Origin of the sequence: Celeribacter persicus (assembly GCF_003050785.1) — a bacterium.
Classification (GTDB): domain Bacteria; phylum Pseudomonadota; class Alphaproteobacteria; order Rhodobacterales; family Rhodobacteraceae; genus Celeribacter; species Celeribacter persicus.
The window spans coordinates 1-52,957 of the sequence record NZ_QAOH01000020.1; the positions used below are offsets into that span (position 1 = coordinate 1).

Consider the following 52,957-nt stretch of genomic DNA (forward strand, 5'->3'; position numbering starts at 1 on the left):
TGTTTGAACTCGCGGCTGAACATCCTTCTTGTCATGTAGATTCTCCAGTTTCATTAACACCTTATCTCGGTGTCCACGAAACCGGCAGCAGCTCAGTCAATATCGAACTGGGGCAAGCTCTCTATTCTGAAAACTGTGCGTCCTGCCATGGCGCCAATCTCGAAGGGCAACCAGACTGGCGAAGCCCTGGTTCAGATGGCCGCCTGCCCGCGCCGCCGCATGATCGCAACGGTCATACCTGGCACCATAGTGACCAGATTTTGTTCTCCTACACCAAGCTCGGGGGGGCGGAACTGATGCGACAACAGGGCTCAGATTTCGATAGTGGCATGCCGGGCTTCGCCGGCAAACTCACAGATCAGGAAATTTGGAACATTCTCGGCTTCATTAAGTCGACCTGGCCAGAGCGAGAGCGCAATGCTCAGGCCGCACGCACAGCAGCAGAACAAGAGGGATAATGGACATGATTTTCAGAAATTTGATGCTCGTATCGTCATTTGCCTTACTTCCAATGGCAGTGCAGGCCGCAGACCTGGACGAAGCGCGGGTCAAGGAACTTGTATATGAGGCTATCCGCGAGAATCCGCAAATCATCATGGAAGCAGTCGAAATACTTCAACGTCAGGACGCCGAAGCCCAGGCACAAGCGCAGGCAACCGTCTTGCGCGATCAGCGACAATTGCTCGAGCAAGACCCGAATGCACCGGTTCTCGGCAATCCCGATGGGGATGTGACCGTTATCGAATTTTTCGATTACAACTGCCCATATTGTCGACGCGCTATGCCGGAAGTTCAGGCTCTGTTGGAGGCCGATCCTGATGTGCGTCTGGTCTATCGCGAATGGCCAATTCTCGGGGACGGGTCAGTGTTTGCAACCAAAGCTGCACTCGCATCGCGGCTGCAAGGCAAGTATGAGGCATTCCACTGGGCCCTAATGGGTATGAACGGCCGGGCGGAAGAGGCAAGCGTTCTCAGGATAGCACAAGAAGTTGGTCTCGACATCGAACGCCTTCAAACCGACATGGAGCGCCCCGAAATTGAAGAGCACATCGCGACCTCGATGCGGTTGACGCAGTCGCTCGGCTTCAGTGGCACGCCTTCATTTGTGATCGGCGACAATCTGGTTCCAGGCTTCGTGGAGAGCGATAAGCTCACGGAACTGGTCGACAACGTGCGGGCGTCGGCAAACTAGCACTCTGCGGTGGGTTCTGACATCACGCCCGATGAGCAATGATGCAGGCGAATGAGCCGGAGCCCCTACATACCAAAAGACCTAGGCACGGCCTACCACTGAAAGAGGCGGCGAGAAGATGACTTACCTTTGGTATCTTATTGCTGCCTTTGCCGAGATCGCCGGATGTTTTGCTTTCTGGGCATGGTTGCGGCTCGATCGTTCGCCACTTTTGGTCGGGCCAGGTCTGGTAAGTTTGGCACTCTTCGCATGGCTTTTGACGCGCGCAGAAAGCGAAATGGCCGGTCGGGCATATGCAGCTTACGGGGGCGTCTACATAGCGGCGTCCATGATCTGGATGTGGCTAGTGGAGGGGAGCCGACCGGACCGCTGGGACATTGCAGGCATTCTTCTTTGCCTCTTAGGCAGTGCTCTCATCCTGTTGCCTTCGCGCTCATGATCTGCGGAACCTCAGAAAACCAGGCAAATCCGTCGCTAGAAATCGCTAGGTCATCGCACCCGTCACGACGGGTGCGATGACCCATAGATTAGGCAGTCACGGTATTTTCGTACCCAGCTTCACGAAGCAGGGCCGTCAGCCGTTCTGTTGACAGTGCACCTTCAACAGAAACCGTGCGGGCCGGAATGTCGCAAGATACGCTCGCATTTGCGTCAGCTGCCTTGATCGCCTTTTCGATCGTACTGGTGCAATGACCACAACTCATGTCGGGAACGTTGAATTTCATGTCGATGTCTCCTCTGTGACAGCTTGTTCAGTGCAGATGGGGCTTCCAGTGGGGGGAAGGTCAAGGGTCTCCGTAGATTTTTAAAGCGAAGCCAGGAAAGTTCAAATTGGGTATTGACCTTCCAGTCACTGGAACTCCTATTTGGGGTGTCAAATGGGATTCCAGGAGACTGAAATGACAGATCAATCCAAAGTGACGCTCTCGATTGAAGGAATGTCTTGCGCCTCATGCGTAGGGCGCGTGGATCGGGGCCTAGCCGCGTTGAGGGGAATATCCGATGTCTCGGTGAACCTCGCGAACGAGACGGCGCGTTTCAGCGTGGATGGTTCGCCCCACCTGCAAGATGCGGTCCAAGCCCTGAAAGATCTCGGGTATCCAGCGCGAACGGCATCCGTGACGCTGAACATCGCGTCCATGTCATGTGCTTCTTGTGTCGGGCGCGTCGACAAGGCACTTGCCTTGGTTCCCGGCGTGTTGGAGGTCAACGTTAATCTTGCGGCGGAAAATGCGCGCATCACATATCTTGAGGGCATGACCGACCCTGTGGCCCTCATCCGTGCATCCGAGCAAGCCGGATATCCAGCCAGCGTGGCCGAGGCCACGGCAACACAGGATCGCACTTCGCGAAAAGAAGAGGAAGCGCGCGGGTTGGCACGCCGGGTGGCACTGGCCGCAGCACTCGCTTTGCCGGTTTTCCTGATGGAAATGGGCGGGCACCTGATCCCGGCCGTGCATATGGCGATCAACAATACCATAGGACAGCAGGCCAGCTGGTTGATCCAGTTCATCCTCACAACGGCTGTGCTCATTGGGCCCGGCCGACAGTTCTATCTGAAAGGGTTTCCGGCCTTGCTGAAAGGTGCTCCAGACATGAACAGTCTGGTCGCCGTCGGCACAGGCGCAGCTTATCTTTATTCAGTTGTCGCAACGTTCTTCCCGTCGCTGATGCCCGAGGCCGTCCGCGCTGTCTACTTCGAGGCCGCCGCGGTCATCGTGGTCCTGATCCTGATCGGGCGCTGGCTCGAAGCGCGAGCGAAAGGGCGAACAGGGGCTGCAATCGAGAAGCTGCTCGGCCTACAGGCTCGTACGGCGCGTATTTTGCGTGACGGCGATGCGGTCGAGGTCGAGATCGATGCCTTGCGCACCGGAGATCTGATTGTTGTGCGCCCCGGAGAACGACTCGCCGTGGACGGTGAGGTTGTGGACGGCGAAAGCCATGTCGATGAAAGCATGATCACCGGGGAACCCGTGCCGGTCGGCAAGTCGGCTGGTGATCCTGTCACGGGCGGTACGGTCAATGGCGCGGGCAGTCTGACCTATAAAGCAACGCGTGTTGGTGCGGATACCACGTTGTCCCAAATCATCCGCATGGTCGAAGATGCGCAGGGCGCCAAGCTCCCCATTCAAGGGTTGGTGGATCGGATCACGCTTTGGTTCGTCCCCGCTGTGATGACCCTCGCCGCCTTGACGATCCTTGTCTGGCTAATATTCGGCCCTGATCCCGCCCTCACCTATGCGCTGGTCGCGGGTGTCTCAGTTCTCATCATTGCTTGTCCCTGCGCGATGGGACTGGCGACGCCGACGTCGATCATGGTCGGGACCGGTCGCGCTGCTGAAATGGGCGTGTTGTTCCGCAAGGGGGATGCTCTGCAAGCATTGGGGGACGTCAAGGTTGTCGCTCTGGACAAGACCGGCACCGTCACCGCCGGACGTCCCGCGCTGACCGACCTTGTGCTGGCGGAAGGAGCCGAGCGCTGCACCGTTCTTGCGGCAGTCGCATCGGTCGAAGCCAGATCAGAACACCCGATCGCCGAAGCTATCGTGCGCGGCGCGCAGGCGGAAAACATCAGACTGTCGGAACCGAGCGCGTTTACTTCGATTACAGGGTATGGCGTGCGCGCCATCGTTGACGGGGCCGAGGTTGTTGTCGGAGCTGACCGAATGATGCAGCGCGAAGGGATCGATCTTGGTGAACTCGCAGAGGCTGAAACTATGCTCGCACGGCAAGGTCGCACCGCACTCTTCGCCGCAATCAATGGCAAGGCGGTGGCTGCGATTGGCGTCGCCGATCCGGTCAAACCCTCGAGCCGAGCCGCGATTGCCGCACTGCACAGTCTGGGTTTGAAGGTGGCAATGATTACCGGCGACAAACGCGAAACGGCAGAAGCAATTGCCGAAGAGACTGGTATCGACCACGTGATCGCGGGGGTCTTGCCCGACGGCAAGGTGGCGGCACTGGAAAATCTGCGCCAGCAGGGCACATTGGCCTTTGTTGGCGATGGCATCAACGATGCACCCGCGCTCGCCCACGCGGATGTTGGCATCGCCATCGGCACTGGCACGGATGTGGCGATCGAAAGCGCAGATGTCGTATTGATGTCCGGTGATCTTCGCGGCGTTGTGAACGCTTTCGAGATCTCGCGACACACCATGCGAAACATCAAACAGAACCTTGGTTGGGCCTTTGGTTACAATGTGGCTTTGATACCCTTGGCCGCCGGAGCGCTTTATCCGAGTTTCGCCGTGCTGCTGTCACCGGTCGTCGCTGCCGGTGCGATGGCACTTAGCTCGGTCTTTGTCTTGACGAACGCCTTGCGGCTGCGGCGCGTAAGACCGGCGATGGACGAGCGCCAAGAGTCTGGGCGGGTGGAGGACTTCGCCCCCGTCCCGGCCGAGTGAGAGGAGGCAGAAATGAACATTGGTGATGTTGCCGAGCGGTCAGGAGTGCCGGCCAAGACCATTCGCTACTATGAGGATATCGGTCTAGTAACACCTTTGCGCGCTGCAAACGGGTATCGAAGCTTCAGAGAGATCGATTTTCATAAGCTGGCATTCATCGGACGAGCGCGAGCCTTGGGATTTACAATCGAAGACTGCCGTACGCTTTTGGCGCTCTATAACGATGACAATCGAGAAAGTGCGCAGGTAAAGGCCGTCGCAGAGGAGCACCTGCGCCAGATTGATGAAAAGATCTCTAAACTCATGTCGATGAAAGAAACTCTTTCGTCTCTCGTGCACCAGTGTGCTGGCGATCACCGACCGGATTGTCCAATTCTTGCGGATCTTTCTGTCGTAGACGACGCAACTTTCTCATGATCTCCGACGACGAATGAAATCGCGCGCCCTGCGAGACAGGGCGCGCGACCTGTAGTTACTGCACCAGCTCTGTAATAGTCAGCTTGCCATTCACACGGTCGGCAACGAAGTTGATCTGTGCGCCTTCACTCAGCCCTTCCAGCATCGCGGGATCGGCGAGAACGAAGACCATTTTCATTGCTGGCATGTCGAGGTTTTCCAGCGGGCCATGGTCGACAGTAATCTTGTTCCACTTGGCATCGATCTTGGTCACCGTGCCCGAGGACATGGCACTATCGCTAGCAGCAATTGCAGTTCCAGCGGTCATCAGAAGGGCAGCGGCGAGCGTCAAAAATTTGGTCATGATTGGTTTCCTTTGATTTGAGATCAGTTGACAGTAAGGGCGCCGTGCATGCCGCCTTCATAGTGGCCGGGCAGCAGGCAGGCGAATTCGAAGTTGCCGGCCTTGTTGAAAGTCCAAAGGATCTCCGCCTCTTCACCTGGTTCAAGGCGCACAGCGTTAGGGTCGTCATGTTCCATCTCAGGGAACTTGGCCATCAGCTCTTTGTGTTCAGCGTTTTGTGCCATCGAATCCATCACGAACTCGTGGGTTTCCTCACCCATGTTCGTGATGCGCAGGCGCACGGTTTCACCCTCAGAAAAAGTCATTTCCGAGGAGGGTTCGAAGACGAACGGTGCGTCCTTGTCGTAGTCCTCACGCATTATCACATCGATGGTTCGCGTGGGTTCATGGCCATGCATCGCAGGCATGCCGATGGCCATTTGACCGTTGCCGTGCCCGGCGTCCGCAATTGCGAGGGCGGGAATCAGGGCCAGCCCCAATGTCAAAAGTGCAGTTTTCATGAGCGTGTTTCTCCTGTGCTCTGGCATCAGCCCTGCCGCACGCCGCCGCGCGGCGTGATCACGGTTTTCGGACTGGTGTTGTATGCATGTTCGGGCAGCTCGCCCGTCCATTCGTAGGCCTGTGTTCCGGGCGGGTTGTCGTACCAGCCAGGATCGCTGTAATCGTCGCGGTCGATGCCCTCGCGAACCTTCACCACGCTAAACATGCCACCCATTTCCAATGGGCCATGCGGCCCCCATCCGGTCATCATCGGCACGGTGTTCTCGGGGATCTCCATCGACATCTCGCCCATATCCGCCATACCCGCCGTGCCCATCGGCATGTAGCCAGGCTGCTGGCGGCGGATCATTTGGGTCAGGCGGGACTTGTCGGCGCCAATAAATGTAGGGATGTCGTGGCCCATAGCATTCATGGTGTGGTGCGACTTGTGGCAGTGGATCGCCCAGTCACCTTCGTGAATCGCGTCGAACTCGTAGGCGCGCATGGCGCCTACAGGAATGTCGATCGAGACCTCGGGCCAACGGGCACTTTCCGGCACCCAGCCTCCGTCAGTACAGGTGACCTGAAAGTCATAGCCATGCATGTGAATTGGGTGGTTGGTCATCGTCAGGTTGCCACAACGCACACGGACACGGTCCCCCTTGTTGACCACCAGAGGATCGATGTCCGGGAAGATCCGGCTGTTCCAGGTCCACATGTTGAAATTGGTCATCTCGGCCACGCGCGGGATGTAGGTCCCCGGGTCGATGTCATAGGCCGCAAGGAGGAACGCGAAATCCCGGTCCACCGGCATGAACGCCGGGTCGCGCGGATGCACGATGAAGAGCCCCATCATGCCCATGGCCATCTGTACCATCTCGTCCGCATGCGGGTGGTACATGAAGGTGCCGGACTTGATGAGGTCGAACTCGTAGACGAAGGTCTTACCCGGCGGGATGCCGGGATGCGACAAACCACCAACTCCATCCATTCCCGATGGCAGGATCAGTCCGTGCCAATGCACGCTGGTATGTTCCGGAAGACGGTTGGTTACGTAAATACGCACCCGCTCGCCTTCGACCGCTTCGATTGTGGGTCCGGTGGATTGGCCATTGTAGCCCCAGAGCCGCGCAATCATCCCGTCCGCCATAATCCTTTCAACAGGCTCTGCAACGAGGTGGAACTCCTTTACATCTCCGTTCATGCGATACGGCAAAGACCATCCGTTCAGTGTTACAACGGGGTTGTAGTCGAACCGATCCGAAGGCCTTGGGGGAACTTGTGTATAGGGGCTGTCGGTAAAGGCGGCCTCGGGCAGATCGCGAAAGCGTGTTTGCGCGGCCCCGGCGTTCGCCAGCACAGCTCCAGCGCTCGCGGTCAATCCCGCGCCCAGTAATTGACGACGGTTCATCATTCTTCGCTACCTCCGGTCAGAGTAATTGCCCCGCCCCAAATCGCCGCGGTCGCGTCTGTTTCGGCAAGCCAGTAGTCACGTTTCGCTTCTGCGGCAGAGAGGCGCGAAGCGAGCCCCTCCTGGGCATCAGCGATCAATTCAAAGGTCGAGGTCAGCATGCCGTTGTAGGACAGCAGCGCTTCGTCATCGATCTGGCGTCGCAGAGGCAAAACAGAGTCGCGCCAATGCCGCGCGATGCTATGGCGACCGGTGATGGCCCTATAGGCCATGCGTGCGTCCGAACGCGCATCGACGGCCTGCTGGGCCAGCCTGTTCGCTGCCTGCAGATAGGCCATGCGGCCACGCTTCGACACCAGCGGACCGGTGTCGTAGAGCGGGATCTCGAAATCTAGAGCAAGCGCTGGATTGGCCTCGGTTTCTCCGGCTGCACGTTCCAGGTCGAAACCAGCCACCAACTGGACGTCCGAGACCATACGGGTTTGCCCGGTCAGACGGTAGTCCAGCGCGAGCGCCTCGAGTTCCAGCTTTCCAGATGCCAGGTCTACGCGGTTTGCCAGTGCCAGCTGTTCGATATTTCCTGCAACGCGCGGGCCACCAGGCAAGGCGGGCAGCGAGTCCGGCACGAATACAGTGGTGTCGCTACCCCAAAGCCCCATCAGCCGAAGCAGTTTTTCTTTGGCCAATTGCGCCTCCAATTGGGCGGCTGCACGTTCGGCGGCAAGCTCAGCAGTAAAGGCATGCTCCCTTGCTTGATCGGCCTTGCTCATCGCGCCGGTACGGCCCAGTTGCACAGCAAGTTCGGACGCTGCCTCGGCAGTGCCCTGAGTTTGAGCGATCAGTGCAGCGGCTTCGAAAGCGCCAACCGCCTCAATCCAGGCCCGGCGGGTTTCAACGGCCAAGTCTATCGTGTCGGCGAGCGCAGCAAGTTCGGATTGTCTGAAGCGAATCTCCGCAAGTTGGGTCCGCGGTGCGGATGTTGCCACGTCGAGCAGGGAGTTGATTAATGTTGCCTCAAGTGTGCGAGTGACATCGCCAGCCAACCCGGAGATTGACACACCGATCGAGGGCACCGGCCCCATAGCCACTTCCCATAAGTCAGTTGAGGACAGACCTAGCTCAGCGAAGCTGGCTTGAAGTGCGGGACTGCTTATCAGGGCAACCTGCACTGCGGTGTCGGCGCTGACGGTCTTACCATGCACCATGGCGTGAACCCTCTTGCGCGTTTCCTCAAGGTCCGCGGCAGACAGGTTCCAGATCGGTGTGGCCCCTAGAGCCTGGCGTGCACCCGTCTCGACACTGCCAAAGCCCGCGCGATCTGGTTTTGCACGCTCAAGAACGGCAGGACTGGCGCAGGCGGACACCAGCAACATGGACCCCATGAGAAGAGGCAGTTTCATTCGCCACCCTCCCGTTGTTCATCATTCAGCATCCGCCATTCGGCCGGTTCTCCGACCGAGTAGCCCGCGTAAGCAACAACAGGCCCGGGTTGCGCAGACGCGACCACAGGCGATGTAACCGCCGCCGTAAGCGCTGGCACGGTTTCAAGTTCAGGAAGCGCCGAGCAGGCGGCCCCGAACAGCGGCAAGGATGCCGCAAGCAGAATTTTCACTTAGATTTCCTCGAAATGTCAGATGCAGATGGTCGCAGTCAAACTGCGGCTACAGGTGCATCAGGCGCGAGGAGGGCGCCGCAAACCTTCGGGTGTGGCCGAACGGACTAGGGACGCAATATCCCAGGACCGGAGGGAAACATTAGCGGACTGCTTTGTGCAACTTTCGGCACCTACGAAGTCACCGACCACGCAGATATGTGACGCACAGTGGTCTGCTCCATGGTCGATATCTGCAGCCGGAATGTCCGTTTCATGATGGTGGCGCTCGTTTGAAGACTCCTGAGCGACTTGTTCAACAGAGCACGAAACCATGGCTGATGCATTGGACGGCATCAGGGTCACTGCCACCAATATGGAGGCAATCTGGAGTATCCCAAAAACGGCCCGAATCCTGTACATCATTTTTGAAGCTGTATTGCTGAAACAAAATGTCGGCAAGTCACCAAAACGTGTGGGCAAATTTTTCATACATTCTTCGTAGAAGTTTGAAAAAACTGCTGAAATCCTAATCGATCAATGAATGTGCGAGCGTAGATGTCGCAAGCGGTGACGACATGATCGCCCGCTTGAAAAACATCATTGCGTTAGAGACTGACGGAGCGTTGGTCTAACGGTTGATTTCTACTGGCGGCACAAACCCGTAGTCGCTTACTCGAGAGCATTCAGGAACCTGGCGTAGTCATCACTGACCTCCCTCGCCTCAACAAAGGCGCGAGCGCGCTCGGCGTCGAGACAACGAAAGTAGTCCTGCACATCGGCAATGTAGGTCTCGAAATCGCTTCTGATCAGATCGGCGTAGGCACGCATGTCGTCTTGCGACTGAGGCAAGAACGGTCGTTCGGGAGGTACGCAATCTGCTGCCGCGGCTATCGGCATGCTTCCAAGCAGGAACGCGAACAGCAACGGTGCGTTGCGCGCAATAAACAGCCGCAGGGCAAAACTCCTTTGCCGCCTTTAAGATTATCATTCTGTCGGCTATCACCGTTATCGGAGCAAGGCGAACTTCGTCAACACGTTATTATTGTCTTGCTATCATTAATGTTGTTTTGTATCGCTCACGGTGTTGCGACCCCGTGGGCCTGATACTGCACCCAGGCAGAACAAGGACCCAAGGGAAGGCCATGATTGAAGAAGCCCCGAATGTGGTTACAGAAGACGGACTGCGCGGCTTGCTCGCCGAGGGCTACCTCATTGAGGTGGTCTGCAAGGAGAGAGCAGAGAAGCGCCATAACAGCTGGTACGGCTCGTGGGTCATCCGCGCCGTCGCCACTGATGGGCGTGACGATAAAATGCTCGTCACCAGCCGAAGCGTCCTCAAGCTCCGCGACTTCAAAACCATCGTTGGCCTTGTCAGTTTCCTGGCCGACATGGGCTGTACGACGGCGAGCATCCCACTTGAAGAAGGTGGCCGCGAGCGCCACGCCGCGCCTCCGGTCAAAGGCAGCTGACCGCGCGACCGCGCTCGTCGTTGCTTTGGGTACAGGCGTTTGTTCCGCGCCCCCGGCCCTGGCCGACGGTTTCATCTTCTCGGTTGGCCCAGACGGCCAATTGATTTCCTCTTCTCAAGAGGCAAACGGGCGCCTTTTTCTCTTCGCAGAACCTCGCGTTCCCGACGCCACTATCGAGACAGCGATCCCGGCTCCATCTGCCGCCCGCGCCACCCCAGAAATCCTCCATGCGATCGAGACCACGGCTCTACGATATGCCGGGCATGGTGCGCTGCGTCGCGCAGGACTTTCCGTCACTGATTGGGCGCTCCTTTACCGGGCCAATATCGAAGTCGAGAGCGCATACAATCCCGCAGCACGTAGCCCTGTCGGGGCTATAGGCCTTGGCCAGCTTATGCCGGATACCGCCCGCGACCTCGGCGTGGACCCACATGACATTGCGCAGAACCTCGACGGATCAGCCCGCTATCTGCTGATGATGCTCGACCAGTTCGGCGAGGGCTCTCTGGCCCTTGCGGCGTACAACGCTGGCCCTGAGGCGGTCACACGCCACGGCGGCATCCCCCCTTTTCGCGAAACCCAAGGGCATGTGGCCCGTGTGACTGCCGTGTTTGAGCGGCTCAGAGGAGATCTTTCATGACATCGAGGAAACGTCAAAGCGTGCTCCGCACGCGGGCGATCGTCGCGCTCGGCGCGACGGCCCTTATCGTGCTGGCGGGTCCAGCGCTTGCGCAAAGCATCGACCTCTCGCCGGTACAGACCCTGCTTCAAGGCATTGTCGATGCGATCACCGGTCCCTTGGGCATCGTGATTGGCACGCTCGCACTGATCGGTGTGTTTCTTTCCTGGCTCTTTGGCATCCTCGACTTTCGTCAGGCGCTTTGGGTCGTGGTTGCAATCGCGGGCATCGCCGCAGCACCCACCATCGTCGCCGCCATCTGGACCACCTGAGCAATCCCGGAGTTCTTGGCCATGGCTGACCAGTCCCGCGTGTTCATCGGCCTTCTCAGGCCACCCAAGCTGATGGGCTTGCCGATCATGTACGCCATGGTCTGGCTCTTCGGCTCGACGCTTCTGTTCCTCTGGGTGCAGAGCTGGGTGGTGGCTGTTTTCGCGGGGCTGGCCTGGCCGGCGCTCTGGAAGGCCGCGGACTGGGATCCGAACTTCCTCGATGTCCTGGTGATCACCCTGCAGGAAACCCCGCCCACGACGAACCGCAAGCTGCATGGAGGCGACAGCTATGCCCCGTGATGGAATTGCCGATGAGATTGAGAACGCCATCGATCCGCTGACCGCGCTACCCGCATGGGTCAAGGGCGAGAAGCGGCTCTCAATGATGCTGCCTTATGTGAGCCTCGTGAACGACCGAACGATCCGGACACGCGGCAACGAGCTGATGCAATGCATCCGGCTCGAGGGGGTGAACAGCACCACGAGCGAGGACGGGCATCTCGACCGGATCGGAGGGTTGCTGGCTGGCATCGTGGCGCAGGTCGGGACCGAGTTCTCATTCTACTTGCACAAGGTCTCGAAAGCGGTCGACGTGACCCTGCCGCCCGTTCCGGGCGAAGGGTTTGCGGCCGCCGTCGACAAACGATGGCACGCGCATCTCGGCCGCGCGAGTTTGCGCGACAAGACGCTGACTCTGACCGTGCTGAAGCGCCCCGAGGCGAGCAGCCGTCTGCCCTTCGGTCTGGGGGCGTCTCGCTCGCGACATGCGGCCGACACCACCCGCCGCTTGCGCAAGCTCGACGAGGTTGTGGGGTTTCTGCTGTCCTCCTTCGATGAGCTGAAGCCCCGCCCGCTGGCCGCAAGCACCGGCGAGCTTCTGGGCTTCCTCGGTTCACTCAACACGGGCGAGGAGTCCCCGCTTTTCCCCCGGTCGCGCCTCGGTGTGATCGCCGAGGACGTAGCCAATACGCGCGTCACCTTCCGCGGCACGACCATCGCACTCTCGGACGGTGCCGTCGGCGACAAGCTCGGGGCGATCTTTGCGGTGAAGAACTACCCGGCCAAGACCGATAGCCTGATGCTCGACGAGTTGAATCTGCCCGTCGACATGGTGGTCACGCACTCTTTTGTGCCGATCAACGCCAACATCATGGCGGGCCGGATCAAGCGGCAGCTGCGGCTAATGCAGGCCGCCAATGACGGAGCCGTCAGTCTCGCCCAGGAACTGGAACTCGCGCAGGACGATCTGGAATCCAAACGCCTGATCTTCGGCGAGCACCACATGACCGTGGCCGTCTATGCCCGCACCCAGACGGCGCTTGACGACATCGCGGCCGAAATCCGCAACATCTCCGCCACTTCCGGGATCAACCTGATCTCGGAAGCTTTCGGGGCGCGGGCGCATTTCATGGCGCAGCATCCCGGGAACACAGGGGCGCGCAGCCGCAAGGCCGCAATCACGAACCACAACTTCACCGATCTCGCCACCTTTCACCGCACCCCGCTCGGAAAGACAGGTCGGGAAGTCCCCTGGGGCGTGCCGATCACGCTCTTTCCGACACCCGAGCGCAGTGGTTTTCGCTTCAACTTCCACGAACAGGGCGCGCCGGATCGCGAGCCCACGGGAGGCCACACGCTGATCCTCGGCCGTCCCGGCTCCGGCAAATCCGTCCTGGCGGCTTTCCTGATGACCATGGCACGGCGGGCAGGTGCGCGGGTCTTCGTATTCGACTATCGCGCGGGCATGGAGATGGCCGTCCGCGCGCTCGGCGGCAGCTATTCGACCGTGCGGGCGGGGCGCCCCACGGGCCTCAATCCGCTCCAGACCGAGATCGACATGCGGGGCCAGGCATGGCTTGCTGATTGGCTCGCGAGCCTCTTGGAGCGGCGCGATCGACCGCTAACCCCGGTTCAGACCAACCGATTGCAGGAAGTCGTGCGCCAGAACGCGAGCGCAGGACATGCGGGCCTACGAAACTGGTCGGATTTCGCCTCGCTGCTGGTCTCGACCGATGACGAGGGCGATCTCTTCGAGCGTATGCAGGAATGGACGGCCGAGGGTCGCTACGGCTGGATCTTCGGGGCCAATGCCGAGGACAGTTTCAGCATCGATGGAGACGTCGCGGGCTTTGACCTCACCGGCATCCTCGATTCCGAGAGCGAGCGGGAACGCATGGCGGTCCTGTCCTACCTCTTCCGCCGGGTCGAGCGGGTGATCGAGGACCGCAAGCCCACCATCATCGTCATCGACGAGGCATGGAAAGCCCTCGACAACGCCTACTTTGCGGAGCGCCTCAGCAACTGGCTGGTGACCGCCCGCAAGCAGAACGCCGTCGTCGTGATGATGACGCAATATGCCAGCCAGCTCGAGCGCACGCGCACCGGCAAGACCATCGTGGAAGCGGTGCCGACGCAGGTGCTCTTGCCCAACATTCGTGCTTCCGCCGCTGACTACGCGATGCTCGGCCTGACCGAGAAAGAGCTCGACGTGCTTCTGGGCGTCGGCTCGGCCTCGCGGCTCGCGCTTGTACGCGACGACCGTGGTTCCGTCGTGATCGATGCCGATCTCAGCGCGCTCGGCCCGCTCGTGACCATCCTTGGCGGAATGGAGAAGGGCGAAGCGCTTGTCGGCGCCGATTATCGCGAACGTCCTGATTTCTGGAGAGTGACATGACCCGTACCATCATTCGCAGCGTAGTGCTGCTCGGGCTCGGCCTGACCCTGACAGCCTGTGCGCAGCATAACCCCCCGCAAGCCAACTGCTTCAATTTTCGCGAGGCTCCTGCGCAGGCAGGAACCGCCACCGCCACGATCTCGACCATGGGGGCGGAGGTCACGCGCCGCGACAGTCCTTGCGATTTCGTCCTCTTGGGGGCGGGCGGCTGAGCCAATGCGGACCTGGCTACCTCTCTCGATGATCGGCTTTGCACTGGCAGGTCCCACGGCAGGGCCAGCGGTCGCCCAAGGCGTGCCGACCTTCGATCTGCGCCTCTTCGCAGAGCGGCAGGCCATCCTTGAGCAGACCGATCGGGACCTGGCACTGCAGCAGGTCCGGCTAAGCCGCGAGGAGGAACTGGCCGAAATCGAGCGCCAGCAACTCGCCTCCCTCGAAGGGCTGATGGATGCCATGTCGCTTGGCGCTGGAGACGTGGCCGGAACCGTGGCGGGGCTCGAGGCGGGGCAGGGGGCGGTAGACGACGTCGAAAGCGCGGCCGCCAGTCTTTATGCGCCCGAGGACACCAATCCAGCGGCAGCGCGGATGTTCGGCGATGCCAGGGAGGGGATCGAGGAGCTGATCATCCGCGCAGCACGCGACACCCATAGTCTGTCCGGGGTCGGCCGCGCAGGTCTTTCGCTCGTGCAATGGCGCTGTCTCTTGCAGGCGCTGATTTGGCAGGAGAGCCGCTTCCAGATCGGGGCACGCTCACCCGTAGGGGCCTTCGGACTTACCCAGATCATGCCCGGTACCGCGGGCGATCTCGGGATCTACCCGGCCTATTACGACGATCCCTATCTGCAGGTCACCGGCGGTGCGCGATACCTCGCACAAATGCTGAACATGTTCGATGGCAACATTATCCATGCGCTCGCCGCCTATAACGCCGGTCCTGGCAATGTGCAGGATTATGGCGGTGTGCCGCCTTTCGCGGAAACCCAGCACTATGTCGTGGTGATCCCGCAGCAGTACAACAGCTACCTCGCGGCCGTGGGCGGCATCGATGCGCTCGGCACCATCGATCCTGTGCTCCTCGCCAACGCGAGTTTCAGCCTCTCGGCCCACGGCGCAGGGGTCTATGGCGACTATTCGCTGGTCTCGGTCCGTGCCGCCGCCCTGCGGGTTCAGGACATCATCACCCGCATTGGTGAGACCGAGGATCTCCACGAGGCCATCGCGCTCAACACCTATGCCCGGGCCGAACTGGCCCGGCTGGTCGCAATCCGGACCCGGATCAAGGCCGCCCGAACCGAGCCACTCAGCGCCGAGCAGATCGCCTTGGCGGCAGCGCAAGCTGCCGAGCGGCAATACATGGATTTTAGTCAGGAGGATTTGCGTTGAACCTGCGCCTGCCCCGTTCCCTTTTCGCCGGTAGCATCGCTCTCGCGCTTGCCCTCAATGTTACCGGACCTGTCGCGGCACAGGGTGTGCCCACGGTGGACACTCAGAACATTGCCCAGGAAATCCGCCAGCTTCAGCAGATGCTGCAGGATTTCGGGATCCAGACCGATCTTCTGGACAATGCGTTGGAGCAACTGGACATGCTGCAAAGCCAACTCGATCAGCTGAACGAGATGTATGCCTCGCTCACCGGGCCGCGCAGCATCCTCGGACTTGCCATGGGCGGGGACCTCGATACCTTGCTTGAGGCCAACTTCGAAGACATCCCCGGCCTGATCCGAGGCATCCAGGCGGGCGATTGGAGCGCGCTCATCGGGCCCAATGCCGGGCCCATGCGCACGCAGATGGAACAGGCGCTGGCAAGCGCCGGGTTCGACGAGGATTCACTCCGCGAGATCGCCACCAGCGGCAATCCGGGCGCCGAAGGCGTGGCCACGCGGGCCACCACAGGTGCTGTGATGTCGGCGGCGGCGCAGAACAGCCACGCAGAGGCGGAACAGTCTCTCGAACGGGTGGAACGTCTGGTCGAGATGATCCCCGACATGGAGGATCTCAAAGCCTCGATGGATCATAACACACGCGTCACGGCGGAACTCGCCATCGCCATGACCCGGATGTGGGAGCTGGAAGCGATCCAAACCCTAGGCGCAGGCAATGCAGGCGTGGTCGACGCCGCCACGGTTGCCGAAGAACGCCGCTACATGGACTTCACCTTGCCGGATCTTGAGCCATGAGTGGGGCAGGGGTGATGACTGCGCGCGAGCTCGTGGAAGAGGAACTTGTCTACGGTGCCCTGCGCCGGGAACAGCTTTGGCGGATGATCGGCATTTCCGGGGCAGGCTTTGGCGTATTCGGCTGTTTGACGGCTGCGGCTGTCGCGCTGATGGTCGAGACGCCGCCTCCCGTGGTTGTGCCCTACGATCCCGCGACCGGGATGGCGCTCCCCAATGCCACGGTTGAAACCGTGTCGCTCGCCGAACGGCCTGCCGTGATCGAAGCGCAAATCTACCGCTACATTTTCGACCGCGAAACCTACAACCAGCTCGACAACGATCTTCGTGTCCGCCGTGTCCTGGCACAGTCTTCCGGATCGGCCGAGGCCAGCATGCGCGCGATGTGGACATCGGGGCAGGACAGCTATCCGCCGACGCGTTACGGGGCTGCGGCCGAGATGGCCGTTGAGATCGCATCGATCACCCTTATTGGCGATAACCGCGCCCAGGTGCGGCTCAGAAAGCGCCTGACCAGCCCTCAGGGGGTACAGGATGGATCGTTCACTGCCACGTTGATGTTCGAATTCCGGCCCGAGCGGACCCGAGCGATCGACGATGTTTGGCAAAACCCTTTCGGTTTCACCGTTACCCAATATGCCATCCGATCGGACCGTTCCGAATGACTCGCACTCCAATCTCTGCGCTGCTGGCCGCCAGTATTCTCGCGTTCGCGGGAACGACTGCTTTGGCCGAAACTACGCCCCGTCCAGGTTCTCATGACAATCGCGTGCGCGTCGCGACCTGGACTGAAGGCCAGGTTTACCGTGTCGTCACGACTCTGACCCGCGTCACCACAGTCGAATTCGGTGAGGGTGAAACCATCCGCTCGATCATCGCCGGCGATACGGTCGGGTTTCAATTCGACGGTGTCCCGGGTGGCCGTGCCTTCGCCATCAAGCCGACAGCATCTGGCGTCGCCACCAACATCACCGTCTACACCAACCGCCGCTCCTACTACTTCCATGTCGTCGAAGCCCGGGAGACGCCGCACTATGTCGTGCAGTTCCGCTACCCTGAAAACCGCGTGCAACCCACCAGGGCGGTTGCGGCCGATGCGCCGAATGCGAACTATGCGGTCAGTTCCCGAGAAGAGTTCACGCCGACGGCTATCTGGGATGATGGTACCTTCACGTATTTCCGGTTTGCACGGAACGCGCCGGTGCCCGCCATCTTCCGATATTCGAACGGAAGGGAACGCGCGGTGAACAGCCAAGCCTTGAGTGACGGCGTCATCCGCGTGTCCGGCGTCAACCGGCAATGGGTCCTTCGCCTTGGCGAAGAGGTGATTTGCGTCCAGGACGCAGGACAGGCCACATCATGACCGAAGGTACGGAAGACCTCGCCGCGCGCCTCGCGGCTCTCGAAGGTTCGACAGGCAAAGCGAAGGCAAACAAGCGGCCTGCACCGCTTGCCGCGATCCTTGGAGTCGTCGGCATCGCCGCAGCAGGTGGTCTGGCGTGGGCTGCCCTACAGCCGTCGGCAGAAGCACCAATGGCGACCGCCGCGCCGGAGGAGTTCCAGAGCAGCGGCCCCGGATTCGGAGATCTGGCGCCGATTTCTACCCCGGAGCCCAGCCAAGCCCCGCCTGCGGACACAGGTCCGAGCGAGTCTGAACTCGCGCTGATGGAAAGTCTTGCGACATTGAGAGCGGAACTCGAGGACCTGCGCGCAAGACCGGCCGAGGCCGCGGATAGCGGGGCGGAGCAGGCTATTGCGGACCTGACGGCGCAAATTGCCACCTTACAGGAAGCATCCGCCGAGGCTCAGCGTGCCCTCGAGCGGCAGCTGACCGAGCGGGACCGCGAATTGGATCAGCTCCGCATGGACTTGGAACTTGCACGGCTTGCACCACCAGAGCCGACCTCATTGGGACCAAGTGAAGAAGAATTGCGGCTGGCCGAACTCGAAAGGCGGCGCGCTGCTGAAGCTGAGGCCCGCGCAGAGCGTATCGCGTCTCCTATGATCGCATTCTCCGGGATGGGCGCGGGTGCGGATAGGGAGAACACGCTGGAAGCCGCACGTTTGAATGCAGATGAAGCCTTTGTTCGTTCGGGCGCACAACCTGCGCAGGTGACACGTGCCGAAGTGATCGCGAACCCATCGAACACGGTTGTTCAGGGCACCATGATTCAGGCTGTCACAGAGACGGCTCTCGACAGCACACTGCCCGGCGCGATCCGCGCCATCGTCTCGGAAGACGTCCATTCGTTCGATGGAACCCGTATCCTGATCCCGCGCGGCGCGCGGCTGATCGGGCGCTACCGCTCCGATGTCGCACTCGCCCAATCGCGCGTCATGGTGGCATGGGACCGGATCATCTTGCCCGACAATCAGACTGTGCAGATCAGCGCCTTCGGTGGAGACGAACTCGGCCGTACTGGCACCACCGGGTTTGTCGACACCCGTTTCGCGCAACGCTTCGGCTCCGCCGCGCTGATCTCCTTGATCGGCGCTCTGCCTGCGGCTGCAGCGGGTCAAATCGACAGCGAGGCGGCGGCCGATGTTGCGAGTGATGTCGGCACCGACCTGCGCGATAGCACGCAAAGCGTGATGCAGGACTATCTGGCGATCCGGCCAGTGATACATGTCGACCAGGGTACACGGATCACGGTCATGGTTGATCGTGACCTCGAGATTTTCTGACATGGCTGCAAGTTATCTGGAAGCGTCGCTCGACCGTTTCGGCCCCGAGGTCCTGCGCGACGACACGATCGAGATCTGTATCAATCCCGACGGACAAGTCTGGGGCGAATTCCAGGGCGACCACTTCATGCGAGGTCTCGGCAGCCCGCTGAGCCAGACCGAGATCAAGGACCTCGGCAACCAGATCGCCTCCGCCGCCTCGACCACGCTCAGCACCAAGAAGCCTATCGTCTCGGTCTCGATCCTATATCGTGATCGCCCGATCCGCGCGCAGGTGATCCAGCCGCCGGCAGTCGAGGGCGGTTTCTCGATTTCTCTTAGGTTCTTCTCCTCCCTGCCGCTTGAGAAGGTCAAACTCGGATTCCTTTTCGGCAAGGAACGCAGCCTTGAGGGTCTGCGCCTGGAACGGAACGCCGCGCTGCGCGATGTGGTGAGGTCCGGCGACATCGACGCCGCGCTGCGGTTTTGCGTCGAGAACAAGCTCAACATGATCGTTTCGGGCGGTACATCTACCGGCAAGACGGTCGCGGCGCGCAAGATCCTTTCGCTGATCCCGCCCGAAGAGCGGATCATCACCATCGAGGAGGCGGCCGAGCTGCGCCCCGAGCAGCCCAATGCCGTGACGTTGATCGCGGACCGGGACACGGATACCCGCAGTGCCGATGTGCTCTTGGCCTCAACGCTTCGCATGCGACCTGACCGGATCGTCCTAGGCGAAGTCCGCGGGCGCGAGGCGATGACGTTTCTCGAGGCAATCAACACCGGCCACGGTGGATCGCTGACTACGCTCCATGCCGAGACCCCACAACTTGCTGTTCGCCGCCTCGCCATCGCCGCCCTGAAAACCGATGTGCCGATGACCTATGCCGACATGATCGATTATATTGAGGGCTCGATCGACGTGATCATTCAGGCAGGCCGCCATGAAGGCGCGCGCGGAATCACCGAGTTCTTCCTGCCGGGTCATACCACAGATTTGAACCTCGACACGGTCGACGGCAGAGGCAACAAGAGCCCCTCCGTTGCCGCTGAGTAAAAAAGGACCTCCCCAGATGCGAAAACCAATTCTCGCACTCATTCTTGCCGCCTTGGCGGGCCCCCTTGTGGCGCAGACGTCGCCTCAGGTCTCAAACGATTTCACGGTCGATATGTCGCCTCAACAGTACCGGATCTGCAACGATCGTCCGGCGCGACCGACCTGGATGGACGAAATCGACCCGCGGAAAGCCTACAAGGCGCTGACGTTGATGCGTCTCTACGAGTTGCGGTCATGGGAGACGATCAACGAAAGTGGCGATTGCGGCTGTGATGTGCGCTTCCCGTCTTGGGATGCCGCTTCGACCGAGTACGAGGAACAGTTCGCGAGCAACACCCAAGCGGAGCACACTCAAGCCCAATTGGCCCTCCGCAACGAACAGAACCAGATCGCCCGCGCCGTCCAGGATATCTGCGAAGCGCAAGGCAACTGGTAATGGGCATCGTCAGCTGGATGGTTGGAACCGCCGACGGCTTCCTCGCCGATGCGGCCGAAGCCCAGTTCGGGGCTGTGGCAAGCAATGTCGGCGCGATCGTCCTGCTGATGGCCACTCTTTCGCTGATCGGCGTCTGCATTAATATGGCCTTCCAATTCCGCAGCATGGATGGAGCCAGCTTCTTTTGGTACCTGTTCAAGCTGATGTTGATAGGGCTCTTCGCCTTCAACTGGGCCAACTTCAACGCGGTCGCGAATGCCATCATCGGCGGGCTCGACTATGTGGCGGGCGCACTGATTTCATCAGTCGGGGGCGGCGGGGCGGGCGCTACCTATTTCGCAGCCGAATTCGACCGACTGATTACAGAGTTCAGCCAATACCTTAACGCTATCGGCAACAACCTCAACTGGATGACCGGAGCGATCCTCGGCGGCATTGGCCTGGTACTCCTCAGCCTTCTCGGCTTCATGACCGGCATCGTACTCATCTTCGCCAAAATGATGCTGACACTCATGCTTGGCCTCGCTCCGATCATGATCGCTCTGTCGCTCTTCGACGCGACCAAGGATTTCTTCCATAGGTGGGTCTCGACGACGGTCAGCTATGCTTTCTACCCCATCGTCATCGCCGCCATGTTTTCGACCGTCGTCGGCATGGCGAACTCGCTTCTGGCACAGCTTGGCGATCCTAACTCGACAACCAACATCGGATCGCTGGTGCCATTCTTCGTGATGGTCTTCCTCGCCAAGGGATTTGTGGCTGCAACGCCTCTGATTGTGCGGGGGATCTCGGGCAACTTGATGGTGGCGGCCGCACCCGCTGTGGTCTCTGGCTCGGCCGGGATCATGCGGGGGATCTTCAATCCCGACGGCGTGAAGGGCAGGGCGCGGATCGGTGCGCTCACGACAGGCGAAGTGATCGGACGAGGGGCTGTCCAGACCCCCGCCGCCGTGCGGAGCACCGCGGCAACGGCAAGCGCGCAGGTGGTACGGATGGCTGAGAGGGCGAAGCGGTTGGGTGGGTGAAGCCGGAAGCGATCAAAGCTCCCGTGATGGATGATGGCGATTAAGTCGAAATTTCCGATACTTGTGATATTCCGTGTGCATGTTGTGTTCATTTTTCAATCGCATTCTCTCGAGGTTTGTCACGCGATTTTCCACCAGATGCGTTCAGTCGCAGGTCATTCGGGGTTGCGATTGCCGCTGTTTTTCTGCCTTGCGACCGGTCAAGACTCGCCCGACCTCTGAAGAGGAACGAACGTGCGCAAGATGACTTGCTTGGGTCTCTACCGGTTCCAACTGTTTCTCTTTTTGGAGAGGCGGGGTGGGGTCAGCAACCTTCTGGAACAACAGAATGGTCCTGTTTCCTTGGTCGAATGTCCTCGAGCGCTGCATAAAATGCGGGCAACACCAACAGGATAAGAACCGTCGCTGCCAACAGCCCAAAGACGACCGAGATCACCAGTGGCTTGAGCGTCTGGGCCTGCGTCGAGGATTCCAGCAGCAAGGGTGCCATGCCCATGATCGTCGTCGAGACCGAGACGAAGATGGGACGGAACCGCGACCGCACAGCTTCGCCTGCGGCCAGCGCAGCTGACCGTCCGTCGGCACGGCGGGCGTTGATAACGCCGACCAGCAGGATCGCGTTGTTGACCACGATTCCCGCAAGCGACGCCGCGCCGACCAGCGACGGCATCGATATGTTGTAGCCCATCAGGACATGGCCCCAGATTACACCCAGAAATGCCAGCGGGATGGTGATCATCACAATCAACGGCTCGACATAGCTGCGGAACTGGAAGCTGAGCACGAGGTAGATGCCCACCAGCCCGATGAGGAACCCGCGCAGGATCGAAGCGACGGTTTCCGCGGAATTCGCGGCCTGTCCGCCGATCTCGAAGCCAAGGCCGGGGGTGGAGGCTACCAGATCGGGCAGGAAGCCCTCGGCCAGCCGTGCGGTAATCGCGTCGGCATTGCCGATGCGGCCGTCCACATCGGCCGAAACGGTCAGGGTGCGCAGACCATTGCGGCGTGTGATCGTGCCCCAGCCGCGCGCCTCGTCAATGGTGGCGACGCTGGAGAGCGGTACGGTGCCGCCACCGGGCAGGGCGACTTCGAAAAGGCTCAGGTCGGCGCGGGTGGCGCGGTCTGCATCGGCCAGCCGCACCTCAAGATCCCAGGCCAGATCTCCACGCCGGATTTCGGAAAGTTGCGTTCCAAGGAAGGCAGTACGGAGCTGGCCTGCCACATCCGTGGCGGTCAGCCCCAGCGCCTCGGCCCCCGGCGACAGGTTCAGCCGCAGTTCGGGCGCGCCTGGGCGTAGGTCGAGGATCGCGTTGCGCACACCGGCAAAGGTTTCGAGTTCCGCCAGCGTGGCGCGGCCCGCGGCCTCCAGCGTGGCGAGGTCTGGGTGGCTCAGGCGCAGCTCGACCGCGATGCCCTGCGGGCCGATCCCCGGCTCGGTCAGGATCAGCGAGGTGACGCCGGGCAACGGCCCGATCTCCGCGCGCCAGAGCGTGATGATGTCGTCCAGCGTGCTGGCACGGGTTTCCGCACCCAGAAGGTCCACCGCGACGGTGGCGACATGGGCGCCGGTCTCGCCCGCCGACAGGTTACGGCCCAGACGGGTGATGCGGCGGATCACAAGCGGTTGCGCCTCGGGCTGTTCCGGGGACAGGCGCGCGTTCACACGGTCCAGCGCTGCCTCGACCTGCGCGACCGCCTCGGTGGTGCGGACTAGCGGTGTGCCCGCAGGCAGCATCAGCCGAGCCTCCAGCACATCGCCGTCGATCTCGGGCATGGCCTCGCGCTTGACCACGCCGCCGCCCAAGGCGCCGATCGTCAGGATCAAGGCTCCGATGGCAAGCCCTGCGACCAGCCAACGCCAGCGGATCGCGGCATCCGCCAGACGGCCCACACCCCTCTCGCGCAGCGCGTCGAAGCCTGCATTGAACCGGATGCGAAACCGCGACGGGGTGGCTTTCTTCATCCCGACCTTCAGGTGATGGGGCAGGATCAGGAAGGCTTCGATCAGCGAGGCGGCCAGCGCCGCCAGTAAGACGACTGGCAGCACCTCGAGCACCGCGCCCAGTTCACCCGCAAGGAAGGCTAAAGGCAGGAATACCGCCAGCGTTGTCAGAAAGGATGAGATCACGCCGGGCGCCACGGCGGCGACGCCCGCCGCGACGGTTTCGACCGTCGCGCCCTTGGCGGCATGCACCGCGATGGAATCCGCGATCACGATGGAATCGTCCATCACGATCCCGATCGCCATCAGAAGCGCCACCAGCGTCATCATGTTGAGGCTGAGCCCTGTCAGCGCCATCCAGACGAAGGCGCCCGCAAAGGCCATGGGCAGGCCCATCGCTGCCCATATCGCGAAGCCAGGTCGGAAAAACAGACTCATGACGACGACCACCAGCACAAGGCCTATCACCCCGTTCTGAACCAGCATCACCAGCCGGTCGCGGATGATGGAGGTCACGTCCTGCACCACCTCCACCGTGATCGTGTCGGGCAGGCGGGCGGTTTCCTCGGCCACCAGCGCCGCGACGCCGTCGAGCACCCGCAGCGCGTCGGCATCGAGCGCCTTGGCGACATCGAGCACGATGGCGGGGATGCCATCGACAAAGGCGCGGTCTTGCGGCGGGTCGAAGCGTTCCTCGATCGCCGCCACGTCGCCCAGCGTCAGGGTCGCGCCATTGGGCAACACCAGAACCGGGATCGTGGCAAGCGTCCTGGCTGTATCGCGCTCGGCGGTGAAGCGCAGGGTCAGCTCCGCGCCCGGCCCCTCCAGTGTGCCTGCGGGCAGGTCGATGTTCTGCGCGGCGATGGCGGTGGCGAGCGTCGTGGGTGTCAGCCCGTGGCTGTCGAGCACGGCGCGCTCCGCGGTGATGGTCAGTGTCCGGGTGCCGAGGCCGCCGCGCGTGACGCCCGCGACACCTGGTAGGGCGGTCAGCCGGTCCAACAGCGCGTCAGCGTAGCGGTCCAGCTCGCCCAGAGGCAGATCGCCCGAGATGGCGACCGATGTGACAGGATCCGAGCGGTGCAATTCGCGCACCACGGCAGGATCGGCGCGGTCGGGGAAGGTGTCGATGGCCGACACCTCGGTGCGCAGCGAATTGACGAAGCGCAGCGCATCGTTACCGGGCGCCATGGTTGCCACGGCCCGCGCGCGGCCAGTCTGGGCCGTGCACGTGAAGGTTTCCAGCCCCTCGACACCCTGCACTCCGTCCCAGAGCGGCGCGCAGATCGCGGCTTCCACATCCTCGGCTGCAGCGCCCCGGTAGGGCACGGTGACCTCGGCCTCGACGGCGCGGAAATCGGGGAAGGTTTCGCGCAACAGGCCCGGCGCGGCAAAGATGCCCGCTGCAAGGAACAACAGAAGCAGCAGGTTGCCCGCCGTCGGGTGGCCGGTGAACCAGCGTATCATGGCTGGACCTCGACCGGGGTCAGGGCCATGCCGGCAATGGCCGGCGCGATGTCGTCGATCACCACGCGTTCGCCCGGCGACAGGCCAGCGGCGATAACGACGCGGCCATCCTGCGCGAAGGCGGCGGTGACGGGGCGCAATTCCAGCAAGTCTTCGGGGCCAAGGATACGCACCATGTCGCCATGCAACGCCGCCTCGGGGATCGCGATGAGGCCTGTCATGGAAGCGCCCGAAAAGGAAAGCTGCACCTGCATGTTGGGCACCAGCGGCAGGCGGCGGGGCGGGTCCGCGCCCTCATAGGGGTCGTCAACCCTGACCACCACCGGCACGGTGCGCGCACGGGCATCCAGCGCGCCCTCGATCCCGACAACACGGGCGCTCCAGATCTGCCTCGGGTCCGACAGAGGGCTAAGCGTCACTGCAATCCGCGTGGCGGGCATGTCGCGCATCATGTCGGCAAGGGTGATGCCCTCCGGTGCATCTCCCAGCAGCTGTCGAAAGCTGTCGATGGGCAGATGCGCCACGACCTCGGCCGCCGCGATCCCGTCGGCACGGATCACCACCTGACCGGGGGCGACGGTCTGAAAGAGCTCAGCATTCACCTCGGTTACGCGCAGGTCGAACGGCGTCGTCAGGGTCGTGCGGTCGAGCGAGCGGCGCGCCCGGTCGATGGCGGCCTCGCTGCGCGCGACCTGTGCCGCGATCCGCGCCTCGCGGGACGGGAGCAGGGCGAGCGTGTTCTCCAGCTCCGCCACCGTGCGGCGGGCCAGAAGGGTCGCGCGCTCAGCCTCGTCGGCGCGCGATTGCGGAACGGCACCTTGCGCGACGAGTGCGCGCGTGCGTTCCAGATCGGTCTCGGCCAGGGCCAGCCGGTTCTGTTCCAGCGAAAGGATTCGCCTCGTGTTGTCCGCCTCTGCCGCAAGCTGCACGCGCTCGGCCTCCAGCGCCGCGAGGTCGGCCTGCGATTGCGCCAGCGCCAACTCGTAGTCGGCGGGGTCGATCCTCAGCACTTCCGTCCCCGCCGGGATCAGGCGACCGGGCTCAAGGTCCGGATGGCGCCAGATCACCTCGCCCTGCACCTCGGCCACGGCGACCCAGGTGTCGGCGGCGCGCATGTTGCCCCAGACAGTGGCCATCGGGCGGATATCCTCCGCCATGATGGTCATGACCCGGACGGGTAGGGCGGGCGCCCCCTCGTCGATCTGGGCTGGCCCGGGGGCCGAGGCGATCATCCAGACAGCGGCGGCAATCCCGAGCGCAATGGGTGGCAGGGCGAGGAGGGGGGCGAGGCGCATGGGGTTCAGCCCTGCGCGCGGCGCATCCGCGCCACAGTGCCGTCGCGCAACACGAACTGATGGTAGAGCGCGCCGACCACATGCAGGGCGACCAAAGCCAGCAGGGCAATCTTCAACACATTGTGCCCCTGCGCAGCGGCTTCGACCCCGCCGAACCACGCGACGGACCCGCTGAGCGGCATCAGGATCATCAGCGCGTAAAGGCCCGCATGGGTAAGCTTGGCGAGAATGCCCTGAACCTTGCTGGCCTCGATCGCTGGGGGCACCCCGCACCGCGCGCGCAGGGTCAACCGCCACAGCGCGAAGATCATCACCAGCGCGCCGCCCGTCACATGGGCCAGCACGAGCGGGTCGAACCCAGCCTCCAGCCCATCGGTGATGCGGTCCCATGCGGCCGACATCGCGTCCTTGAAAAGGTATTGCTGCGCGATCAGTGCGAAGACGAGCCAATGCAGCGTGATCTGAAGGCGGGAATAGCCGGTGGGGGCGGTTTTGGCGGGCATGGCGAGGATCCTTTCGGTCAGGGTGCGCGACTCGGGATAGAGGTTGCGGTTGTCAACAGTATATGTTAGTGAGTTATAACTAACAAGAGGTGACGCATGTCGGGTCGTCAAAGTGCTGAAGAGAGAAAGGCGCAAATCGTGGCCGAGGTTCTGCGACTGGCCGATGAGATCGGACCCGACCGGCTGAGCACCACAGATGTCGCGCGTGCCATCGGCCTCAGTCAGCCTGCGATCTTCCGGCATTTCCCCACCAAGGGCGCGCTCTGGCTGGCGGTAGCCGACGATATCGCTGACCGGTTGCAGAGTTGCTGGGCTGTGGCCGAGGCGGGGGCCACCGGGCCGCACGCGCGCCTGAAAGCGCTGATCGGTGCGCAACTGACAGCCATTGCTGAAACGCCTGCCCTGCCGTCTATCCTGTTCTCGCGCGAGTTGCAGGTGGACAATCAAGCCCTGCGCGACGTGTTCCGGGGGCTTCTGGGCGCTTTTCAGGGCCGCCTTGTTGCCGTGATCCGTGATCTTCAGGCTGCGGACGATCTGAAGCGCGACGTCAGCCCGGAGGATGTCGCCATCCTGCTGACGTCGCTGGTGCAGGGTGTCGCCATCCGCTGGACGCTCGGCGCCCGGGGCTTTGCGCTCGTGCCTGAGGGGTTGCGGTTGTTTGACGTGCAGATGGAACTTCTATGCGCGAAGGAGGGCGCTTGCAATGCCTAGAACCAGTCTGACGCTCCGCATAGCGGGCGGTGTTGCGATTGCCTTTGGCGTGCTGACCGTTTTCTCTGGTGGCCGAACATTGCTCGGATCAGCCGACATGGGGGCAGTCGTACCCTTCGTGCTGTGGTTCAACACGCTGGCCGGGCTCGCCTATGTCGTCGCGGGCTTTAGCCTGTGGCTGGGCCGGCGATGGGCCTGGCCCCTGTCGCTGGCGATTTTCGCGGCAACGCTGTTGGTCTTCGCGGCGTTCGGTTTGCATGTGGCGCAGGGTGGAGCTTTCGAGATGCGCACCGTTTTCGCCATGACGCTGCGCAGCACGGTCTGGGGCTGGATCGCGTTGGTGGCGCGTCAGGCGTTTTCCGATCGGTAAACGCAATCGGCCAAGGTGCTGCGGTTGAGGTCGGCGACAAACGCCGCCTCGGCATGGGCTAGCCGCGCTTTCAACCGACATTGCGGAGTCAGGGTGCAGCTGTTGGTGCCGGCGGCGAAGCATTCCACCAGAGCCTGATCAGCTTCGAGGGTCGCCACCACATCGCCCAAGCGGATGTCCTCGGGCGCACGGGCCAGCATGGCGCCTCCCCCACCGCCGCGCCGGGTTTCCAGAAGACCTGCGGCGGCAAGCGCCGAGATCACCTTGGCTAGATGGTTGCGCGACACGCGGAATTCCACGGCGAGTTCCGCGGTGGTGAAGGCCCGGTCGGGTGCACCCGTCATCCGCATCAGGACGCGCAGGCCGTAATCGGTGAAGGAGGTGAGGCGCAAGGTCGCGCTCCTGATTTGGTAGTTGAAGTGCGTATTCGCAAGATGGTATGCGTATCTCAAATACCAATTCGCTACGGCCCACGCAAGGACCCGGTGATGCGCCAGTGAAAGGGCTCGCGATGAAAGACCTCCCCGAAACGGACGTGCCGCAGGACACCGACGCGCTGATCGACCATATCCTGACACGCTATCATGAGATGCACCGAGAGGATCTCGCCTCGCTCATGCCGCTGGCCGACCGAGTCGAGCGGGTGCACGCGGACGATCCCGCCGCGCCCACGGGGCTCGCCGCCGCCATCCGGACGCTCGCCGGCGAGATGGAGAATCACATGATGAAGGAGGAGATGATTTTGTTTTCGGCCATGCGCGCGAGCGGCGGTCCGGGCATCGAGCACCCCATCGCGGTGATGCGCGCCGACCACGAAGATCACGCCGAAAACATCGCGCTGATCCGTCGGCTCACCTGCGATCTGACGCCGCCTGAGCACGCCTGCGGCTCCTGGCGCTCGCTCTATGGCGGCCTGGCGGCGCTGTTCGACGACCTTGCCGCCCATATCGCGCTGGAGAACGATGTGCTGTTCCCGCGCTTCGAGTTGGCTTGAGGCGAAGATGCGGCTTGCGGGAGTGACAGTCGAGGGACGCGGCGGGACGGATCGTCTTCTGGACGCGGTGGCTGACCGGCTAACGCGGGACGGCGTCCGGCTGGTGGGCACGTTGCGCACGGCCTCGTCCGATGCCGGATCGGGGTCGTGCGACTGCGATCTCTGGCTTCTGCCCAACGGGCCGCGCTGGCGCATCACGCAGGATCTCGGACCCGGCGCCACCGCCTGCCGGATGGATGCGGGCGCCTTCGAGGAGGCCGTCGGGCTGGCGATGTCGCGGCTGCAGGCTGGCCGGACGGACCTTGTGATCCTCAACAAGTTCGGCCTGAGCGAGGCGGAGGGGCGCGGCTTCCGCGCGCTGATCTCCGAGGCGCTGGCCCGCGGCGTTCCCGTCCTGACTGGCCTCTCCGAAACCCACAGGGCCGCGTTCGACCGCTATGCCGATGGGATGGCGACGATTCTCGCACCGACCGAGGCTGCCGTCATGGACTGGTGCAACGCCGCCGTCGGAACCGTGGCCGAGGAGGGCGCGTCTCCATGAGCGGACAGGGAGCCTATGCCTCGCCCCCCTGCATGGCGGCGGAGGTGGACCCGACCTATTTCGATCCGCTTGGCACGGATGCGCAGCAGGCGCGCGACGTGGCGCGCTGGCGCCGGGCCGAACGTACAAGGCTGGCTGGCCTGAGGGAGGGGCTGGGCCAGACAGGACGGGCGCAGGTGAGCAATTCCATCTGCGGTCATCTCGAAACGGTCCTCGCCGCGCGCGGGACCCTCCGGGAGACCGTGCTCGCCGGCTACTGGCCGATCCGGGGCGAACCGGATCTGCGCCCGATCCTGTCCGACCTTCACGCGGCGGGCGTCTGTATCGCGCTGCCGGTGGTGGAGACCCCCGCCGCGCCGCTCGTGTTCCGACGATGGATGCCGGGCATGCGCATGCTGCGCGGCCATTGGAGCATCCCCGTTCCGCCGCCCGAGGCGGAGGTCCTGGTGCCCGATATCGCGCTTGCGCCCTGCCTCGGCTGGGATGCAGGCTGTTATCGGCTCGGCTGGGGCGGCGGCTATTACGACCGGACACTGGCCGCGCTCTCGCCGCGGCCCGTCACCATCGGCATCGCGCTGGCGGCAGCCCGACTGATCACAATCTACCCGCAGCCCCATGACATTCCCCTCAACAGGATCGTGACCGAGACGGGCGTATCGGGGGAGCGAAAGGACCCAACATGACCCCTACGAGCGAATCAAAGGTCCGGGTTCGGCCCGGCGAACGCGCGATCGCGCGGCTTGCCTGCCTTGCGGTGCAACCGCTCCTGACGCGCGTTGTCCGTCGGGTCGCGGCGCAGCACCCGTCTCTCTTCGCGCGGCTCGGGCCGCACCAGACGACCGACTTCCTGATCGATCCCGTTGAGCTGCCCTTTGCGCTGCATCTGCGCCCCGACCCGCAGGCGCTCGTCTTCCGCGCCGTGCCGCGCGATACGGCGCCGCAGGCCGGGGCCACGATCCGCGGGCGGTTCCTGCTGCTTCTGGAACTGATCGACGCCGAGCAGGACGGCGACGCGGCCTTCTTCTCGCGCGATCTGGAAGTCAGCGGGGACACCGAGGCCGTCGTGCGTCTTCGGAATGCGCTCGACGACATGGACGGCTCGCTGGCCGAGGAGACGTCGGCGATGTTCGGGACACCCGGACGGGCGGTTCTCGCACGGTTGCGGCGGGCCTATACGGATGCCACCAAACCGAGGGAATACGCATGAGCCTTGCCGAACTGATCTGCCCCGCGGGCACCCCTGCCGCCCTGCGCACCGCCGTCGATGCAGGCGCCGATGCGGTCTACTGCGGCTTCCAGGATGCGACCAATGCGCGGAACTTCCCGGGGCTGAACTTCACCCCTGATGAACTGGCCGAGGCGGTAGCCTATGCCCATGCGCGCGGCACCAAGGTGCTCTTGGCGCTGAACACCTATCCGCCCGCGGGCAAAGTGGACCTCTGGCGGCAAGCGGCTGACACCGGCGCGCGGCTGGGCGTGGATGCCTTCATAGTGGCCGACATGGGCGTGGCCGACTACATCGCCCGGACGTATCCGGGTATCCGGCTGCACCTGTCGGTACAGGCCGCGGCCTCATCGCCCGAGGCGATCCGCTACTATTGCGAGAATTTCGGTGTAAAGCGTGTGGTCCTGCCGCGCATCCTGACGATCCCCGAGATCCGCCAGATCCGCCGCGAAATCCCCTGCGAGATAGAAACCTTTATCTTCGGCAACCACGGGCTGATGGTGGAAGGCCGGTGCAGCCTGACCAACTACCTGACGGGTCAATCCACGAACATGGACGGGGTGTGCTCGCCCGCCTCGGACGTCGAGTATGTGCGCGATGCGGACGGGTCGATGTCGTCGCAGCTGGCGGGGTTCACCATCGACCGTTTCGGGCCCGAGGAGAAGGCCGGCTATCCCACGATCTGCAAGGGCCGCTACGCAGCGCCCCATCGCCCCGAGGGCTACTACGCCTTCGAGGAACCCGTCAGCCTGAATCTGTCGCGGCTGCTGCCGGACCTGATCGAGGCGGGCGTGCATGCCTTCAAGATCGAAGGGCGGCAGCGGTCTAAATCCTATGTGCGCGGCGTCGTGCGGGCCTTTCGCGCAGCGGTGGACGACATCAAGGCCGGCCGCGAGGCAAACATCGCCGATCTGATCGCCCTGACCGAGGGGCAGAAACAGACCCAGGGCGCCTTCGAGACAAAGAAATGGCGGTGAAGACCATGACCCAACTGACACTCGGCCCCATCGCCTACCACTGGCCCGCCGAGGCGCGGCGTGATTTCTATGCCCGCATCGCGGATGAGGCGCCCGTGGACGAGGTTTATCTGGGCGAGGTGATCTGCTCCAAGCGCGCGCCCTTCCACGAGGCAGACCTGCCCGCCACGATCGAGCGGCTGGAACGCGCAGGCAAGACCGTGATCCTGTCGACGCTGGCCGAGGTGATGTTGAAACGCGAGCGCAAGGCAACCGAGGACATCGCCGAGATGGACTCGCCCGAGATCGAGATCAACAATGCCGCTGGCCTCTTTGCGCGCGGTAAACGCCCGCACCGGATCGGCCCCTTCATGAACGCCTATAACGAGGCGACCATCGCCTGGATGGCCGGAAAGGGCGCGACCCATGTCTGCCTGCCAACCGAGATGCCGGCCCCGGCCATCGGCGCCGCAGCGCGGGCCGCGGGTGCGTTGGGCCTGGGTGTCGAGGTGCAGGTCTACGGCCGCGCCTCTCTGGCGGTGTCGGCGCGGTGCTATCACGCCCGCGCGCACGGCCGCACCAAGGACAACTGCCAATTCATCTGTGAAGATGACCCCGACGGCATGCCGCTCCGCACCCGCGACGACCGGCCGATCCTACGGGTGAACGGCATCCAGACCCTGTCGGAAAGCTATGTCGACCTGCTCCCCGAAGCGGACCGTCTGGTGGCCGATGGCGTCACGCACCTGCGGCTGATGCCACAGGCGGTGGACATGGTCGCGGTGGCGCAGGTGTTTCGTGATGTGCTCGATGGGCGCGTGGCGACAGGCGAGGCCGATTCTCGCCTTGCGACACTGAGCGGGGATGCGGGCCTGAGCAACGGTTTCTATCATGGCACGGCAGGCTACCGCCGCATTGCCGCCGCCGCGCCGACCTGAGCGCGCAAGGGACGCCACAAATGACCTCGACCGCCGAACAGATGCGCGCCTGGACCGGACCCGCGATCCTGACCTACGGGTTCCGCCCGTTCTTCTTCGGCGCGGCGGTCTGGGCTGCGCTGGCGATGGTGCTTTGGGTGCCGATGCTGTCAGGGCACCTGATGTTGCCCACAGCTTTCGACCCCGTGTCATGGCACGCGCACGAGTTCCTCTACGGTTATCTCGGTGCCGTCGTCGCGGGCTTTCTCCTGACTGCGGTGCCAAACTGGACGGGGCGCCTGCCAATCGTCGGCTGGCCGTTGGGCGGACTGGCGGCGCTGTGGTTCGTGGGGCGCGTGGTGGTGATCTTTTCGGCGGAGTTGCCGGCGCTGCTGGTGGCGGCGGTCGACCTTGCCTTCCCGGTGGTGCTGGCCACGGTGATCGGGCGCGAAATCGTGGCGGGCCGGAACTGGCGCAATCTGATCGTGATGGGGATGCTGGTCGTCTTTGCCCTCGGCAACGCGCAGTTTCATTGGGAGGCTGCGCGAGGCGAGTACGCCGCACAAGGCTATGGCCTGCGGTTGGGCCTCGGCGCGGGCATCTTGATGATCGCGGTCATTGGCGGCCGCATAGTGCCGTCCTTCACCCGCAACTGGCTGGTGAAACGGCGCAGCGCCGTCCTCCCCGTGGCGCCGATGCAGTCCTTCGACAAGGGGGCGCTCGCGGCTCTTCTGGTGGCGCTTGTGCTGTGGGTTGCGCTGCCTCTGGGGACGCTGACAGGGTTCGCGCTTGCGCTGGCAGGCGTGTTGCACGCTATGCGATTGGCCCGTTGGGCCGGGCACCGTACCTTTGCCGAGCCGCTGGTGACTGTGTTGCACGCAGGCTATGCCTTCGTGCCGTTGGGGGCTCTCGCATTGGCCGCAGAAATCTTGGCTCCCGGGTCCTTCGGAATGGCGGGCGCGCAGCATTTCTGGATGGCGGGGGCAATCGGCCTGATGACACTGGCCGTGATGACACGCGCCACGCTTGGTCATACCGGGCAGGACCTGAGGGCGGGAGCAGGGACCGTCGTGATCTATCTGGCCCTGATACTGTCAGTATTCGCGCGGGTCGCGGGGGGCGTATGGCCCGAATTTTCCAGCCCCTTGAACACTGTGGCAGGGCTATTCTGGACCCTTGCCTTCGGTGGCTTTGCGGTCATCTATGGCGCGCTCTTGCTCCGCCTGCCCGCCGGCAAGCGGATCTGAGGGGCGCATCCATGGGATGGTTCGAGTTCGCCCTCGCCTATGTCGTGTTCTTCCTGTCGCATTCATTGCCCGTGCGACCGCCGCTGCGGCCCTGGCTGCAGGCGCGACTTGGCGCTTCTGGCTTCACGCTGGCCTACTCCGCCCTGTCGCTCGCAGTGCTGGCATGGCTGATCGCGGCGGCAGGCCGCGCGCCGCATGTGACCCTTTGGGACTGGGCGCCGTGGCAGGTCCATGTCCCACTAACGGTCATGGGGCCTGTCTGCCTGATCCTTGCGCTCTCCATCGGCCGGCCCAACCCTTTCTCGTTCGGGGGTGCACACAACGACCAGTTCGACCCGGCACGGCCCGGCATCATTCGCTTGTCACGTCATCCGCTGCTTCTGGCGTTGGCGCTTTGGGCGGCGGCCCATGTCGTGCCCAACGGAGATCTGGCCCATGTGATCCTGTTCGGCACCTTCGCCGCCTTCGCGCTGCTGGGAAGCCGACTGGTCGACCGGCGCAAGCGCCGCGAGATGGGGCCAGAGTGGCAACGGATGCGTGATCGCGTGGCGGACGCGCCGCTCCTCTCGGCGGCACCGTCGGGGGGCACTCTCCTGCGGGTTGCGGCAGCCATTGCGCTTTACGGGACGTTGCTCTGGGCGCATCCATTTCTTTTTGGGGTCAGCCCGCTTCCCTGAACGTCAATCCTTGATGTCTTCGATCCAGGTCTTCGCAGCGACGGCACGAGGCAGGCCAAGCGGGCCGATGGCCAGCATCGCGACCTGCATGATCGCCTGAGCCTCAATCCCCTCCGATCTGGCGCGCCGGGTGTGGGAATGGACCGCGCCTTCCGAGCCCGCGCCAATGGCTAGCGCGAGTTTGACAAGGCGCTTTTCGCGGTCTGTCAGGGGGCCGCAATCGGCCGTTGCTTTGCCCAAGGCAGCATAGGCCTTCCAGACATCGGGGTGTTCCTCGGCGAGATCTCCGGCGGCGCCGGGCATGGATTTGGTCATCTGTCAGTCCCTCAGGTTGAAAAGTCATCGATCAGTGGATTTGGTTTCGCAAAGCGCTCAAGGTCCGCCTGATTGTCGATGGAGACGCGCGTGCCGGTCACGGAAACGCCATAGGGCTGCAGGCCCTTGAAGGCGCGGCTGAGATTTTCAGGGGTCATCCCCAGCACGGAGGCCAGCCGCCGCTTTTCGAAATCCAGCTCGAACGCGGCCCCGCCGCCGGCGTGCCTTTGTTGCCTGAGCAAGTAGTTCGCGAGCCGCTCGAGCGAGGTTCTTAGCTTGAGGTCCTTCTGGGACTTGATGACGGAGCGATAACATTGCGCCAGTTCCGTGACGATCGCACGGGCAAAGTTGTTGTCGGCGTCAAAGATCGCGCGAACGTCCTGACTGGGGATGAGCGCGATCCGGCTTTTCTCCAACGTGCGGGCCGACATCAGGTAGGGCGCATCCTTGATGGTCGCCGCAAGAATGAAGGTCGAGATCGGGCGGACCGTCGCCATGCTGGTCTCTCGGCCATTCCAGGTCGAAAACAGATCGACCGAACCCGAAATGACGATGTGAAGGAAATCGCTTGGTTCTCCTTCAGTGATCAATTCGATCTGTGCAGGGAAATTCTGCACATAAGCGCCGCGCATCAAGGATGTAAAATTATCATCCGCCATCTGCGCAAAGAGATCGAGTTTTCGAATATCCCGGTATTCGGAATCGGGCACGTCGTTCCTCCTTCTACATTGCGCGCTTAACAAATGTCACAAAATCAATTGATATATGTCAACCCGTCAGTTGACCTTCGCGACCGCAGCCTTGATCTGCGACCGCGCACCAGATGACATATTTCTGTAATCCATTTATTTTGTTAGCATTTTCTCGATTTTGTGATCTAGATCAAGTCATGAGCGTCGCTGTGGCGTCAGGTCTGGCACTGATCCCCACGCAGGGGTGAAAGACTTATTTGCCGGAGACCCGCCATGCAGACCGTTGCAACAGCCTCACGCGCCGATCAAACGCGCGCCTTGAGCCTGAGCACGATCGCCTTCACCGCCTGTTTCGCGGTCTGGACGATCTTTTCCATCATCGGTGTCGCCATCAAGGCCGAGCTTGGCCTGAATGACACCCAGTTCGGCCTGCTGGTCGCCACCCCGATCCTGACCGGATCGGTCACCCGCCTGTTTCTCGGCGTTTGGACCGAGAAATACGGCGGGCGACTGGTGTTCTCGAGCCAGATGATCCTGACGGCGCTGGCTACATGGGCGCTGACCCTGGCCGACAGCTACATCATGTATCTGATCGCGGCCCTCGGCATCGGCCTCGCGGGCGGATCGTTCATCATCGGCGTGGCCTATGTCAGCCGCTGGTATGACGCAGGCCACCAAGGGACCGCGCTCGGTATCTTCGGTGCGGGTAACGTGGGCGCAGCGGTTACCAAATTCGTCGCTCCCTTCGTCATGGTCGCCTATGGCTGGCATGGTGTGGCCTATGTCTGGGCAGCGGGGCTCGCCATAATCGGCGTTTTGTTCTTCCTTCTGGCCAAGGACGACCCCGAACTGGTCGAACGCCGCAAGACCGGCACCAAGGCACCTTCGCTGGCGCAGCAGTTCGCGCCGCTGAAGAACCTCCAGGTCTGGCGCTTCTCGCTCTACTATTTCTTCGTCTTCGGCGCCTTCGTGGCACTTGCGCTCTGGATGCCGCACTACCTGATCGACGTCTACGGCATCGACGTGCGCTTCGCGGGCATGGCGGCTGCGTCCTTCAGCCTCTCGGCTTCGCTGTTCCGCGCCTATGGCGGCGTGCTGTCGGACAAGTTCGGCGCGCGCAGGGTCATGTACTGGACCTTCGGCTTTTCGCTGCTGTTCCTGTTCATGCTGAGCTATCCGCCCACGGACTACGTCATCCAGGGCAAGGACGGCGCCATCGCCTTCTCAACTCAGATGGGTCTGTGGCCCTTCATCGTCACGCTCTTCGCTCTGGGCTTTTTCATGAGCCTCGGCAAAGCGGCCGTATTCAAGCACATCCCTGTCTACTACCCGAAACATGTGGGCGCTGTCGGCGGGCTTGTCGGCATGATCGGGGGCCTTGGCGGGTTCATCCTGCCGATCGCCTTCGGTGCGCTGCTGGACCTGACGGGCATCTACACGTCGTGCTTTGCGCTGCTCTTCGGACTGGTCGCCATCGCGCTGAGCTGGATGCACCTTTCGATCCGGGCGATGGAGCGTGCGGCGCATGGCGAAGTGCTCGACCAGCTGCCGCAATTGCCTGAGATGCAGGACATCCACCACCCGGAACGCACCGCCATGCCGCGCGTGCTGGAGGATTGGCGCCCGGAGGACCAACAATTCTGGGCCGAAAAGGGCCGCGCCGTCGCACGGCGCAACCTCTGGATCTCGATCCCGGCGCTTCTGCTGGCCTTCTCGGTCTGGATGGTGTGGTCGGTGGTCGTGGCACGTTTGCCCGCCATCGGGTTCGACTTCACCCCGGGACAGCTCTTCTGGCTGGCGGCCTTGCCGGGCCTGTCGGGCGCGACGCTGCGCATCTTCTACAGCTTCATGGTGCCGATCTTCGGCGGAAGGCTGTGGACGACGCTGTCGACCGCCTCGCTGCTGCTGCCTGCCATGGGCATCGGATATGCAGTGCAGAACCCCGAGACGCCTTACCTGATCTTCCTCGTCCTGGCCCTTCTGTGCGGGTTTGGCGGCGGCAACTTCGCCTCTTCGATGGCCAATATCGGCTACTTCTTCCCGAAGGCCGAAAAGGGCAACGCACTGGCGCTGAACGCGGGCCTTGGGAACCTCGGCGTGTCGGTCATGCAGTTCCTTGTGCCCATCGTCATCACGGCGGGTGTCTTCGGGGCCATCGGCGGCGAGCCCGTGACCCTGTCGGACGGTGGGCAGCTTTGGATGCAGAACGCCGGCTTCGTCTGGGTGCCCTTCATCCTCGCAGCGACCATCGCCGCCTGGCTGGGCATGAACGACATCGCCGATGCGCGCGCCAGCTTTGCCGACCAGGCGGTGATCTTCAGCCGCAAGCAGAACTGGTTGATGTGTATCCTCTACACCGGCACCTTCGGCAGCTTCATCGGTTATTCGGCCGGTTTCCCGCTGCTGACGCGGCTGGCCTTCCCGGATGTGAACGCTCTGAACTACGTGTTCCTTGGACCGCTGGTCGGTGCGCTGAGCCGCGCCGGAACCGGGTGGATTTCGGACAAGTTTGGCGGTGGGCGAGTGACCTTCTGGACCTTCGCGCTGATGATCGTAGCCACCTTCGGCGTGATCTCCTTCCTCGGGCTCGGCTCCTTCGTCGGCTTCTTCGCCTGCTTCATGGCCCTGTTTTTCCTGACCGGTGTCGGCAATGCCTCCACCTTCCAGATGATCCCGGTCATCATGGGCCGCGAAATTCCGCGCCTGATGCCGCACTTGGGTGCTGAAGAGCGCAAGCGGCAGATCGCGATGGAGTCCGGCGCGATCGTGGCCTTCACCTCGGCCATCGCGGCTTACGGCGCCTTCTTCATCCCCAAGGCCTACGGAACGTCAATCGCGATGACCGGATCTGCCGTTGGGGCGCTGTGGGGTTTCCTGATCTTCTACGTGATCTGCGTCGTCATCACCTGGGTGGTCTACACGCGCCCCGGCGGCCTTCTCCACGACATCGAACATGGCCGCACGCCGCAGGGCACCGCAGCCTAGCCCGCTGAATGATCCAGTTGATTTCCCGGGCGGCGGCGCTCGCCGCCCGGACCCAGACACCCGAAAGGACAGCCCAATGAGCCATCTGCTCGACAAACTGAACTTCTTCCAGAGCAAGGAACTGGAGCAATTCTCCGACGGTTGGGGTCAGACCACCCGCGAGGATCGCAGCTGGGAAGACACCTACCGGAACCGCTGGCGGCACGACAAGATCGTCCGTTCGACCCACGGGGTGAACTGCACCGGGTCGTGTTCGTGGAAAATCTACGTCAAGTCCGGAATCGTCACCTGGGAAACCCAGCAGACCGACTATCCGCGCACGCGCGCTGGCCTGCCCAATCACGAACCGCGCGGCTGCGCGCGGGGGGCGTCCTACAGCTGGTATCTCTATTCCGCCAACCGCGTGAAGAACCCGCTGATCCGTGGCGCGCTGATGCGGGCGTGGCGGAAGATGCGCGAGACCATGACACCGGTGGCCGCCTGGGCCGCGATCCAGGGCGATCCCGCCCTGCGCAACGCGATCAACAAGACCCGCGGCAAGGGCGGCTTCGTGCGGGCCAGCTGGGACGAAGCGACCGAGATCATCGCCGCCGCCAACGCCTACACGGCCAAGACCTACGGCCCCGACCGGGTGTTCGGCTTCTCGCCCATCCCGGCGATGTCGATGGTGAGCTATGCCGCCGGCTCGCGCTACCTGTCGCTTCTCGGTGGCACCTGCATGTCGTTCTACGACTGGTACTGCGACTTGCCGCCAGCTTCCCCCCAGACCTGGGGCGAACAGACCGACGTGCCGGAATCGGCCGACTGGTACAACGCGGGCTTCCTGATGCTCTGGGGCTCGAACGTGCCGCAGACCCGCACGCCTGACGCGCATTTCTACACCGAAGTGCGCTATCGTGGCACGAAGTCGGCCGTGGTCAGCCCCGACTATTCGGAAGCCGCCAAGTTCGGCGATATCTGGCTTAATCCGCAGGCGGGCACCGACGCGGCGCTGGCGATGGCCATGGGCCATGTGATCCTGCGCGAATACCATCTCGACCGGCAGGCCGAGTATTTCGAGGAGTATGCTCGCAAGTATACAGACATGCCGATGCTGGTGCGGCTGGATGAAAAGGACGGCCACCTGGTGCCGGGCCGGATGCTGCGCGCCGAAGATTTCGACGGCAAGCTGGGTGAGAAGAACAACCCCGACTGGAAGACCGTCGCCTATGACGAGACGTCTGACCAGATCGTGGCACCCAACGGGTCCATCGGCTTCCGCTGGGGCGAAGAAGGCAAGTGGAACCTCGAAGAGCGGGCGAAAGGGGCAGAGGCAAAGCTGCGCCTGAGCCAGATCATGGATGGCGACCACGATGAGGTTGTGGGCGTCGACTTCCCCTATTTCGGCGGTGCGGCCACGGGCGATTTCGTCAAGTGCGACCACCCCGAGGTGCTGACCCGGAACATTCCGGCGCGGCGCGTGAAATTGGCAGACGGCAAGGAGGTTCTGGTTGCCACCGTTTTCGACCTCTTCTGCGCCAATTACGGCCTCGACCGGGGTCTGGGCGGCGACTGGGTGTCGAAGGACTTCGACGACGACAGCCCCTACACCCCCGCATGGGCCGAAAAGATCACCGGCGTGGAGCGCGAAAAGATCATCGCGGTTGCGCGGGAATTCGCGGGTAACGCCGAAAAGACCCATGGCAAGTCCATGGTCATCCTCGGGGCCGGTCTGAACCACTGGTACCACATGGACATGAACTATCGCGGCATCATCAACATGCTGGTGATGTGCGGCTGCATCGGGCAAGAAGGCGGCGGCTGGTCGCATTACGTGGGTCAGGAGAAGCTGCGCCCGCAGACCGGATGGCAGCCCCTTGCCTTCGCGCTCGACTGGAACCGCCCGCCGCGGCACATGAACTCCACCTCCTGCTGGTACGCGCATACCGACCAGTGGCGCTATGAGACGCTGCGCGCCGGTGAAATCCTGTCGCCGACCGCACCCGAAGGCGACTGGGACATCTCCCTGATCGACTACAACATCCGGGCCGAACGGATGGGCTGGCTGCCCTCTGCTCCGCAGTTGAAGACGAACCCGCTGGAGGTGTCGAAGGCCGCCAAGAAGGCCGGCAAGGAGATCAAGGACTACGTCGCCGAACAGCTCAAATCCGGCGACCTGGAAATGTCCTGTCAGGATCCGGATGCCCCAGAGAACTGGCCGCGCAACCTGTTCGTCTGGCGGTCGAACCTTCTGGGGTCGTCCGGCAAGGGGCACGAATACTTCCTCAAGCACCTGCTGGGCACCGATCACGGGGTGATGGGCAAGGATCTGGGCGAGGAAGGCGGCGTGATGCCGAAGGAGGCCGTCTGGCATGACGAGGCGCCGAAGGGCAAGCTCGATCTTCTGGTCTGCATCGACTTCCGCATGTCCACGACGGCGGTGTATTCCGACATCGTCCTGCCCACCGCCAGCTGGTACGAAAAGGACGACCTCAACACCTCGGACATGCATCCGTTCATCCACCCGCTGCAGGCGGCGGTGGACCCGGCCTACGAGAGCAAATCGGACTGGGAGATCTTCAAGTCGATCGCCCGGAAATTCTCCGAAGTCGCGCCCGAGGTGCTGGGGGTCGAGACCGACATCGTCCAGCTTCCGCTGCTGCACGACACCCCCGGCGAACTGGCGCAGGCCCATGTCAAGGACTGGAAGAAGGGCGAATGCGACCTGATCCCCGGCAAGACCGCGCCGAACTACATCGCGGTCGAGCGGGATTATCCCAACCTCTACAAGAAGTTCACCTCGGTCGGGCCGCTACTGGAAAAGCTCGGCAACGGTGGCAAGGGGATCAACTGGGACACCAAGACCGAGGTCAAGCATCTGCGCGACCTGAACGGGGTCGTGCTGGACGAGGGCGTGTCCAAAGGCCAGCCGAAACTCGAAACCGCCATCGACGCGGCCGAGATGATCCTGATGCTCGCCCCGGAAACCAACGGCGAAGTGGCCGTGAAGGCCTGGGAAGAACTGGAGAAGCCCACGGGACAGCACCATGCCCACCTCGCGGAGGGCGCGCATCACACCAAGATCCGCTTCCGGGACATCGCCGCCCAGCCGCGCAAGATCATCTCATCGCCCACATGGTCAGGCATCGAGAGCGAGGAGGTCTGCTACAACGCTGGCTACACCAACGTCCACGAACTGATCCCGTGGCGCACCCTGACGGGCCGCCAGCAACTCTATCAGGATCACGAATGGATGCGCGCTTTCGGCGAGGGTTTCGTCAGCTATCGCCCGCCGGTGGACCTGAAGACCATCACCGCGGCCGTCAACAACGACGCGGCCGAGGGCAGCCCGCACGTGGTACTCAACTTCATCACGCCCCACCAGAAATGGGGCATCCATTCGACCTACACCGACAACCTGCTGATGCTGACGCTGAACAGGGGCGGCCCGGTTGTCTGGATGTCCGAAGTGGACGCCAAGAAGGCGGGGCTTGTCGATAACGACTGGGTCGAGGCCTACAACACGAACGGCGCGCTGACCGCGCGGGTGGTGGTGTCCCAGCGGATCAAACAGGGGACGCTGTTCATGTATCACGCTCAGGAAAAGATCGTGAACACGCCCGGTTCGGAAAAGACCGGCAATCGCGGCGGCATCCACAACTCGGTGACCCGCGCCACCCTGAAACCCACACACATGATCGGCGGCTACGCGCAGCTGTCCTACGGCTTCAACTACTACGGCACCGTGGGCAGCAACCGCGACGAGTTCGTGATCGTGCGGAAAATGAAGAAGATCGACTGGCTCGACAAACCCGCAAGCCGGTCCGCAACCCAGAACGTGGAGGCAGCGGAATGAGAGTTCGTGCGCAAATCGGCAAGGTCCTGAACCTCGACAAATGCATCGGGTGTCACACCTGCTCGGTCACCTGCAAGAACGTGTGGACGACGCGCGAAGGTGTCGAATACGCGTGGTTCAACAACGTCGAGACCAAGCCCGGCACCGGCTATCCGACGGACTGGGAGAACCAGAAGCGCTGGAACGGCGGCTGGGTCCGGTCGGCCTCGGGCAAGCTGCATCCCAAGCAGGGGTCTAAATGGCGGATCCTGGCGAACATCTTCGCCAATCCGTCGATGCCCGAGATCGATGACTACTACGAGCCGTTCGATTTCGACTACGACCACCTGAAGTCCGCGCCCGACATGACCGCGTTCCCCACCGCGCGGCCCCGCTCGAAGATCACCGGCGAGCGGATGGAGAGGATCGAGAAGGGTCCGAACTGGGAGGAAATCCTGGGCGGCGAGTTCTCGAAGCGCTCGCAGGATTACAACTTCGACCAGGTGCAGAAGGACATCTATGGAGAGTATGAAAACACCTTCATGATGTACCTGCCGCGCCTGTGCGAGCACTGCCTTAACCCCACCTGCTCCGCCTCCTGTCCCTCGGGCGCGATCTACAAGCGCGAAGAGGACGGCATCGTCCTGATCGACCAAGAGAAGTGCCGCGGCTGGCGGATGTGCATCTCGGGCTGCCCCTACAAGAAGGTCTATTACAACTGGGATACCGGCAAATCCGAGAAATGCACCTTCTGCTATCCGCGCATCGAGTCCGGCCAGCCGACGGTCTGTTCGGAAACCTGCGTCGGGCGCATTCGCTATCTGGGCGTGATCCTTTATGACGCAGACAAGATCGAAGCTGCGGCCAGCGCCGAGCGCGAGACCGATCTCTACGGCGCGCAGCTCGACGTGTTCCTCGACCCGAACGACCCCGAAGTGATCGCCGCGGCGCGCCGCGACGGCGTGCCCGAGGACTGGATCGAGGCGGCGAAGGTCAGCCCGGTCTGGAAGATGGCGATGGATTGGAAGGTCGCCTTCCCGCTGCACCCGGAATACCGGACGCTGCCGATGGTGTGGTACATCCCGCCGCTCAGCCCGATCCAGAACGCCGTTCAGGCGGGACAGATCGCGATGAGCGACCAGATGCCCGACGTGCGGTCGCTGCGCATCCCCGTGAAGTACCTCGCCAACATGCTGACGGCGGGTGACGAGGAGCCCATCGTTCACGCCCTCGAACGCATGTCCGCGATGCGGCTCTACATGCGGGCTCTGACAGTGGAGGGCGTGCGGGACGAGGCGATCGCCGCCCGGGTCGGCATGTCCGGCCGAGTGATCGAGGACATGTACAAGATCATGGCTATCGCCGATTACGAGGATCGTTTCGCGATCCCCACGACACACCGCGAACAGAACGAGCATGGCGCCGACATCCGCGGCGGCTGCGGCTTCACCGACGGCAACGGTTGTTCCACCGGCGAGACGGGCAAGACGACGCTCTTCGGCGGCAAGAAGAAGAAATTTGCCCTTCCGCAGGAGACCTTCTGATGATGGACCGTTCCCTCAAGGCGCTTTCGCTGGTCCTGAGCTATCCCTCTCGAGAGCTTCAGGAGGCGATGCCCGACATCGGCGCCGTTCTTGGCGGCGATCCCCGCATCGCCGCCGATACGCGGGCTGCACTGCGCACATTGGCCGATGGCTTTGCAACGGCCGACCTCTACGATCTGCAGGAGAGCTATGTGATGCTCTTTGATCGGTCGCGAACGCTATCGCTCAATCTCTTCGAGCACGTCCACGGCGAAAGCCGGGACCGGGGCGGCGCGATGGTCAGTCTGATCGAGACCTACCGGGAGGGCGGGTTCGAACCCGCCACCTCGGAACTTCCGGACCACCTGCCAGTGCTGCTAGAATTCCTGTCGACGCGTCCCTTCGCAGAAGTGCAGGAAACTTTGGCGGACGCGGCGCATATCCTCGACGCTCTCGCGGCCCGGCTTGTCCGGCGCGACAGCGGGTATGCCGCCGCGTTCGCCGCTCTTTCCCAGCTCGCCGACACGCAGGCCGACGCCGAAGCCGTGGCCGACATGCTGTCCCAGCCCGATGATGACCCGACCGATCTCGCGGCGCTCGATGCCGTTTGGGAGGAAACCGAGGTTACGTTCGGCCCCGATCCGAACGCAGGTTGCCCGCAAGTCCGCGACATGCTCGCGGCGATGGACAAACCGAGCCGCCGCGCGATGGATGCGCGGCCCGTGACCGAATAATGGAGGCAGACATGCACAATTTTCTTTTCGGGATTTATCCTTACATCGCGCTGTCCGTTCTTCTGATCGGATCGGTCGTGCGCTACGAACGTGACCCCTTTACGTGGAAATCCTCGTCGAGCCAGATGCTGCGCCGCAAGCAGTTGATCATCGGTTCGATCCTGTTTCATGTTGGTGTCCTGGTGATCTTTGTTGGACATCTCGTTGGCCTGCTGACCCCAATCGCAATCTTCGACGCCATCGGCATCAGCCACGGGGCAAAGCAGCTTCTGGCCGTGATCGCTGGCGGCATCGCCGGTGTCATGGCCCTCGTGGGCGGTGGGATGCTCATGCACCGCCGCTGGACCGATCCGCGCATTCGCAAGACGTCCAGCTTTGCTGACATCGCCATTCTGGCGCTGCTGCTGGCACAATTGGTGCTTGGTTTGGGGACGGTGTTCGTGTCGCTCCAGCATCTCGATGGTCACGAGATGACCAAGTTCATGTCTTGGGCACAAGGCATATTCACCTTCCGGTCCGGTGCTGCGGCGCAAATCGAGGATGTGGCCCTGATTTTCAAACTGCACCTGTTCCTGGGGCTGACGATCTTCCTGGTCTTCCCGTTTACAAGGCTGGTCCATATCGCTTCGGGTATCTTCGCCCCGCTGCGTTACCTGTTCTTGCGGGTAGGTTATCAGCTTGTCCGTTCGCGGCGGCATCGCCCGCTCGAAGAACGCCGCCGTGCCTTTGACAAGCTGCAAGCCAAGCGCGGCCCCTCGGCCACGACCCCGGCGGAGTGAGCGCGATGAACATCGCCCTGTTTCCCGATGTCGTAGTGAACGGCGAAACCATCCCCTCGGCGGCAATCGCTGCCGAGGCACAAAACCACGACGCACCGAAAGGAAAACCCGGCATTGCCTGGCGCAAAGCGGCCAATGCTGTGGCGGTGCGGACCCTGCTGTTACAGGAAGCGCGCCGATGCGACTTGCAGCCGATGCCTTTGGAGGTCGATCCGGGCCGGTTCGAGACAGACGAGGAGGCCCTTATACGGAGCCTCCTAGAAACTGCCCTGAGCGTTTCGCCGCCATCGGACGAATCTGTGTACACGGAATGGGCACGCGATCCCTCCCGCTTTCGGTCGCCGCCACTTTGGGAAGTTTCGCATATCCTGTGCGCCTGCGACCCTCGCGATGACAAACAAAAGAAAGCGGCCGAAGCCCGTGCGACCGATCTTGCCGCTCGCGCAAGCGCCAACCCGCACGACTTTGCGAAGCTCGCGAAGGACAATAGCGATTGCGGCTCGAAATCATCCGGCGGTGCCTTGGGTCAGGTGGGGCCCGGCGATACCGTGCCAGAATTTGAAGAGGCGTTGCGCAAACTCAATGAAGGGCAAATTACCGCCAAGCCCGTCCTCACTCGCCATGGCTGGCACATCATCCGCATGGACGCTGTCGCAGACGGTGCCGAACTGCCATTTGAAATCGTGCGTCCCAAACTCGCTGAGGCAATGGAAAAGGCGGCCTGGGCCCGTGAGGCCCGGTCCTTTGTCACTCGTCTGGTCGCGACGGCCACCATTTCCGGCGCGGACCTTCAATCAGTCTAGACCGGGAGGTCATAATGAAGAAAGAATTGTCGAATATCCGCCGAGGCGACGTCGATATTGAGCCGACCAACCTCGATCTGATGGAAAACCCTCTGGATTTCATCAAGGAAGACCATATGCACATGCGGTCGATCTGTGAGTCGATAAACCATCTCGCTCACGCAGAAGTGCCGGATCGAGCGCAGGTATCCAGGATCATCTCATTTCTGGACCATGAAATCGGCCTGCTCATTCACGATGAAGATGACGACCTTCGTGAACTGCTGCTCAAAAGATGCTTGCCAGAAGACGACGTCGCTTCGACTCTCGACCAGCTGAAAGACGAACACGTATTGCTCTCTGGCATGCTTCCACTCTTGAAGTCGCATTTGGCAAATATTCGGGACGGCGAGCGTGCAGCCACAGAGCCCGAGGCGGACGATCTTCGAGAATTTGCTGATCGCTTGCGCAGGCACCTCTTGGTCGAAAACGCAATCATTCTTCCCTTTGCACGGGTCCGGTTGACCAGTGATGACATCGTTCAGTTGCGGAACGCGATGATCAGGCGCCGCATCGAAGACATGCAGGCCTGAATAATGCTGGAAATGCTGATCAAAAATAACATAGCATGGTCCGGTGAACAGCATGAAGCTGATCCAGATTATTTTTCCCGTCTCGCAGAAATACAGAAGCCAGAATTTTTCTGGATTGGCTGTTCAGACAGCCGCGTTCCGGCAAATGTAGTCGCGGGCCTCGACCCAGGAGAGGTATTTGTCCACCGTAACGTCGCCAATGTGGTTCATTCCAGCGACATGAACCTCCTGTCAGCACTGGAATTCGCGGTCGATGCGTTGCATGTGCGCGAGATCATCGTTTGCGGCCACTATGGCTGCGGCGGGGTCAAGGCCGCGACCGAGGATCTGCCGCACGGTCTGGCCGATCACTGGCTCGAGCCGATCCGGCGCTTGGCCCGCGCTTACGCGGTCGATCTGGGGCGCGAATCCGACCTCGAAGGACAACGTGATCGGCTGGCCGAACTGAACGTCGTCGAGGGCGTTCGGCGTGTCTGCGAGACGCCGATCCTTCAGAGGGCATGGCGGCGCGGGGCTGATGTCCGGGTGCACGGCCTGATCTACGGGCTCAAGGACGGGCGCCTGCGTGATCTCGATTGCAGCATCGGGCCCGGGCATTTCCAGCCTACCCATTCCGCCGAGGAGGCAGCACAATGACCATCCATCAAGCCATCGCGTCACCGGGCTGCGGCTGTGACAGTCAGGACATGCTTCACGCGCTGATCAGCATCGATGAGGCGCTCGCCCGGATTGCAGGGTATGTAGTATCGGTCGGCCGGACCGAGGCCCTGTCGCTCGACCACGCCTTTGGCCGCATTCTCGCCCAGCCGGTCCGGTCCCGGTCCATCGCACCGGCTTTCGATAATGCGGCGATGGATGGCTATGCGATTGCGACATCGGCCCTGACTGGAGTCGGCCCCTGGGTGTTGCCGGTCGTTGCACGCGTGCCTGCCGGGCAGGCGGTGACGACACCGGTTGCCGGCGCCGTGGCGGTCCGGATCTTCACGGGCGCACCAATCCCGGATGGCGCGGACGCGGTCGTGATGCAGGAGGAGGTCCTGCGTGACGGGGACGTCATTCATCTGTCGCGCCGACCTGAACTGGGCAAGAACATCCGCCGTGCGGGCAGTGACATGGCCAGCGGCGCGACCGTCCTCGACAAGGGGCAGAGGCTCGGCCCGAGGGAGATCGCCGCCTGCGCCGCTGCCGGCGCGGGAATCCTGCGCGTTCGGCGCAAGCTGCGCGTGGCATTACTGGTCACCGGCGACGAGGTGCGCCGCGCCGGGGGCCCGCGCGAAGCCGCCCAGATCTGGGACGTCAACACACCGATGCTGACGGCAAGCCTTGCAACTGCGGATGTCGACATCATTGCCTCGGATCATGGTGCCGACAACCTTGCCGGTCTTGTCCGTCAATTGGGCGACATGGCGGCGCGGGCCGATCTGGTCATCACCACGGGCGGTATCTCGGTGGGCGAAGAAGACCATGTGAAGCCGGCCGTCACGGCTCTTGGCGGCGAAACCCTGTTCAGCGGCGTCGCGATCAAACCGGGAAAGCCGGTGTCGGTCGGGCGCATCGGCAAGGCGCATTGGCTAGGTTTGCCCGGCAATCCGGTATCGGCCTTCGTGACGTGGCAAGTCTTCGGACTGGCGCTGGTCCGTGCACTGAGCGGCGAGGGACTCGCCGCGACCCGGCGGCATGTCGTGACCGCAGGCCCGATCCGCCGCAAGCCCGGGCGCTGCGAACTCCGGCCCGCCACGCTGGCCGGTTTCGATGCCCATGGTCGCGAGATCGTCGGTTTCGAGGATGCCACCCATTCGGCCCGTGTTGGCCTGCTTTCCGCTGCGGATGGATTGATCTTCCTGCCCGCCGATGCTGAGAGCCTGCCTGCCGGTGCTCTGGTCGAATTCCAACCATTCTGCCAATCCTGAAGGAGCCCGGACATGAAACTTGCTTACACGATGGCGCCGGGACGCGGCGATACGGATCTGGTGCTTGAACGGCTGGCAGCGGATCTCGCGGCCAGGGGCCTCAGATGTCGCGGCACCGTCCAGATCAACAGCGAGCGCGCCGACGCCGGCCCTTGCGACATGGATGTGCGGGTGCTGCCCGCTGGTACCGTTCTGCGCATCAGCCAGGACCTCGGCCCGCAGGCGCGGGGGTGCCGCCTCGACCCGGCCGCTCTGGAAACGGCGGTCGCAATGGTTGCGGCCAGCCTGTCCTCCGGCGCCGACCTATTGATCGTCAACAAGTTCGGCAAACACGAGGCCGAGGGGCGGGGGTTCCGCAGCGTGATCGCCGAGGCTGTCGCGATGGATATCCCCGTTCTCGTCGGCCTCAACGCGCTCAACCGACCGGCCTTCGAGAGTTTCGCGGAAGGGATGGCAACCCAGTTGCCGCCCGAACCCGCAGCGCTTATCGCGTGGGTGAACGAGATGACCGCGTCGGCTGACATGCTGGTCTGATTTCGACCGATTGTCGGGATCTGCTTTTCATCTTTCCGAGTTGAAGGTCGGACGGTCACTGAAAAAGAGCATGTTCTGCCCGATTTCGGAATTGGGCCGAGCGCACGCCATGCCAATTGGCACGACAATATGCGACCAGGTCCACACGGGCGTCAGGCATCATCACCGGACCGGAATCATGGAGGGTCGGACCGACTCCATAGCAACATGAGGCGGTTAGGGAATTCCGATTTGCGATCCATCTGCACTTCTTCGAAAGCCGGGAAGAGACTGTCCGCGCTGCAGCGGCCATCAATTAACCATGAATGTTTATGATTGATCGCGTCGTCTGAACAGCTGCCGCCAAGACTGACCTGTCTGCTGCCTCTTGGATCCCCAGTTTAGCCAGATCGAATGACAGCTGATCTGACCCTGCGGCACCCGCTGCGGCCCGTGCGGCCCTCCCTCGCGCCCGACCCGACGACGCAGGCTTGGGATCGAGCGGTTCTTGCGAGGGAGTTCGGGAGGTTTTGGGCGGCGCAGTTGTCTCAGGCCCCTGCGCCCCTGCAGCCGCCCGCACTTCCTGAAGTTCCTGCTTCAACCTCTCCACCGTTTCCCGGGTCTCAGACATCTGCCGATCCCGCCGCAGCCCGTCCTCGTCCGGATACGGGAAACTCCCCGACTGCCCGGCGTGCAGCACCTTCAAAGCCGGGTCCTCGAAATACTTCACCCTTCTTGCCCGGATCGGCATCTGCGCGTCGATCACGAGGATGACCTCGTCGAGGTCCATGCGCCGGGCTTCATCCTCTGTCAGAAGCGGGGTATCTTCTGTCCTCTCCGAGACGCTGCGCCCTTCGAATGGATTGCGTCCAACAGCACGGGAGCGGGTCACCACGCGCTTGGTGGTCTTGCCGACGGCCTGGCTTAACTCCTCGATGGTCTTCTGCTCGGACGGGGTGAGGTAGAGCTTCACACCGGCGCCGCCCTGCAGGGACCGGCGGGTGTTCTCGCCATAGATCTCGTCCAGCGCCGGGATGGTCTGGGTGACAATGGCGAGGTTGCCGCCGAAGGAGCGCAGCGTCTTGATGCTTTCGGCGACGATCGGCATTTTCCCAAGGCGGTCGAATTCGTCGAGCATGATCATTACTGGCCAGGGCTCATCGTCCCCAGGCTCCTGCGCCTGCAGCGAGGCGATCAGGTCGGAGAAGAACAGCCGGATCAGCGGGGCGAGGGGGCGGATCATCTCGGACTCGACCACGAGATAGATCGCGTGGGGGCGACGCCGGATGTCCCGGAAGGAGAAATCCGAGGTCGCGGTGGCCGCGTCGATCGCACGGTTGTCCCAGGTGTCGAGACCCGAAGTCATCAGGAGCGACAGGTAAGAGGTCAGGGTGTCGTTGTTGGTCGAGGCCATGCGCTCGAAGATCAGCTTGGCCGACTTGTTCTTCACCTCCTGTGCGCGCTTGAGGTATTCCTTTTGCTTGTCGCCGCCCGAGGCGGTGATGCGATAGATCTCGCCGATGGTCGGCACGCCGCGCTCGAAGGCCAGAAGGCCAGCCGCCACGAAGAGGTCGATACCCCCGGCCAAAAGCCCGCTCAGCTTTTCATTGTCGGTCTGCAGGAAGAGCTTTGCGGTGAGTTTCAGCTCCATCTGCTGCCGGTCGGGATTGGTCATGGCCGCGATGCGCGCCAGCGGATTGTAGCGGTGGGTTGGGCGGTCCCAGTCGGTCGGCGCGAAGCGGAAGACTTTGTCGCCCATGCTGGCGCGGAAGCGCGAGGTCTCGCGGAAGTTCTCGCCTTTCACGTCGAGCACAACGGCCGAACCCTTGTAGGTCAGAAGGTTCGGGATCACGAACCCCACGCCCTTGCCCCGGCCTGTAGGCGCCACGATCAGCGCGTGGGGGAAGGTTTTTGAGACAAGGAACGGGCGACTGGATTTCGGGGAGCCAAGCTTGCCCAGAAGGAAGCCGCCGCCGGGCTTGGCAAAGAAACCGTTCCTCTTCATCTCGCTGCGGGTCTGCCAATGCGTCGTCCCGAAGCGAGTCAATGCATCCCCCAGAAGCGTGACACTCAGCATCAGCGATGCCAGGCCGAAGCCGCCAAGGATGAGGTTCACCCAGAGGAAGTCCTTCGGTGCAGACTGAGACAGACCCCGATATTCGCGGGCAAGCAGGGTGACGTCGAAACGCGTGGGTGAGAGCCCGTACCGGAACATGACAAAGCCGGTCGCCACGACATAGCCCATGGCGAGACCGACCAGCACGAGGCTCAACACACCGAGGGCAATCTTGCCTTTATCCATGGGTGATCCCCTTCTCACCATGTGCCGCGACGTGGCGCGCGCGCTGCGCCTCGATCTGCTCTTCGGCCAATGCATCGAGAACGCGCTCCATCGCCGGGCCGTGCGCAGTGACCTCGCTGCTCTGGAGATAGGTCTTGGCGAGTTCGAGCTGTCGCAGCGGATCCTCGGTGAATTTGTCCAGGACGTCCGCGTTACCGGCCCGCAGTGCGTCGATTGCGTCGGGGCTTAGCCGTTCGTTGACCTGCCGAACGATGTCATGTCGCTCTGCCTCGGATATCGGATCCCCGGCGTCGGCGTTTTGCACAAAGGCCATGACCGTTGGCGCGGTCTCTTCCAGATACCGGCGCTCGGCGTAGTCTTGTCGCGCCTGGTCCTCGATTATGAGGCTGCGTTCGCTGATATAGGCACGCGACGCGCCGAGCGAACGAAGGTGATTGATTTCGTCCTGGACGGCCTGCCCGAACTCATCATCCGGCATCTTCGTGCGATAGCGGGCGAGGGTGCGGAGCTCTTCGGTGATCGGACCGAGGTGATCCGAGGGATCCCGCAAGGCGAGGTCCATGTCGCCAGCATGCAGCGTGCGGTCCTGCTCCGATACCGCATATTGCGGCGGCATTCGACTGTCAGTCATCTGCTCCCAAGCCATTGAGGCCAGTTCGGCATGTTGCGGCGATTTCTGCGCGTAGGCGTCGAACGCGGCGCGGGCCTCTTCAACCTCCACGGCGCCCGCCCGCCGGACGGACGGGTCGTCGGAGAACGGATGATCGAAATCCGTCCGGCGGAACTGCGCCACCAGCGCCCTGAACGCCTGCCGCTCCGATGGGGCAAAAATGTCGGGCCCGTCCTTCTCGAGATCACCCCCCGGTGCCGCCAACCGCTCACCGAGCACTTCCTCAGCGTCATCCAGCTCGTCGACCTCGGTTGGCGCACGCAGGACGCGTACATCGGTCAGAACATCGCCCAACCGAACATGCACGGCTTCCAGCCGGTCGAGCGCGTCTTCCCGGTCAGCAGATTTCTCCAGATCGAGGTCGCTCGCTTTGGCAATCGCCTGCAGATCCTGTGCCAGCCACTGGCGTTCCAATGCGGCATTGCCTGCCCCTTCCCGCAGGCGCGCGGCCACTGCCTCGGCGTCGATGCCCGTGCCTTGCAACGCCTCGGCCAGCTTTGGCGCCACCTCGCCATCGTCAAGACGCGCGAGGTGATCTTCACTGGCGTTTGGCCTTGCATAGATGCCGTCCCGGGACGGGGCATCGATCAGGGCGGCGGAGCGATCCCCGAGCGGGTTCAAATGCGCGACCGAGGCCAGAACGTCGGTCAGCTTGCGCTCGATCACCGGCCTCTCGGCCGCCGGCGCCCTGTCGATCGCCGCCTCGATCTGGCGGATGTTCTGAGAAAACTCGGTGATCAACGTGTCGAACGCTGCTTCGTCTTGGGACATGTAGATGGCTCCGTCAGATTGAATCTGACCGCCACTGGCAAGGATGGTGCTGGCCCTCTCGAGCGCCTCGGCCACGTCGTCGAAATTCGAACGTGACGCCTCCGCCGCGAGCCCGCGGTAGATCAACGCGTTGCGCCTGACGGTTTCCAGAGCGGCCGCCAGGTCAGCGCCGGTTCTCTGGCGCTCGACAGGGGGACGGCCCTCGTCGCGGGCCTTGTAGATTTCATCGATCTCGGCGCGGTAGGTCGTGACGCCGCGATCCAGACGGCGCGTCGCCTCAAGGCGGATCCCATGAACTTGGGCCGCCTCGACCATCGCCTCGCGAAAAGCGTCGTAGTTGAAGTGGTGATCCTTCCCGAGAAAGAACATTTCGCCATCCTTGCTGCGGCGGTTCAGAACGATATGCGCATGTGGATGCGCGCGATCTTGGTGTATTGCAGC

General features: G+C 62.7%; 54 protein-coding genes. 39 read left to right on the forward strand and 15 right to left on the reverse strand.

The features are described from left to right. The 3 genes from C8N42_RS17620 to C8N42_RS17630 all read left to right on the forward strand — a co-directional run. Nucleotides 1-458 (forward strand): c-type cytochrome (locus C8N42_RS17620; protein WP_211309214.1); only part of this gene is annotated, 458 nt, incomplete at its 5' end. 5 nt (nucleotides 459-463) lie between these two features. Continuing rightward, a complete protein-coding gene (locus tag C8N42_RS17625) occupies nucleotides 464-1,192 on the forward strand; it encodes a DsbA family protein (RefSeq protein ID WP_040402930.1) in 729 nt (242 codons plus the stop codon). A gap of 118 nt (nucleotides 1,193-1,310) precedes the next feature. After that, complete coding sequence (locus C8N42_RS17630) at nucleotides 1,311-1,631, forward strand: YnfA family protein (protein WP_009573643.1); 321 nt, start codon at nucleotides 1,311-1,313, stop codon at nucleotides 1,629-1,631. 88 nt (nucleotides 1,632-1,719) lie between these two features. On the opposite strand, the gene C8N42_RS17635 is transcribed toward C8N42_RS17630, so the two are convergent. Further along, on the reverse strand, nucleotides 1,720-1,917 hold the full coding sequence (locus C8N42_RS17635; protein WP_009573644.1) for a heavy-metal-associated domain-containing protein: 198 nt from the start codon (nucleotides 1,915-1,917) through the stop codon (nucleotides 1,720-1,722). 174 nt (nucleotides 1,918-2,091) lie between these two features. Between C8N42_RS17635 and C8N42_RS17640 the strand changes: the two genes are divergently transcribed. Then, nucleotides 2,092-4,596: a heavy metal translocating P-type ATPase gene (locus tag C8N42_RS17640; RefSeq protein WP_040402909.1), complete on the forward strand. Its 2,505-nt coding sequence runs from the start codon at nucleotides 2,092-2,094 to the stop codon at nucleotides 4,594-4,596. A 12-nt stretch (nucleotides 4,597-4,608) separates the two neighbouring features. Then, on the forward strand, nucleotides 4,609-5,013 hold the full coding sequence (cueR, locus tag C8N42_RS17645) for a Cu(I)-responsive transcriptional regulator (RefSeq protein WP_038068304.1): 405 nt from the start codon (nucleotides 4,609-4,611) through the stop codon (nucleotides 5,011-5,013). A gap of 55 nt (nucleotides 5,014-5,068) precedes the next feature. On the opposite strand, the gene C8N42_RS21960 is transcribed toward cueR, so the two are convergent. The 6 genes from C8N42_RS21960 to C8N42_RS21695 all read right to left on the reverse strand — a co-directional run bounded on the left by C8N42_RS21960 (nucleotide 5,069) and on the right by C8N42_RS21695 (nucleotide 9,690). Continuing rightward, nucleotides 5,069-5,356 (reverse strand): copper-binding protein, encoded by a 288-nt coding sequence (locus tag C8N42_RS21960; protein WP_009574142.1) that lies wholly within the window; start codon nucleotides 5,354-5,356, stop codon nucleotides 5,069-5,071. A gap of 23 nt (nucleotides 5,357-5,379) precedes the next feature. Beyond that, the gene (locus C8N42_RS21965) at nucleotides 5,380-5,856 is read right to left on the reverse strand and encodes a cupredoxin domain-containing protein (RefSeq protein ID WP_009574143.1); all 477 of its coding nucleotides are present in this window, start codon (nucleotides 5,854-5,856) and stop codon (nucleotides 5,380-5,382) included. A gap of 26 nt (nucleotides 5,857-5,882) precedes the next feature. Continuing rightward, the gene (locus tag C8N42_RS17660) at nucleotides 5,883-7,250 is read right to left on the reverse strand and encodes a multicopper oxidase family protein (protein WP_038147513.1); all 1,368 of its coding nucleotides are present in this window, start codon (nucleotides 7,248-7,250) and stop codon (nucleotides 5,883-5,885) included. Next, nucleotides 7,247-8,647, reverse strand: a complete 1,401-nt coding sequence (locus tag C8N42_RS17665; protein ID WP_009574145.1) for a TolC family protein — start codon at nucleotides 8,645-8,647, stop codon at nucleotides 7,247-7,249. The genes C8N42_RS17660 and C8N42_RS17665 overlap by 4 nt, the downstream gene beginning before the upstream one ends. Next, a complete protein-coding gene (locus C8N42_RS17670; RefSeq protein WP_009574146.1) occupies nucleotides 8,644-8,859 on the reverse strand; it encodes a hypothetical protein in 216 nt (71 codons plus the stop codon). The genes C8N42_RS17665 and C8N42_RS17670 overlap by 4 nt, the downstream gene beginning before the upstream one ends. A gap of 651 nt (nucleotides 8,860-9,510) precedes the next feature. Further along, nucleotides 9,511-9,690, reverse strand: a complete 180-nt coding sequence (locus tag C8N42_RS21695; protein WP_170109356.1) for a hypothetical protein — start codon at nucleotides 9,688-9,690, stop codon at nucleotides 9,511-9,513. 293 nt (nucleotides 9,691-9,983) lie between these two features. Here C8N42_RS21695 and C8N42_RS17675 point away from each other — a divergent pair, with 293 nt between their 5' ends. From C8N42_RS17675 to C8N42_RS17740, 14 genes are read left to right on the forward strand one after another with little or no spacing between them, the layout of a single operon-like run. Further along, the gene (locus tag C8N42_RS17675; protein WP_010138156.1) at nucleotides 9,984-10,310 is read left to right on the forward strand and encodes a hypothetical protein; all 327 of its coding nucleotides are present in this window, start codon (nucleotides 9,984-9,986) and stop codon (nucleotides 10,308-10,310) included. Beyond that, complete coding sequence (locus C8N42_RS17680; protein ID WP_107817827.1) at nucleotides 10,267-10,950, forward strand: transglycosylase SLT domain-containing protein; 684 nt, start codon at nucleotides 10,267-10,269, stop codon at nucleotides 10,948-10,950. Before C8N42_RS17675 ends, C8N42_RS17680 begins: the two co-directional genes overlap by 44 nt. Then, nucleotides 10,947-11,261, forward strand: coding sequence for a TrbC/VirB2 family protein (locus C8N42_RS17685; RefSeq protein WP_043872335.1), 315 nt, complete (start codon nucleotides 10,947-10,949; stop codon nucleotides 11,259-11,261). Before C8N42_RS17680 ends, C8N42_RS17685 begins: the two co-directional genes overlap by 4 nt. 21 nt (nucleotides 11,262-11,282) lie before the next feature. After that, nucleotides 11,283-11,561, forward strand: a complete 279-nt coding sequence (locus C8N42_RS17690; RefSeq protein ID WP_009574151.1) for a VirB3 family type IV secretion system protein — start codon at nucleotides 11,283-11,285, stop codon at nucleotides 11,559-11,561. Next, entirely contained in the window at nucleotides 11,551-13,935 is a 2,385-nt protein-coding gene (locus C8N42_RS17695; RefSeq protein ID WP_043872334.1) for a VirB4 family type IV secretion/conjugal transfer ATPase, read from the forward strand. The genes C8N42_RS17690 and C8N42_RS17695 overlap by 11 nt, the downstream gene beginning before the upstream one ends. Next, nucleotides 13,932-14,147, forward strand: coding sequence for a hypothetical protein (locus C8N42_RS17700; RefSeq protein WP_043872333.1), 216 nt, complete (start codon nucleotides 13,932-13,934; stop codon nucleotides 14,145-14,147). The genes C8N42_RS17695 and C8N42_RS17700 overlap by 4 nt, the downstream gene beginning before the upstream one ends. A 4-nt stretch (nucleotides 14,148-14,151) precedes the next feature. Then, nucleotides 14,152-15,318 carry a lytic transglycosylase domain-containing protein gene (locus C8N42_RS17705; protein ID WP_043872332.1) on the forward strand — a complete coding sequence of 389 codons (1,167 nt, stop codon included), beginning with the start codon at nucleotides 14,152-14,154 and terminating at the stop codon, nucleotides 15,316-15,318. Next, nucleotides 15,315-16,112 carry a type IV secretion system protein gene (locus tag C8N42_RS17710; protein ID WP_028095516.1) on the forward strand — a complete coding sequence of 266 codons (798 nt, stop codon included), beginning with the start codon at nucleotides 15,315-15,317 and terminating at the stop codon, nucleotides 16,110-16,112. The genes C8N42_RS17705 and C8N42_RS17710 overlap by 4 nt, the downstream gene beginning before the upstream one ends. Before the next feature lie 14 nt (nucleotides 16,113-16,126). After that, on the forward strand, nucleotides 16,127-16,774 hold the full coding sequence (locus C8N42_RS17715) for a VirB8 family type IV secretion system protein (RefSeq protein ID WP_043872331.1): 648 nt from the start codon (nucleotides 16,127-16,129) through the stop codon (nucleotides 16,772-16,774). Further along, nucleotides 16,771-17,472, forward strand: coding sequence for a TrbG/VirB9 family P-type conjugative transfer protein (locus tag C8N42_RS17720; protein ID WP_170109357.1), 702 nt, complete (start codon nucleotides 16,771-16,773; stop codon nucleotides 17,470-17,472). The genes C8N42_RS17715 and C8N42_RS17720 overlap by 4 nt, the downstream gene beginning before the upstream one ends. Then, a complete protein-coding gene (locus C8N42_RS17725; RefSeq protein ID WP_043872330.1) occupies nucleotides 17,469-18,794 on the forward strand; it encodes a TraB/TrbI/VirB10 family type IV secretion system protein in 1,326 nt (441 codons plus the stop codon). Before C8N42_RS17720 ends, C8N42_RS17725 begins: the two co-directional genes overlap by 4 nt. A gap of 1 nt (nucleotide 18,795) precedes the next feature. Further along, nucleotides 18,796-19,830, forward strand: coding sequence for an ATPase, T2SS/T4P/T4SS family (locus C8N42_RS17730; protein WP_107817829.1), 1,035 nt, complete (start codon nucleotides 18,796-18,798; stop codon nucleotides 19,828-19,830). A 16-nt stretch (nucleotides 19,831-19,846) separates the two neighbouring features. Beyond that, nucleotides 19,847-20,266, forward strand: a complete 420-nt coding sequence (locus C8N42_RS17735) for a hypothetical protein (RefSeq protein ID WP_107817830.1) — start codon at nucleotides 19,847-19,849, stop codon at nucleotides 20,264-20,266. Beyond that, the gene (locus C8N42_RS17740) at nucleotides 20,266-21,291 is read left to right on the forward strand and encodes a TrbL/VirB6 family protein (RefSeq protein ID WP_107817831.1); all 1,026 of its coding nucleotides are present in this window, start codon (nucleotides 20,266-20,268) and stop codon (nucleotides 21,289-21,291) included. Before C8N42_RS17735 ends, C8N42_RS17740 begins: the two co-directional genes overlap by 1 nt. A 304-nt stretch (nucleotides 21,292-21,595) precedes the next feature. Here C8N42_RS17740 and C8N42_RS17750 read toward each other — a convergent pair whose 3' ends face one another. Genes C8N42_RS17750 through C8N42_RS17760 form a run of 3 tightly spaced genes read right to left on the reverse strand, consistent with a single transcriptional unit; the run spans nucleotide 21,596 to nucleotide 26,495 of the window. After that, nucleotides 21,596-24,697: an efflux RND transporter permease subunit gene (locus tag C8N42_RS17750; RefSeq protein WP_107817833.1), complete on the reverse strand. Its 3,102-nt coding sequence runs from the start codon at nucleotides 24,695-24,697 to the stop codon at nucleotides 21,596-21,598. Next, entirely contained in the window at nucleotides 24,694-25,992 is a 1,299-nt protein-coding gene (locus C8N42_RS17755) for an efflux RND transporter periplasmic adaptor subunit (protein ID WP_107817834.1), read from the reverse strand. Before C8N42_RS17755 ends, C8N42_RS17750 begins: the two co-directional genes overlap by 4 nt. A 5-nt stretch (nucleotides 25,993-25,997) precedes the next feature. Then, nucleotides 25,998-26,495 carry a cytochrome b gene (locus C8N42_RS17760; RefSeq protein WP_107817835.1) on the reverse strand — a complete coding sequence of 166 codons (498 nt, stop codon included), beginning with the start codon at nucleotides 26,493-26,495 and terminating at the stop codon, nucleotides 25,998-26,000. A gap of 96 nt (nucleotides 26,496-26,591) precedes the next feature. Between C8N42_RS17760 and C8N42_RS17765 the strand changes: the two genes are divergently transcribed. Further along, nucleotides 26,592-27,206 (forward strand): TetR/AcrR family transcriptional regulator, encoded by a 615-nt coding sequence (locus C8N42_RS17765; RefSeq protein WP_107817836.1) that lies wholly within the window; start codon nucleotides 26,592-26,594, stop codon nucleotides 27,204-27,206. Continuing rightward, nucleotides 27,199-27,576, forward strand: a complete 378-nt coding sequence (locus tag C8N42_RS17770; RefSeq protein WP_107817837.1) for a hypothetical protein — start codon at nucleotides 27,199-27,201, stop codon at nucleotides 27,574-27,576. The genes C8N42_RS17765 and C8N42_RS17770 overlap by 8 nt, the downstream gene beginning before the upstream one ends. On the opposite strand, the gene C8N42_RS17775 is transcribed toward C8N42_RS17770, so the two are convergent. After that, the gene (locus C8N42_RS17775; protein WP_107817838.1) at nucleotides 27,555-27,968 is read right to left on the reverse strand and encodes an RrF2 family transcriptional regulator; all 414 of its coding nucleotides are present in this window, start codon (nucleotides 27,966-27,968) and stop codon (nucleotides 27,555-27,557) included. The genes C8N42_RS17770 and C8N42_RS17775 overlap by 22 nt on opposite strands. A gap of 119 nt (nucleotides 27,969-28,087) precedes the next feature. On the opposite strand from C8N42_RS17775, the gene C8N42_RS17780 reads away from it, so the two are divergent. Genes C8N42_RS17780 through C8N42_RS17815 form a run of 8 tightly spaced genes read left to right on the forward strand, consistent with a single transcriptional unit; the run spans nucleotide 28,088 to nucleotide 34,133 of the window. Next, complete coding sequence (locus C8N42_RS17780) at nucleotides 28,088-28,570, forward strand: hemerythrin domain-containing protein (protein WP_245890255.1); 483 nt, start codon at nucleotides 28,088-28,090, stop codon at nucleotides 28,568-28,570. Continuing rightward, nucleotides 28,539-29,111 (forward strand): DUF2478 domain-containing protein, encoded by a 573-nt coding sequence (locus tag C8N42_RS17785; protein ID WP_245890258.1) that lies wholly within the window; start codon nucleotides 28,539-28,541, stop codon nucleotides 29,109-29,111. Before C8N42_RS17780 ends, C8N42_RS17785 begins: the two co-directional genes overlap by 32 nt. Beyond that, entirely contained in the window at nucleotides 29,108-29,794 is a 687-nt protein-coding gene (locus C8N42_RS17790) for a 5-formyltetrahydrofolate cyclo-ligase (RefSeq protein WP_245890267.1), read from the forward strand. The genes C8N42_RS17785 and C8N42_RS17790 overlap by 4 nt, the downstream gene beginning before the upstream one ends. Next, nucleotides 29,791-30,318 (forward strand): ubiquinone anaerobic biosynthesis accessory factor UbiT, encoded by a 528-nt coding sequence (ubiT, locus tag C8N42_RS17795; RefSeq protein WP_107817841.1) that lies wholly within the window; start codon nucleotides 29,791-29,793, stop codon nucleotides 30,316-30,318. The genes C8N42_RS17790 and ubiT overlap by 4 nt, the downstream gene beginning before the upstream one ends. Beyond that, the gene (ubiU, locus tag C8N42_RS17800) at nucleotides 30,315-31,313 is read left to right on the forward strand and encodes a ubiquinone anaerobic biosynthesis protein UbiU (RefSeq protein WP_107817842.1); all 999 of its coding nucleotides are present in this window, start codon (nucleotides 30,315-30,317) and stop codon (nucleotides 31,311-31,313) included. Before ubiT ends, ubiU begins: the two co-directional genes overlap by 4 nt. A gap of 5 nt (nucleotides 31,314-31,318) precedes the next feature. Further along, on the forward strand, nucleotides 31,319-32,230 hold the full coding sequence (gene ubiV, locus C8N42_RS17805; protein ID WP_245890269.1) for a ubiquinone anaerobic biosynthesis protein UbiV: 912 nt from the start codon (nucleotides 31,319-31,321) through the stop codon (nucleotides 32,228-32,230). 20 nt (nucleotides 32,231-32,250) lie between these two features. Next, nucleotides 32,251-33,456, forward strand: a complete 1,206-nt coding sequence (locus C8N42_RS17810; protein ID WP_107817844.1) for an NnrS family protein — start codon at nucleotides 32,251-32,253, stop codon at nucleotides 33,454-33,456. A gap of 11 nt (nucleotides 33,457-33,467) precedes the next feature. Then, the gene (locus C8N42_RS17815; protein WP_107817845.1) at nucleotides 33,468-34,133 is read left to right on the forward strand and encodes an NnrU family protein; all 666 of its coding nucleotides are present in this window, start codon (nucleotides 33,468-33,470) and stop codon (nucleotides 34,131-34,133) included. Between the two features lie 3 nt (nucleotides 34,134-34,136). Here C8N42_RS17815 and C8N42_RS17820 read toward each other — a convergent pair whose 3' ends face one another. After that, nucleotides 34,137-34,448, reverse strand: a complete 312-nt coding sequence (locus tag C8N42_RS17820; RefSeq protein WP_107817846.1) for a carboxymuconolactone decarboxylase family protein — start codon at nucleotides 34,446-34,448, stop codon at nucleotides 34,137-34,139. An 11-nt stretch (nucleotides 34,449-34,459) separates the two neighbouring features. Continuing rightward, nucleotides 34,460-35,158: a cyclic nucleotide-binding domain-containing protein gene (locus C8N42_RS17825; RefSeq protein WP_107817847.1), complete on the reverse strand. Its 699-nt coding sequence runs from the start codon at nucleotides 35,156-35,158 to the stop codon at nucleotides 34,460-34,462. 255 nt (nucleotides 35,159-35,413) lie between these two features. Between C8N42_RS17825 and C8N42_RS17830 the strand changes: the two genes are divergently transcribed. The 10 genes from C8N42_RS17830 (at nucleotide 35,414) to C8N42_RS17875 (ending at nucleotide 48,794) form a co-directional block, all read left to right on the forward strand. After that, nucleotides 35,414-38,125: a nitrate/nitrite transporter gene (locus tag C8N42_RS17830; RefSeq protein ID WP_107817848.1), complete on the forward strand. Its 2,712-nt coding sequence runs from the start codon at nucleotides 35,414-35,416 to the stop codon at nucleotides 38,123-38,125. Between the two features lie 76 nt (nucleotides 38,126-38,201). Next, nucleotides 38,202-41,960: a nitrate reductase subunit alpha gene (locus C8N42_RS17835; protein WP_107817849.1), complete on the forward strand. Its 3,759-nt coding sequence runs from the start codon at nucleotides 38,202-38,204 to the stop codon at nucleotides 41,958-41,960. Next, nucleotides 41,957-43,483, forward strand: coding sequence for a nitrate reductase subunit beta (gene narH / locus C8N42_RS17840; RefSeq protein ID WP_107817850.1), 1,527 nt, complete (start codon nucleotides 41,957-41,959; stop codon nucleotides 43,481-43,483). The genes C8N42_RS17835 and narH overlap by 4 nt, the downstream gene beginning before the upstream one ends. Nucleotides 43,484-43,485: 2 nt before the next feature. Then, nucleotides 43,486-44,196, forward strand: coding sequence for a nitrate reductase molybdenum cofactor assembly chaperone (narJ, locus tag C8N42_RS17845; protein WP_107817859.1), 711 nt, complete (start codon nucleotides 43,486-43,488; stop codon nucleotides 44,194-44,196). A gap of 11 nt (nucleotides 44,197-44,207) precedes the next feature. After that, nucleotides 44,208-44,975: a respiratory nitrate reductase subunit gamma gene (gene narI / locus C8N42_RS17850; protein ID WP_211309215.1), complete on the forward strand. Its 768-nt coding sequence runs from the start codon at nucleotides 44,208-44,210 to the stop codon at nucleotides 44,973-44,975. 5 nt (nucleotides 44,976-44,980) lie between these two features. Then, nucleotides 44,981-45,778: a peptidylprolyl isomerase gene (locus C8N42_RS17855; protein ID WP_107817852.1), complete on the forward strand. Its 798-nt coding sequence runs from the start codon at nucleotides 44,981-44,983 to the stop codon at nucleotides 45,776-45,778. Nucleotides 45,779-45,792: 14 nt separating this feature from the next. After that, nucleotides 45,793-46,350, forward strand: coding sequence for a hemerythrin domain-containing protein (locus C8N42_RS17860; protein ID WP_107817853.1), 558 nt, complete (start codon nucleotides 45,793-45,795; stop codon nucleotides 46,348-46,350). Between the two features lie 3 nt (nucleotides 46,351-46,353). Then, nucleotides 46,354-46,986 carry a carbonic anhydrase gene (locus C8N42_RS17865; protein WP_107817854.1) on the forward strand — a complete coding sequence of 211 codons (633 nt, stop codon included), beginning with the start codon at nucleotides 46,354-46,356 and terminating at the stop codon, nucleotides 46,984-46,986. Continuing rightward, nucleotides 46,983-48,260, forward strand: coding sequence for a molybdopterin molybdotransferase MoeA (locus C8N42_RS17870; RefSeq protein ID WP_107817855.1), 1,278 nt, complete (start codon nucleotides 46,983-46,985; stop codon nucleotides 48,258-48,260). Before C8N42_RS17865 ends, C8N42_RS17870 begins: the two co-directional genes overlap by 4 nt. A 12-nt stretch (nucleotides 48,261-48,272) precedes the next feature. After that, on the forward strand, nucleotides 48,273-48,794 hold the full coding sequence (locus C8N42_RS17875) for a DUF2478 domain-containing protein (protein WP_107817856.1): 522 nt from the start codon (nucleotides 48,273-48,275) through the stop codon (nucleotides 48,792-48,794). A 295-nt stretch (nucleotides 48,795-49,089) separates the two neighbouring features. Here the strand turns inward: C8N42_RS17875 and C8N42_RS17880 are convergent, their stop codons facing one another. Both C8N42_RS17880 and C8N42_RS17885 read right to left on the reverse strand, forming a co-directional pair. After that, nucleotides 49,090-51,075 (reverse strand): type IV secretory system conjugative DNA transfer family protein, encoded by a 1,986-nt coding sequence (locus C8N42_RS17880; protein ID WP_107817857.1) that lies wholly within the window; start codon nucleotides 51,073-51,075, stop codon nucleotides 49,090-49,092. Continuing rightward, a partial coding sequence (locus C8N42_RS17885; protein ID WP_107817860.1) for a relaxase/mobilization nuclease domain-containing protein occupies nucleotides 51,068-52,957 on the reverse strand: 1,890 nt, incomplete at its 5' end. The genes C8N42_RS17885 and C8N42_RS17880, both read right to left, overlap by 8 nt.

Bases quoted from the DNA above. Each gene is read 5' to 3' on its own strand.
- C8N42_RS17625 (WP_040402930.1), top strand. From the start codon at position 464: ATGATTTTCAGAAATTTGATGCTCGTATCGTCATTTGCCTTACTTCCA.
- C8N42_RS17630 (WP_009573643.1), top strand. From the start codon at position 1,311: ATGACTTACCTTTGGTATCTTATTGCTGCCTTTGCCGAGATCGCCGGA.
- C8N42_RS17635 (WP_009573644.1), bottom strand. From the start codon at position 1,917: ATGAAATTCAACGTTCCCGACATGAGTTGTGGTCATTGCACCAGTACG.
- C8N42_RS17640 (WP_040402909.1), top strand. From the start codon at position 2,092: ATGACAGATCAATCCAAAGTGACGCTCTCGATTGAAGGAATGTCTTGC.
- cueR (WP_038068304.1), top strand. From the start codon at position 4,609: ATGAACATTGGTGATGTTGCCGAGCGGTCAGGAGTGCCGGCCAAGACC.
- C8N42_RS21960 (WP_009574142.1), bottom strand. From the start codon at position 5,356: ATGACCAAATTTTTGACGCTCGCCGCTGCCCTTCTGATGACCGCTGGA.
- C8N42_RS21965 (WP_009574143.1), bottom strand. From the start codon at position 5,856: ATGAAAACTGCACTTTTGACATTGGGGCTGGCCCTGATTCCCGCCCTC.
- C8N42_RS17660 (WP_038147513.1), bottom strand. From the start codon at position 7,250: ATGATGAACCGTCGTCAATTACTGGGCGCGGGATTGACCGCGAGCGCT.
- C8N42_RS17665 (WP_009574145.1), bottom strand. From the start codon at position 8,647: ATGAAACTGCCTCTTCTCATGGGGTCCATGTTGCTGGTGTCCGCCTGC.
- C8N42_RS17675 (WP_010138156.1), top strand. From the start codon at position 9,984: ATGATTGAAGAAGCCCCGAATGTGGTTACAGAAGACGGACTGCGCGGC.
- C8N42_RS17685 (WP_043872335.1), top strand. From the start codon at position 10,947: ATGACATCGAGGAAACGTCAAAGCGTGCTCCGCACGCGGGCGATCGTC.
- C8N42_RS17690 (WP_009574151.1), top strand. From the start codon at position 11,283: ATGGCTGACCAGTCCCGCGTGTTCATCGGCCTTCTCAGGCCACCCAAG.
- C8N42_RS17695 (WP_043872334.1), top strand. From the start codon at position 11,551: ATGCCCCGTGATGGAATTGCCGATGAGATTGAGAACGCCATCGATCCG.
- C8N42_RS17700 (WP_043872333.1), top strand. From the start codon at position 13,932: ATGACCCGTACCATCATTCGCAGCGTAGTGCTGCTCGGGCTCGGCCTG.
- C8N42_RS17705 (WP_043872332.1), top strand. From the start codon at position 14,152: ATGCGGACCTGGCTACCTCTCTCGATGATCGGCTTTGCACTGGCAGGT.
- C8N42_RS17715 (WP_043872331.1), top strand. From the start codon at position 16,127: ATGACTGCGCGCGAGCTCGTGGAAGAGGAACTTGTCTACGGTGCCCTG.
- C8N42_RS17720 (WP_170109357.1), top strand. From the start codon at position 16,771: ATGACTCGCACTCCAATCTCTGCGCTGCTGGCCGCCAGTATTCTCGCG.
- C8N42_RS17725 (WP_043872330.1), top strand. From the start codon at position 17,469: ATGACCGAAGGTACGGAAGACCTCGCCGCGCGCCTCGCGGCTCTCGAA.
- C8N42_RS17730 (WP_107817829.1), top strand. From the start codon at position 18,796: ATGGCTGCAAGTTATCTGGAAGCGTCGCTCGACCGTTTCGGCCCCGAG.
- C8N42_RS17735 (WP_107817830.1), top strand. From the start codon at position 19,847: ATGCGAAAACCAATTCTCGCACTCATTCTTGCCGCCTTGGCGGGCCCC.
- C8N42_RS17740 (WP_107817831.1), top strand. From the start codon at position 20,266: ATGGGCATCGTCAGCTGGATGGTTGGAACCGCCGACGGCTTCCTCGCC.
- C8N42_RS17750 (WP_107817833.1), bottom strand. From the start codon at position 24,697: ATGATACGCTGGTTCACCGGCCACCCGACGGCGGGCAACCTGCTGCTT.
- C8N42_RS17755 (WP_107817834.1), bottom strand. From the start codon at position 25,992: ATGCGCCTCGCCCCCCTCCTCGCCCTGCCACCCATTGCGCTCGGGATT.
- C8N42_RS17760 (WP_107817835.1), bottom strand. From the start codon at position 26,495: ATGCCCGCCAAAACCGCCCCCACCGGCTATTCCCGCCTTCAGATCACG.
- C8N42_RS17765 (WP_107817836.1), top strand. From the start codon at position 26,592: ATGTCGGGTCGTCAAAGTGCTGAAGAGAGAAAGGCGCAAATCGTGGCC.
- C8N42_RS17770 (WP_107817837.1), top strand. From the start codon at position 27,199: ATGCCTAGAACCAGTCTGACGCTCCGCATAGCGGGCGGTGTTGCGATT.
- C8N42_RS17780 (WP_245890255.1), top strand. From the start codon at position 28,088: ATGAAAGACCTCCCCGAAACGGACGTGCCGCAGGACACCGACGCGCTG.
- C8N42_RS17785 (WP_245890258.1), top strand. From the start codon at position 28,539: ATGTGCTGTTCCCGCGCTTCGAGTTGGCTTGAGGCGAAGATGCGGCTT.
- C8N42_RS17790 (WP_245890267.1), top strand. From the start codon at position 29,108: ATGAGCGGACAGGGAGCCTATGCCTCGCCCCCCTGCATGGCGGCGGAG.
- ubiT (WP_107817841.1), top strand. From the start codon at position 29,791: ATGACCCCTACGAGCGAATCAAAGGTCCGGGTTCGGCCCGGCGAACGC.
- ubiU (WP_107817842.1), top strand. From the start codon at position 30,315: ATGAGCCTTGCCGAACTGATCTGCCCCGCGGGCACCCCTGCCGCCCTG.
- ubiV (WP_245890269.1), top strand. From the start codon at position 31,319: ATGACCCAACTGACACTCGGCCCCATCGCCTACCACTGGCCCGCCGAG.
- C8N42_RS17810 (WP_107817844.1), top strand. From the start codon at position 32,251: ATGACCTCGACCGCCGAACAGATGCGCGCCTGGACCGGACCCGCGATC.
- C8N42_RS17815 (WP_107817845.1), top strand. From the start codon at position 33,468: ATGGGATGGTTCGAGTTCGCCCTCGCCTATGTCGTGTTCTTCCTGTCG.
- C8N42_RS17820 (WP_107817846.1), bottom strand. From the start codon at position 34,448: ATGACCAAATCCATGCCCGGCGCCGCCGGAGATCTCGCCGAGGAACAC.
- C8N42_RS17830 (WP_107817848.1), top strand. From the start codon at position 35,414: ATGCAGACCGTTGCAACAGCCTCACGCGCCGATCAAACGCGCGCCTTG.
- C8N42_RS17835 (WP_107817849.1), top strand. From the start codon at position 38,202: ATGAGCCATCTGCTCGACAAACTGAACTTCTTCCAGAGCAAGGAACTG.
- narH (WP_107817850.1), top strand. From the start codon at position 41,957: ATGAGAGTTCGTGCGCAAATCGGCAAGGTCCTGAACCTCGACAAATGC.
- narJ (WP_107817859.1), top strand. From the start codon at position 43,486: ATGGACCGTTCCCTCAAGGCGCTTTCGCTGGTCCTGAGCTATCCCTCT.
- narI (WP_211309215.1), top strand. From the start codon at position 44,208: ATGCACAATTTTCTTTTCGGGATTTATCCTTACATCGCGCTGTCCGTT.
- C8N42_RS17855 (WP_107817852.1), top strand. From the start codon at position 44,981: ATGAACATCGCCCTGTTTCCCGATGTCGTAGTGAACGGCGAAACCATC.
- C8N42_RS17860 (WP_107817853.1), top strand. From the start codon at position 45,793: ATGAAGAAAGAATTGTCGAATATCCGCCGAGGCGACGTCGATATTGAG.
- C8N42_RS17865 (WP_107817854.1), top strand. From the start codon at position 46,354: ATGCTGGAAATGCTGATCAAAAATAACATAGCATGGTCCGGTGAACAG.
- C8N42_RS17870 (WP_107817855.1), top strand. From the start codon at position 46,983: ATGACCATCCATCAAGCCATCGCGTCACCGGGCTGCGGCTGTGACAGT.
- C8N42_RS17875 (WP_107817856.1), top strand. From the start codon at position 48,273: ATGAAACTTGCTTACACGATGGCGCCGGGACGCGGCGATACGGATCTG.
- C8N42_RS17880 (WP_107817857.1), bottom strand. From the start codon at position 51,075: ATGGATAAAGGCAAGATTGCCCTCGGTGTGTTGAGCCTCGTGCTGGTC.